General features: G+C 47.3%; 41 protein-coding genes and 1 riboswitch (2 of these 42 only partly in view). Of the genes, 18 read left to right on the top strand and 23 right to left on the bottom strand.

The features are described 5' to 3' along the window. Positions 1–12,459: the beginning of a VCBS domain-containing protein gene (locus tag OCW38_RS06815; RefSeq protein ID WP_315974570.1), read on the bottom strand. Its footprint begins 22,350 nt before the window's first position; only the first 12,459 of its 34,809 coding nucleotides appear in the window; the start codon lies at positions 12,457–12,459; its stop codon lies beyond the left edge, outside the window. A 402-nt stretch (positions 12,460–12,861) separates the two neighbouring features. Between OCW38_RS06815 and OCW38_RS06810 the strand changes: the two genes are divergently transcribed. The 4 genes from OCW38_RS06810 to OCW38_RS06795 all read left to right on the top strand — a co-directional run bounded on the left by OCW38_RS06810 (position 12,862) and on the right by OCW38_RS06795 (position 17,469). Continuing rightward, positions 12,862–14,169, top strand: coding sequence for a TolC family outer membrane protein (locus tag OCW38_RS06810; protein ID WP_449209092.1), 1,308 nt, complete (start codon positions 12,862–12,864; stop codon positions 14,167–14,169). Further along, on the top strand, positions 14,169–14,786 hold the full coding sequence (locus OCW38_RS06805) for an OmpA family protein (RefSeq protein WP_010438560.1): 618 nt from the start codon (positions 14,169–14,171) through the stop codon (positions 14,784–14,786). Before OCW38_RS06810 ends, OCW38_RS06805 begins: the two co-directional genes overlap by 1 nt. Positions 14,787–14,921: 135 nt before the next feature. Then, a complete protein-coding gene (locus OCW38_RS06800; RefSeq protein WP_010438559.1) occupies positions 14,922–15,272 on the top strand; it encodes a DUF2750 domain-containing protein in 351 nt (116 codons plus the stop codon). Between the two features lie 163 nt (positions 15,273–15,435). Then, the gene (locus OCW38_RS06795) at positions 15,436–17,469 is read left to right on the top strand and encodes a tetratricopeptide repeat-containing diguanylate cyclase (protein ID WP_261895542.1); all 2,034 of its coding nucleotides are present in this window, start codon (positions 15,436–15,438) and stop codon (positions 17,467–17,469) included. On the opposite strand, the gene queC is transcribed toward OCW38_RS06795, so the two are convergent. Next, positions 17,429–18,124, bottom strand: a complete 696-nt coding sequence (gene queC / locus OCW38_RS06790) for a 7-cyano-7-deazaguanine synthase QueC (protein ID WP_065100132.1) — start codon at positions 18,122–18,124, stop codon at positions 17,429–17,431. The two genes, OCW38_RS06795 and queC, sit on opposite strands and share 41 nt — an antisense overlap. Before the next feature lie 74 nt (positions 18,125–18,198). Further along, positions 18,199–18,867 carry a 7-carboxy-7-deazaguanine synthase QueE gene (gene queE, locus OCW38_RS06785; protein ID WP_315974569.1) on the bottom strand — a complete coding sequence of 223 codons (669 nt, stop codon included), beginning with the start codon at positions 18,865–18,867 and terminating at the stop codon, positions 18,199–18,201. A gap of 185 nt (positions 18,868–19,052) precedes the next feature. Here queE and OCW38_RS06780 point away from each other — a divergent pair, with 185 nt between their 5' ends. Next, on the top strand, positions 19,053–19,862 hold the full coding sequence (locus tag OCW38_RS06780) for a Cof-type HAD-IIB family hydrolase (RefSeq protein ID WP_016794582.1): 810 nt from the start codon (positions 19,053–19,055) through the stop codon (positions 19,860–19,862). A 104-nt stretch (positions 19,863–19,966) separates the two neighbouring features. On the opposite strand, the gene OCW38_RS06775 is transcribed toward OCW38_RS06780, so the two are convergent. The 10 genes from OCW38_RS06775 to OCW38_RS06730 all read right to left on the bottom strand — a co-directional run bounded on the left by OCW38_RS06775 (position 19,967) and on the right by OCW38_RS06730 (position 32,351). Next, positions 19,967–21,379: a bifunctional NUDIX hydrolase/phosphatase PAP2 family protein gene (locus OCW38_RS06775; protein ID WP_261895536.1), complete on the bottom strand. Its 1,413-nt coding sequence runs from the start codon at positions 21,377–21,379 to the stop codon at positions 19,967–19,969. Between the two features lie 71 nt (positions 21,380–21,450). Beyond that, positions 21,451–21,930, bottom strand: coding sequence for a GNAT family N-acetyltransferase (locus OCW38_RS06770; protein WP_029189481.1), 480 nt, complete (start codon positions 21,928–21,930; stop codon positions 21,451–21,453). A gap of 185 nt (positions 21,931–22,115) precedes the next feature. Beyond that, positions 22,116–22,517, bottom strand: coding sequence for a glycine zipper domain-containing protein (locus tag OCW38_RS06765; protein ID WP_010438543.1), 402 nt, complete (start codon positions 22,515–22,517; stop codon positions 22,116–22,118). A gap of 218 nt (positions 22,518–22,735) precedes the next feature. Next, positions 22,736–23,182: a hypothetical protein gene (locus OCW38_RS06760; RefSeq protein WP_016797479.1), complete on the bottom strand. Its 447-nt coding sequence runs from the start codon at positions 23,180–23,182 to the stop codon at positions 22,736–22,738. A 148-nt stretch (positions 23,183–23,330) separates the two neighbouring features. Beyond that, positions 23,331–25,235, bottom strand: a complete 1,905-nt coding sequence (locus tag OCW38_RS06755; RefSeq protein WP_261895533.1) for a propionyl-CoA synthetase — start codon at positions 25,233–25,235, stop codon at positions 23,331–23,333. 118 nt (positions 25,236–25,353) lie between these two features. Then, entirely contained in the window at positions 25,354–26,526 is a 1,173-nt protein-coding gene (gene prpF, locus OCW38_RS06750) for a 2-methylaconitate cis-trans isomerase PrpF (protein ID WP_261895531.1), read from the bottom strand. Positions 26,527–26,535: 9 nt separating this feature from the next. Continuing rightward, on the bottom strand, positions 26,536–29,172 hold the full coding sequence (gene acnD / locus OCW38_RS06745) for a Fe/S-dependent 2-methylisocitrate dehydratase AcnD (protein WP_261895529.1): 2,637 nt from the start codon (positions 29,170–29,172) through the stop codon (positions 26,536–26,538). A gap of 100 nt (positions 29,173–29,272) precedes the next feature. Continuing rightward, positions 29,273–30,487, bottom strand: coding sequence for a bifunctional 2-methylcitrate synthase/citrate synthase (gene prpC / locus OCW38_RS06740; RefSeq protein ID WP_016791893.1), 1,215 nt, complete (start codon positions 30,485–30,487; stop codon positions 29,273–29,275). Between the two features lie 147 nt (positions 30,488–30,634). Beyond that, positions 30,635–31,531, bottom strand: coding sequence for a methylisocitrate lyase (prpB, locus tag OCW38_RS06735; RefSeq protein ID WP_009846616.1), 897 nt, complete (start codon positions 31,529–31,531; stop codon positions 30,635–30,637). Between the two features lie 100 nt (positions 31,532–31,631). Next, positions 31,632–32,351 (bottom strand): GntR family transcriptional regulator, encoded by a 720-nt coding sequence (locus OCW38_RS06730; RefSeq protein WP_010438524.1) that lies wholly within the window; start codon positions 32,349–32,351, stop codon positions 31,632–31,634. Positions 32,352–32,931: 580 nt separating this feature from the next. Between OCW38_RS06730 and OCW38_RS06725 the strand changes: the two genes are divergently transcribed. The 3 genes from OCW38_RS06725 (at position 32,932) to OCW38_RS06715 (ending at position 36,184) form a co-directional block, all read left to right on the top strand. Further along, positions 32,932–33,903: a tripartite tricarboxylate transporter substrate binding protein gene (locus OCW38_RS06725; RefSeq protein WP_261895526.1), complete on the top strand. Its 972-nt coding sequence runs from the start codon at positions 32,932–32,934 to the stop codon at positions 33,901–33,903. A 252-nt stretch (positions 33,904–34,155) separates the two neighbouring features. Then, positions 34,156–34,653 (top strand): tripartite tricarboxylate transporter TctB family protein, encoded by a 498-nt coding sequence (locus OCW38_RS06720; protein ID WP_010438521.1) that lies wholly within the window; start codon positions 34,156–34,158, stop codon positions 34,651–34,653. A gap of 10 nt (positions 34,654–34,663) precedes the next feature. After that, positions 34,664–36,184, top strand: a complete 1,521-nt coding sequence (locus OCW38_RS06715; RefSeq protein ID WP_010438519.1) for a tripartite tricarboxylate transporter permease — start codon at positions 34,664–34,666, stop codon at positions 36,182–36,184. A gap of 133 nt (positions 36,185–36,317) precedes the next feature. Here the strand turns inward: OCW38_RS06715 and OCW38_RS06710 are convergent, their stop codons facing one another. Next, a complete protein-coding gene (locus OCW38_RS06710) occupies positions 36,318–37,235 on the bottom strand; it encodes a dienelactone hydrolase family protein (RefSeq protein ID WP_261895524.1) in 918 nt (305 codons plus the stop codon). A 190-nt stretch (positions 37,236–37,425) separates the two neighbouring features. Between OCW38_RS06710 and OCW38_RS06705 the strand changes: the two genes are divergently transcribed. Both OCW38_RS06705 and OCW38_RS06700 read left to right on the top strand, forming a co-directional pair. After that, a complete protein-coding gene (locus tag OCW38_RS06705) occupies positions 37,426–38,208 on the top strand; it encodes a sulfite exporter TauE/SafE family protein (protein WP_016783923.1) in 783 nt (260 codons plus the stop codon). Between the two features lie 268 nt (positions 38,209–38,476). After that, positions 38,477–38,668, top strand: a complete 192-nt coding sequence (locus OCW38_RS06700; protein WP_010438515.1) for a hypothetical protein — start codon at positions 38,477–38,479, stop codon at positions 38,666–38,668. 161 nt (positions 38,669–38,829) lie between these two features. Here OCW38_RS06700 and OCW38_RS06695 read toward each other — a convergent pair whose 3' ends face one another. Then, on the bottom strand, positions 38,830–39,243 hold the full coding sequence (locus tag OCW38_RS06695) for a VF530 family protein (protein ID WP_010438513.1): 414 nt from the start codon (positions 39,241–39,243) through the stop codon (positions 38,830–38,832). A 338-nt stretch (positions 39,244–39,581) separates the two neighbouring features. On the opposite strand from OCW38_RS06695, the gene OCW38_RS06690 reads away from it, so the two are divergent. After that, positions 39,582–39,689, top strand: a complete 108-nt coding sequence (locus OCW38_RS06690; protein WP_016791272.1) for a hypothetical protein — start codon at positions 39,582–39,584, stop codon at positions 39,687–39,689. Positions 39,690–39,827: 138 nt separating this feature from the next. On the opposite strand, the gene gnd is transcribed toward OCW38_RS06690, so the two are convergent. The 5 genes from gnd to OCW38_RS06665 form a co-directional block, all read right to left on the bottom strand. Further along, positions 39,828–41,276 carry a decarboxylating NADP(+)-dependent phosphogluconate dehydrogenase gene (gene gnd, locus OCW38_RS06685; protein ID WP_004733587.1) on the bottom strand — a complete coding sequence of 483 codons (1,449 nt, stop codon included), beginning with the start codon at positions 41,274–41,276 and terminating at the stop codon, positions 39,828–39,830. Positions 41,277–41,305: 29 nt separating this feature from the next. Beyond that, positions 41,306–42,022: a 6-phosphogluconolactonase gene (pgl, locus tag OCW38_RS06680; protein ID WP_016768676.1), complete on the bottom strand. Its 717-nt coding sequence runs from the start codon at positions 42,020–42,022 to the stop codon at positions 41,306–41,308. Continuing rightward, positions 42,019–43,521 (bottom strand): glucose-6-phosphate dehydrogenase, encoded by a 1,503-nt coding sequence (gene zwf / locus OCW38_RS06675; protein WP_010438503.1) that lies wholly within the window; start codon positions 43,519–43,521, stop codon positions 42,019–42,021. The genes pgl and zwf overlap by 4 nt, the downstream gene beginning before the upstream one ends. A 437-nt stretch (positions 43,522–43,958) precedes the next feature. Next, positions 43,959–44,654 carry a response regulator gene (locus tag OCW38_RS06670; RefSeq protein ID WP_010438500.1) on the bottom strand — a complete coding sequence of 232 codons (696 nt, stop codon included), beginning with the start codon at positions 44,652–44,654 and terminating at the stop codon, positions 43,959–43,961. 69 nt (positions 44,655–44,723) lie between these two features. Further along, positions 44,724–46,376 carry a sensor histidine kinase gene (locus OCW38_RS06665; protein ID WP_065099548.1) on the bottom strand — a complete coding sequence of 551 codons (1,653 nt, stop codon included), beginning with the start codon at positions 46,374–46,376 and terminating at the stop codon, positions 44,724–44,726. Between the two features lie 618 nt (positions 46,377–46,994). On the opposite strand from OCW38_RS06665, the gene OCW38_RS06660 reads away from it, so the two are divergent. From OCW38_RS06660 to OCW38_RS06635, 6 genes are all read left to right on the top strand, one after another. Continuing rightward, positions 46,995–47,222 (top strand): hypothetical protein, encoded by a 228-nt coding sequence (locus tag OCW38_RS06660; protein WP_010438494.1) that lies wholly within the window; start codon positions 46,995–46,997, stop codon positions 47,220–47,222. 371 nt (positions 47,223–47,593) lie between these two features. Beyond that, a complete protein-coding gene (locus OCW38_RS06655; protein ID WP_261895519.1) occupies positions 47,594–49,027 on the top strand; it encodes a TolC family protein in 1,434 nt (477 codons plus the stop codon). Between the two features lie 3 nt (positions 49,028–49,030). Next, positions 49,031–50,005, top strand: coding sequence for an HlyD family secretion protein (locus OCW38_RS06650; RefSeq protein ID WP_010438489.1), 975 nt, complete (start codon positions 49,031–49,033; stop codon positions 50,003–50,005). A 7-nt stretch (positions 50,006–50,012) separates the two neighbouring features. Beyond that, positions 50,013–51,245: an ABC transporter permease gene (locus OCW38_RS06645; RefSeq protein ID WP_261895516.1), complete on the top strand. Its 1,233-nt coding sequence runs from the start codon at positions 50,013–50,015 to the stop codon at positions 51,243–51,245. Beyond that, positions 51,242–52,408, top strand: coding sequence for an ABC transporter permease (locus tag OCW38_RS06640; protein WP_261895514.1), 1,167 nt, complete (start codon positions 51,242–51,244; stop codon positions 52,406–52,408). The genes OCW38_RS06645 and OCW38_RS06640 overlap by 4 nt, the downstream gene beginning before the upstream one ends. Positions 52,409–53,241: 833 nt before the next feature. Further along, complete coding sequence (locus OCW38_RS06635) at positions 53,242–54,786, top strand: alanine/glycine:cation symporter family protein (RefSeq protein ID WP_261895512.1); 1,545 nt, start codon at positions 53,242–53,244, stop codon at positions 54,784–54,786. Between the two features lie 186 nt (positions 54,787–54,972). Here the strand turns inward: OCW38_RS06635 and OCW38_RS06630 are convergent, their stop codons facing one another. From OCW38_RS06630 to OCW38_RS06620, 3 genes are all read right to left on the bottom strand, one after another. Continuing rightward, positions 54,973–55,149: a hypothetical protein gene (locus tag OCW38_RS06630; RefSeq protein WP_261895510.1), complete on the bottom strand. Its 177-nt coding sequence runs from the start codon at positions 55,147–55,149 to the stop codon at positions 54,973–54,975. A 275-nt stretch (positions 55,150–55,424) separates the two neighbouring features. Then, a complete protein-coding gene (locus OCW38_RS06625) occupies positions 55,425–56,159 on the bottom strand; it encodes a chromosome segregation ATPase (protein ID WP_010438479.1) in 735 nt (244 codons plus the stop codon). Positions 56,160–56,299: 140 nt separating this feature from the next. Next, positions 56,300–56,458, bottom strand: a complete 159-nt coding sequence (locus OCW38_RS06620; RefSeq protein ID WP_010438476.1) for a hypothetical protein — start codon at positions 56,456–56,458, stop codon at positions 56,300–56,302. A gap of 301 nt (positions 56,459–56,759) precedes the next feature. After that, positions 56,760–56,893, top strand: a riboswitch (glycine riboswitch). 128 nt (positions 56,894–57,021) lie between these two features. On the opposite strand from OCW38_RS06620, the gene OCW38_RS06615 reads away from it, so the two are divergent. Continuing rightward, positions 57,022–57,671, top strand: the beginning of a protein-coding gene (locus OCW38_RS06615; RefSeq protein WP_010438473.1) for an alanine/glycine:cation symporter family protein. Its footprint extends 721 nt past the window's final position; the window shows 650 of its 1,371 coding nt (coding positions 1–650); the start codon lies at positions 57,022–57,024; its stop codon lies off the right edge, out of view.

Here is a 57,671-nt window from a genome sequence, read left to right as displayed (position 1 = left end):
CGCGTCGTCGCCATCTTGGCTTGGGGTCACGACCGCTTTGTCGTCGCTGCCCGTGATGGTCACGGTCACGTCGTGTGTCGTGCCGTCGGCCGTTGCCACCGTGATGACGCGTGTCACTGGGTCGCTATCGCTGTCCAGTGCCTGTACATCCGCGTGGTCGTTGTTCAGATCGTACGTCCAGTTGCCCGCCGCATCGATGCTGAAGCTACCCCAGTTGCCATCCGCTACGTTCGTTTGCGTAACGAACACCGCTTCGCCTGCGTCTGGGTCAACCACGTCCAACTTGCCTGTCGCTAGGTCGGTCACGTCTTCTTGCACCGCGCCCGCGTCGTCGCCATCTTGGCTTGGGGTCACGACCGCTTTGTCGTCGCTGCCCGTGATGGTCACGGTCACGTCGTGTGTCGTGCCGTCGGCCGTTGCCACCGTGATGACGCGTGTCACTGGGTCGCTATCGCTGTCCAGTGCCTGTACATCCGCGTGGTCGTTGTTCAGATCGTACGTCCAGTTGCCCGCCGCATCGATGCTGAAGCTACCCCAGTTGCCATCCGCTACGTTCGTTTGCGTAACGAACACCGCTTCGCCTGCGTCTGGGTCAACCACGTCCAACTTGCCTGTCGCTAGGTCGGTCACGTCTTCTTGCACCGCGCCCGCGTCGTCGCCATCTTGGCTTGGGGTCACGACCGCTTTGTCGTCGCTGCCCGTGATGGTCACGGTCACGTCGTGTGTCGTGCCGTCGGCCGTTGCCACCGTGATGACGCGTGTCACTGGGTCGCTATCGCTGTCCAGTGCCTGTACATCCGCGTGGTCGTTGTTCAGATCGTACGTCCAGTTGCCCGCCGCATCGATGCTGAAGCTACCCCAGTTGCCATCCGCTACGTTCGTTTGCGTAACGAACACCGCTTCGCCTGCGTCTGGGTCAACCACGTCCAACTTGCCTGTCGCTAGGTCGGTCACGTCTTCTTGCACCGCGCCCGCGTCGTCGCCATCTTGGCTTGGGGTCACGACCGCTTTGTCGTCGCTGCCCGTGATGGTCACGGTCACGTCGTGTGTCGTGCCGTCGGCCGTTGCCACCGTGATGACGCGTGTCACTGGGTCGCTATCGCTGTCCAGTGCCTGTACATCCGCGTGGTCGTTGTTCAGATCGTACGTCCAGTTGCCCGCCGCATCGATGCTGAAGCTACCCCAGTTGCCATCCGCTACGTTCGTTTGCGTAACGAACACCGCTTCGCCTGCGTCTGGGTCAACCACGTCCAACTTGCCTGTCGCTAGGTCGGTCACGTCTTCTTGCACCGCGCCCGCGTCGTCGCCATCTTGGCTTGGGGTCACGACCGCTTTGTCGTCGCTGCCCGTGATGGTCACGGTCACGTCGTGTGTCGTGCCGTCGGCCGTTGCCACCGTGATGACGCGTGTCACTGGGTCGCTATCGCTGTCCAGTGCCTGTACATCCGCGTGGTCGTTGTTCAGATCGTACGTCCAGTTGCCCGCCGCATCGATGCTGAAGCTACCCCAGTTGCCATCCGCTACGTTCGTTTGCGTAACGAACACCGCTTCGCCTGCGTCTGGGTCAACCACGTCCAACTTGCCTGTCGCTAGGTCGGTCACGTCTTCTTGCACCGCGCCCGCGTCGTCGCCATCTTGGCTTGGGGTCACGACCGCTTTGTCGTCGCTGCCCGTGATGGTCACGGTCACGTCGTGTGTCGTGCCGTCGGCCGTTGCCACCGTGATGACGCGTGTCACTGGGTCGCTATCGCTGTCCAGTGCCTGTACATCCGCGTGGTCGTTGTTCAGATCGTACGTCCAGTTGCCCGCCGCATCGATGCTGAAGCTACCCCAGTTGCCATCCGCTACGTTCGTTTGCGTAACGAACACCGCTTCGCCTGCGTCTGGGTCAACCACGTCCAACTTGCCTGTCGCTAGGTCGGTCACGTCTTCTTGCACCGCGCCCGCGTCGTCGCCATCTTGGCTTGGGGTCACGACCGCTTTGTCGTCGCTGCCCGTGATGGTCACGGTCACGTCGTGTGTCGTGCCGTCGGCCGTTGCCACCGTGATGACGCGTGTCACTGGGTCGCTATCGCTGTCCAGTGCCTGTACATCCGCGTGGTCGTTGTTCAGATCGTACGTCCAGTTGCCCGCCGCATCGATGCTGAAGCTACCCCAGTTGCCATCCGCTACGTTCGTTTGCGTAACGAACACCGCTTCGCCTGCGTCTGGGTCAACCACGTCCAACTTGCCTGTCGCTAGGTCGGTCACGTCTTCTTGCACCGCGCCCGCGTCGTCGCCATCTTGGCTTGGGGTCACGACCGCTTTGTCGTCGCTGCCCGTGATGGTCACGGTCACGTCGTGTGTCGTGCCGTCGGCCGTTGCCACCGTGATGACGCGTGTCACTGGGTCGCTATCGCTGTCCAGTGCCTGTACATCCGCGTGGTCGTTGTTCAGATCGTACGTCCAGTTGCCCGCCGCATCGATGCTGAAGCTACCCCAGTTGCCATCCGCTACGTTCGTTTGCGTAACGAACACCGCTTCGCCTGCGTCTGGGTCAACCACGTCCAACTTGCCTGTCGCTAGGTCGGTCACGTCTTCTTGCACCGCGCCCGCGTCGTCGCCATCTTGGCTTGGGGTCACGACCGCTTTGTCGTCGCTGCCCGTGATGGTCACGGTCACGTCGTGTGTCGTGCCGTCGGCCGTTGCCACCGTGATGACGCGTGTCACTGGGTCGCTATCGCTGTCCAGTGCCTGTACATCCGCGTGGTCGTTGTTCAGATCGTACGTCCAGTTGCCCGCCGCATCGATGCTGAAGCTACCCCAGTTGCCATCCGCTACGTTCGTTTGCGTAACGAACACCGCTTCGCCTGCGTCTGGGTCAACCACGTCCAACTTGCCTGTCGCTAGGTCGGTCACGTCTTCTTGCACCGCGCCCGCGTCGTCGCCATCTTGGCTTGGGGTCACGACCGCTTTGTCGTCGCTGCCCGTGATGGTCACGGTCACGTCGTGTGTCGTGCCGTCGGCCGTTGCCACCGTGATGACGCGTGTCACTGGGTCGCTATCGCTGTCCAGTGCCTGTACATCCGCGTGGTCGTTGTTCAGATCGTACGTCCAGTTGCCCGCCGCATCGATGCTGAAGCTACCCCAGTTGCCATCCGCTACGTTCGTTTGCGTAACGAACACCGCTTCGCCTGCGTCTGGGTCAACCACGTCCAACTTGCCTGTCGCTAGGTCGGTCACGTCTTCTTGCACCGCGCCCGCGTCGTCGCCATCTTGGCTTGGGGTCACGACCGCTTTGTCGTCGCTGCCCGTGATGGTCACGGTCACGTCGTGTGTCGTGCCGTCGGCCGTTGCCACCGTGATGACGCGTGTCACTGGGTCGCTATCGCTGTCCAGTGCCTGTACATCCGCGTGGTCGTTGTTCAGATCGTACGTCCAGTTGCCCGCCGCATCGATGCTGAAGCTACCCCAGTTGCCATCCGCTACGTTCGTTTGCGTAACGAACACCGCTTCGCCTGCGTCTGGGTCAACCACGTCCAACTTGCCTGTCGCTAGGTCGGTCACGTCTTCTTGCACCGCGCCCGCGTCGTCGCCATCTTGGCTTGGGGTCACGACCGCTTTGTCGTCGCTGCCCGTGATGGTCACGGTCACGTCGTGTGTCGTGCCGTCGGCCGTTGCCACCGTGATGACGCGTGTCACTGGGTCGCTATCGCTGTCCAGTGCCTGTACATCCGCGTGGTCGTTGTTCAGATCGTACGTCCAGTTGCCCGCCGCATCGATGCTGAAGCTACCCCAGTTGCCATCCGCTACGTTCGTTTGCGTAACGAACACCGCTTCGCCTGCGTCTGGGTCAACCACGTCCAACTTGCCTGTCGCTAGGTCGGTCACGTCTTCTTGCACCGCGCCCGCGTCGTCGCCATCTTGGCTTGGGGTCACGACCGCTTTGTCGTCGCTGCCCGTGATGGTCACGGTCACGTCGTGTGTCGTGCCGTCGGCCGTTGCCACCGTGATGACGCGTGTCACTGGGTCGCTATCGCTGTCCAGTGCCTGTACATCCGCGTGGTCGTTGTTCAGATCGTACGTCCAGTTGCCCGCCGCATCGATGCTGAAGCTACCCCAGTTGCCATCCGCTACGTTCGTTTGCGTAACGAACACCGCTTCGCCTGCGTCTGGGTCAACCACGTCCAACTTGCCTGTCGCTAGGTCGGTCACGTCTTCTTGCACCGCGCCCGCGTCGTCGCCATCTTGGCTTGGGGTCACGACCGCTTTGTCGTCGCTGCCCGTGATGGTCACGGTCACGTCGTGTGTCGTGCCGTCGGCCGTTGCCACCGTGATGACGCGTGTCACTGGGTCGCTATCGCTGTCCAGTGCCTGTACATCCGCGTGGTCGTTGTTCAGATCGTACGTCCAGTTGCCCGCCGCATCGATGCTGAAGCTACCCCAGTTGCCATCCGCTACGTTCGTTTGCGTAACGAACACCGCTTCGCCTGCGTCTGGGTCAACCACGTCCAACTTGCCTGTCGCTAGGTCGGTCACGTCTTCTTGCACCGCGCCCGCGTCGTCGCCATCTTGGCTTGGGGTCACGACCGCTTTGTCGTCGCTGCCCGTGATGGTCACGGTCACGTCGTGTGTCGTGCCGTCGGCCGTTGCCACCGTGATGACGCGTGTCACTGGGTCGCTATCGCTGTCCAGTGCCTGTACATCCGCGTGGTCGTTGTTCAGATCGTACGTCCAGTTGCCCGCCGCATCGATGCTGAAGCTACCCCAGTTGCCATCCGCTACGTTCGTTTGCGTAACGAACACCGCTTCGCCTGCGTCTGGGTCAACCACGTCCAACTTGCCTGTCGCTAGGTCGGTCACGTCTTCTTGCACCGCGCCCGCGTCGTCGCCATCTTGGCTTGGGGTCACGACCGCTTTGTCGTCGCTGCCCGTGATGGTCACGGTCACGTCGTGTGTCGTGCCGTCGGCCGTTGCCACCGTGATGACGCGTGTCACTGGGTCGCTATCGCTGTCCAGTGCCTGTACATCCGCGTGGTCGTTGTTCAGATCGTACGTCCAGTTGCCCGCCGCATCGATGCTGAAGCTACCCCAGTTGCCATCCGCTACGTTCGTTTGCGTAACGAACACCGCTTCGCCTGCGTCTGGGTCAACCACGTCCAACTTGCCTGTCGCTAGGTCGGTCACGTCTTCTTGCACCGCGCCCGCGTCGTCGCCATCTTGGCTTGGGGTCACGACCGCTTTGTCGTCGCTGCCCGTGATGGTCACGGTCACGTCGTGTGTCGTGCCGTCGGCCGTTGCCACCGTGATGACGCGTGTCACTGGGTCGCTATCGCTGTCCAGTGCCTGTACATCCGCGTGGTCGTTGTTCAGATCGTACGTCCAGTTGCCCGCCGCATCGATGCTGAAGCTACCCCAGTTGCCATCCGCTACGTTCGTTTGCGTAACGAACACCGCTTCGCCTGCGTCTGGGTCAACCACGTCCAACTTGCCTGTCGCTAGGTCGGTCACGTCTTCTTGCACCGCGCCCGCGTCGTCGCCATCTTGGCTTGGGGTCACGACCGCTTTGTCGTCGCTGCCCGTGATGGTCACGGTCACGTCGTGTGTCGTGCCGTCGGCCGTTGCCACCGTGATGACGCGTGTCACTGGGTCGCTATCGCTGTCCAGTGCCTGTACATCCGCGTGGTCGTTGTTCAGATCGTACGTCCAGTTGCCCGCCGCATCGATGCTGAAGCTACCCCAGTTGCCATCCGCTACGTTCGTTTGCGTAACGAACACCGCTTCGCCTGCGTCTGGGTCAACCACGTCCAACTTGCCTGTCGCTAGGTCGGTCACGTCTTCTTGCACCGCGCCCGCGTCGTCGCCATCTTGGCTTGGGGTCACGACCGCTTTGTCGTCGCTGCCCGTGATGGTCACGGTCACGTCGTGTGTCGTGCCGTCGGCCGTTGCCACCGTGATGACGCGTGTCACTGGGTCGCTATCGCTGTCCAGTGCCTGTACATCCGCGTGGTCGTTGTTCAGATCGTACGTCCAGTTGCCCGCCGCATCGATGCTGAAGCTACCCCAGTTGCCATCCGCTACGTTCGTTTGCGTAACGAACACCGCTTCGCCTGCGTCTGGGTCAACCACGTCCAACTTGCCTGTCGCTAGGTCGGTCACGTCTTCTTGCACCGCGCCCGCGTCGTCGCCATCTTGGCTTGGGGTCACGACCGCTTTGTCGTCGCTGCCCGTGATGGTCACGGTCACGTCGTGTGTCGTGCCGTCGGCCGTTGCCACCGTGATGACGCGTGTCACTGGGTCGCTATCGCTGTCCAGTGCCTGTACATCCGCGTGGTCGTTGTTCAGATCGTACGTCCAGTTGCCCGCCGCATCGATGCTGAAGCTACCCCAGTTGCCATCCGCTACGTTCGTTTGCGTAACGAACACCGCTTCGCCTGCGTCTGGGTCAACCACGTCCAACTTGCCTGTCGCTAGGTCGGTCACGTCTTCTTGCACCGCGCCCGCGTCGTCGCCATCTTGGCTTGGGGTCACGACCGCTTTGTCGTCGCTGCCCGTGATGGTCACGGTCACGTCGTGTGTCGTGCCGTCGGCCGTTGCCACCGTGATGACGCGTGTCACTGGGTCGCTATCGCTGTCCAGTGCCTGTACATCCGCGTGGTCGTTGTTCAGATCGTACGTCCAGTTGCCCGCCGCATCGATGCTGAAGCTACCCCAGTTGCCATCCGCTACGTTCGTTTGCGTAACGAACACCGCTTCGCCTGCGTCTGGGTCAACCACGTCCAACTTGCCTGTCGCTAGGTCGGTCACGTCTTCTTGCACCGCGCCCGCGTCGTCGCCATCTTGGCTTGGGGTCACGACCGCTTTGTCGTCGCTGCCCGTGATGGTCACGGTCACGTCGTGTGTCGTGCCGTCGGCCGTTGCCACCGTGATGACGCGTGTCACTGGGTCGCTATCGCTGTCCAGTGCCTGTACATCCGCGTGGTCGTTGTTCAGATCGTACGTCCAGTTGCCCGCCGCATCGATGCTGAAGCTACCCCAGTTGCCATCCGCTACGTTCGTTTGCGTAACGAACACCGCTTCGCCTGCGTCTGGGTCAACCACGTCCAACTTGCCTGTCGCTAGGTCGGTCACGTCTTCTTGCACCGCGCCCGCGTCGTCGCCATCTTGGCTTGGGGTCACGACCGCTTTGTCGTCGCTGCCCGTGATGGTCACGGTCACGTCGTGTGTCGTGCCGTCGGCCGTTGCCACCGTGATGACGCGTGTCACTGGGTCGCTATCGCTGTCCAGTGCCTGTACATCCGCGTGGTCGTTGTTCAGATCGTACGTCCAGTTGCCCGCCGCATCGATGCTGAAGCTACCCCAGTTGCCATCCGCTACGTTCGTTTGCGTAACGAACACCGCTTCGCCTGCGTCTGGGTCAACCACGTCCAACTTGCCTGTCGCTAGGTCGGTCACGTCTTCTTGCACCGCGCCCGCGTCGTCGCCATCTTGGCTTGGGGTCACGACCGCTTTGTCGTCGCTGCCCGTGATGGTCACGGTCACGTCGTGTGTCGTGCCGTCGGCCGTTGCCACCGTGATGACGCGTGTCACTGGGTCGCTATCGCTGTCCAGTGCCTGTACATCCGCGTGGTCGTTGTTCAGATCGTACGTCCAGTTGCCCGCCGCATCGATGCTGAAGCTACCCCAGTTGCCATCCGCTACGTTCGTTTGCGTAACGAACACCGCTTCGCCTGCGTCTGGGTCAACCACGTCCAACTTGCCTGTCGCTAGGTCGGTCACGTCTTCTTGCACCGCGCCCGCGTCGTCGCCATCTTGGCTTGGGGTCACGACCGCTTTGTCGTCGCTGCCCGTGATGGTCACGGTCACGTCGTGTGTCGTGCCGTCGGCCGTTGCCACCGTGATGACGCGTGTCACTGGGTCGCTATCGCTGTCCAGTGCCTGTACATCCGCGTGGTCGTTGTTCAGATCGTACGTCCAGTTGCCCGCCGCATCGATGCTGAAGCTACCCCAGTTGCCATCCGCTACGTTCGTTTGCGTAACGAACACCGCTTCGCCTGCGTCTGGGTCAACCACGTCCAACTTGCCTGTCGCTAGGTCGGTCACGTCTTCTTGCACCGCGCCCGCGTCGTCGCCATCTTGGCTTGGGGTCACGACCGCTTTGTCGTCGCTGCCCGTGATGGTCACGGTCACGTCGTGTGTCGTGCCGTCGGCCGTTGCCACCGTGATGACGCGTGTCACTGGGTCGCTATCGCTGTCCAGTGCCTGTACATCCGCGTGGTCGTTGTTCAGATCGTACGTCCAGTTGCCCGCCGCATCGATGCTGAAGCTACCCCAGTTGCCATCCGCTACGTTCGTTTGCGTAACGAACACCGCTTCGCCTGCGTCTGGGTCAACCACGTCCAACTTGCCTGTCGCTAGGTCGGTCACGTCTTCTTGCACCGCGCCCGCGTCGTCGCCATCTTGGCTTGGGGTCACGACCGCTTTGTCGTCGCTGCCCGTGATGGTCACGGTCACGTCGTGTGTCGTGCCGTCGGCCGTTGCCACCGTGATGACGCGTGTCACTGGGTCGCTATCGCTGTCCAGTGCCTGTACATCCGCGTGGTCGTTGTTCAGATCGTACGTCCAGTTGCCCGCCGCATCGATGCTGAAGCTACCCCAGTTGCCATCCGCTACGTTCGTTTGCGTAACGAACACCGCTTCGCCTGCGTCTGGGTCAACCACGTCCAACTTGCCTGTCGCTAGGTCGGTCACGTCTTCTTGCACCGCGCCCGCGTCGTCGCCATCTTGGCTTGGGGTCACGACCGCTTTGTCGTCGCTGCCCGTGATGGTCACGGTCACGTCGTGTGTCGTGCCGTCGGCCGTTGCCACCGTGATGACGCGTGTCACTGGGTCGCTATCGCTGTCCAGTGCCTGTACATCCGCGTGGTCGTTGTTCAGATCGTACGTCCAGTTGCCCGCCGCATCGATGCTGAAGCTACCCCAGTTGCCATCCGCTACGTTCGTTTGCGTAACGAACACCGCTTCGCCTGCGTCTGGGTCAACCACGTCCAACTTGCCTGTCGCTAGGTCGGTCACGTCTTCTTGCACCGCGCCCGCGTCGTCGCCATCTTGGCTTGGGGTCACGACCGCTTTGTCGTCGCTGCCCGTGATGGTCACGGTCACGTCGTGTGTCGTGCCGTCGGCCGTTGCCACCGTGATGACGCGTGTCACTGGGTCGCTATCGCTGTCCAGTGCCTGTACATCCGCGTGGTCGTTGTTCAGATCGTACGTCCAGTTGCCCGCCGCATCGATGCTGAAGCTACCCCAGTTGCCATCCGCTACGTTCGTTTGCGTAACGAACACCGCTTCGCCTGCGTCTGGGTCAACCACGTCCAACTTGCCTGTCGCTAGGTCGGTCACGTCTTCTTGCACCGCGCCCGCGTCGTCGCCATCTTGGCTTGGGGTCACGACCGCTTTGTCGTCGCTGCCCGTGATGGTCACGGTCACGTCGTGTGTCGTGCCGTCGGCCGTTGCCACCGTGATGACGCGTGTCACTGGGTCGCTATCGCTGTCCAGTGCCTGTACATCCGCGTGGTCGTTGTTCAGATCGTACGTCCAGTTGCCCGCCGCATCGATGCTGAAGCTACCCCAGTTGCCATCCGCTACGTTCGTTTGCGTAACGAACACCGCTTCGCCTGCGTCTGGGTCAACCACGTCCAACTTGCCTGTCGCTAGGTCGGTCACGTCTTCTTGCACCGCGCCCGCGTCGTCGCCATCTTGGCTTGGGGTCACGACCGCTTTGTCGTCGCTGCCCGTGATGGTCACGGTCACGTCGTGTGTCGTGCCGTCGGCCGTTGCCACCGTGATGACGCGTGTCACTGGGTCGCTATCGCTGTCCAGTGCCTGTACATCCGCGTGGTCGTTGTTCAGATCGTACGTCCAGTTGCCCGCCGCATCGATGCTGAAGCTACCCCAGTTGCCATCCGCTACGTTCGTTTGCGTAACGAACACCGCTTCGCCTGCGTCTGGGTCAACCACGTCCAACTTGCCTGTCGCTAGGTCGGTCACGTCTTCTTGCACCGCGCCCGCGTCGTCGCCATCTTGGCTTGGGGTCACGACCGCTTTGTCGTCGCTGCCCGTGATGGTCACGGTCACGTCGTGTGTCGTGCCGTCGGCCGTTGCCACCGTGATGACGCGTGTCACTGGGTCGCTATCGCTGTCCAGTGCCTGTACATCCGCGTGGTCGTTGTTCAGATCGTACGTCCAGTTGCCCGCCGCATCGATGCTGAAGCTACCCCAGTTGCCATCCGCTACGTTCGTTTGCGTAACGAACACCGCTTCGCCTGCGTCTGGGTCAACCACGTCCAACTTGCCTGTCGCTAGGTCGGTCACGTCTTCTTGCACCGCGCCCGCGTCGTCGCCATCTTGGCTTGGGGTCACGACCGCTTTGTCGTCGCTGCCCGTGATGGTCACGGTCACGTCGTGTGTCGTGCCGTCGGCCGTTGCCACCGTGATGACGCGTGTCACTGGGTCGCTATCGCTGTCCAGTGCCTGTACATCCGCGTGGTCGTTGTTCAGATCGTACGTCCAGTTGCCCGCCGCATCGATGCTGAAGCTACCCCAGTTGCCATCCGCTACGTTCGTTTGCGTAACGAACACCGCTTCGCCTGCGTCTGGGTCAACCACGTCCAACTTGCCTGTCGCTAGGTCGGTCACGTCTTCTTGCACCGCGCCCGCGTCGTCGCCATCTTGGCTTGGGGTCACGACCGCTTTGTCGTCGCTGCCCGTGATGGTCACGGTCACGTCGTGTGTCGTGCCGTCGGCCGTTGCCACCGTGATGACGCGTGTCACTGGGTCGCTATCGCTGTCCAGTGCCTGTACATCCGCGTGGTCGTTGTTCAGATCGTACGTCCAGTTGCCCGCCGCATCGATGCTGAAGCTACCCCAGTTGCCATCCGCTACGTTCGTTTGCGTAACGAACACCGCTTCGCCTGCGTCTGGGTCAACCACGTCCAACTTGCCTGTCGCTAGGTCGGTCACGTCTTCTTGCACCGCGCCCGCGTCGTCGCCATCTTGGCTTGGGGTCACGACCGCTTTGTCGTCGCTGCCCGTGATGGTCACGGTCACGTCGTGTGTCGTGCCGTCGGCCGTTGCCACCGTGATGACGCGTGTCACTGGGTCGCTATCGCTGTCCAGTGCCTGTACATCCGCGTGGTCGTTGTTCAGATCGTACGTCCAGTTGCCCGCCGCATCGATGCTGAAGCTACCCCAGTTGCCATCCGCTACGTTCGTTTGCGTAACGAACACCGCTTCGCCTGCGTCTGGGTCAACCACGTCCAACTTGCCTGTCGCTAGGTCGGTCACGTCTTCTTGCACCGCGCCCGCGTCGTCGCCATCTTGGCTTGGGGTCACGACCGCTTTGTCGTCGCTGCCCGTGATGGTCACGGTCACGTCGTGTGTCGTGCCGTCGGCCGTTGCCACCGTGATGACGCGTGTCACTGGGTCGCTATCGCTGTCCAGTGCCTGTACATCCGCGTGGTCGTTGTTCAGATCGTACGTCCAGTTGCCCGCCGCATCGATGCTGAAGCTACCCCAGTTGCCATCCGCTACGTTCGTTTGCGTAACGAACACCGCTTCGCCTGCGTCTGGGTCAACCACGTCCAACTTGCCTGTCGCTAGGTCGGTCACGTCTTCTTGCACCGCGCCCGCGTCGTCGCCATCTTGGCTTGGGGTCACGACCGCTTTGTCGTCGCTTGCCACTACACCAATATTAACGGTTATAGTGTCTGTGCCACCTTGGCCGTCGGAGACAACAACCGTAAAGCTATCATCACCGTTGTAGTTTTCATTAGGTGTGTAGGTCCAGTCACCGTTTTCATCGACAACAACAGTTCCGTTTGAGGGATCAGTGGCTTTGGTGAAAGACAGAGAGTCACCGTCTTCGTCTGAAGCTGAAAGGGTTCCGTTTACTGGGGTATCTTCATCGGTTGTAAATGAGAGAGTGTCGCCAACAGGGTCATTGTTGTTATCAACAAAGGTAGGAGGATTGTTAGGTTGGTCAACCGAACGGAAAGCATCAAGAAGACTCAAGCTTTGAGTACGAGACATTCCCAGCGCTTCAAAGCCCGTCGTTACAAATTCAGTACCTGGAATGGTTTCTTCACCGTCGCGCTCAATAGTCCCGCTACTTACTAGGCTTGAACCACTTTCACCAGCTGCCGTTGCAAATTCTTCGCCTAGCTCCGTCGGATCCTGACCTTCTTCTAAAGCCGTAAAGATATTTGCAATGTCTTGGTCTAGTTCAACTTCACCGCCATCTTCAGGCGAAAAACGCTTGACTGAAATTGGAGATTCAGAGTTTTCGCTCTGGGATTCAAGAATGACATCCCCTGCTTGTAATGGCTGGCCGTCTTCTAGGACTTTAATTGTACCATCTACCGAAACAACAATGCGTTGACCAAGTGCCAATGCACCGCTCGCATTCAATACTGTCATGTCCATATAAACCCCTAAAACTCATTTTTCAATCAAAACGTCAAAATAGTGACATTGTATTTATAATATTAGGTAAAATATAACACCTAACACCATATAATTCATAGTTATGAATGCACATTTTAACAAGGTCGTATACACCATGATGACAATGGTCACACTCATCAATACTTAAAGCGCTCTTAAATTTGATATAAGTTATTGTGCTAACGAAAAATAATTGACATATTAATAGGTGTTCTAAGTGCATTAAAACATCACAATACGCACAGTGATCGGTTAACAAATTTACAACCATTTGCGAGCGCCAGTTGTAGCGATCGTAATTTTTTTGGCGGTTCATCTGAATTTTGTATATCATCGTGCAAAATTAAGACTCAGGTGTGACTCATTTTGGAGAGATGCAAATTGAATAGGATTCAAACGACGACCTTAGGGCTAGCTATAGCAATGACCTTTCCAGCTGCGGCACAAACTCTTGAGCAAGCCGTCGCTTTTACGTTGGAAAGCAATCCTGAAATTAAAAGTGCTTATAATGAGTACGTAAGTAAACGTTACGTTAACGATGCTTCTGGCGGTGCTTATCGTCCAAGTATAGATCTAGATGGTGGGATTGGTTATGAGCATACCGATCTAGTGACCAATACAAATTCAACAGATCTGACGCGTAAAGAAGCGACGATTACTTTGACTCAGTTAATTTGGGATGGAGCAAATACTTCCAACGATATTGATCGTACCGCGGCTGATGCAGAATCTGTTCGTTACCAATTACTCTCCAACGCCCAAGATATCGCTCTCGAGGTCACCAAAGTATACCTTGATGCAGTGAAAGCTTATGAAGTCCTCACCCTGTCTGAAAACAACCTGGCAACACACAAGGATATCTATAGAGATATTCGAAAACGTGTCGAATCTGGCATTGGCTCTACAGCAGATATGTCCCAAGTAGAAGCTCGTATTGCGAAAGCTCATGGTAACTTGCTCGCAGCACAAAATAATTTGTTTGATACGCATACTCAATTTAAACGTATTGTTGGACAGTCACCTTTGGGGTTAGTGTTTCCGCGAGCAGACACTGGAGCAATTCCTTACACCGTAGATGGCGCTCTTGCGAAAGCTTTCAACCAACATCCTGTTATTAAAATTGCACAAGCCGATGTGGACTCCGCTAAATTCCAATATAAACAGTCTAAAAGTTCAAATTATCCGACTGTTTCTTTCGAAGCCGCGCAAACCTGGCGTGATGACGCAGGTGGCAACGAAGGGAGTAGTGACGAATTTTCCGCAATGGTCCGCTTGAGATATAACTTGTATAACGGCGGCGCTGATCAAGACCGCGCTGAAAGTGCTGCTTACCAATTAAATAAGGCCAAAGATCTGCGTGAAAGTACATATCGTAATGTAGAAGAGAGCCTACGCTTGTCATGGAGCGCACTTGATTTAACCGTACAACAGAAAGAGTTCTTATCAGATCACGTAGACTCAGCATCAGATACGGTTATCTCTTACGAGAAGCAATACCGCATCGGTAAACGAACACTTCTCGATTTACTTAACACTGAAAATGAGCTCTTTGAAGCTCGTAAAGGCTATTTAGATGCCAAGTACGATGAACAATATGCTAAATACCGGGTCATGAACGCAACCGGTAATTTACTGACAGGTTTACGTGTCGATATCCCCCAAGAATGGAATGAAAAGGTAGAATATTAATGAAGCTGCTAAAAGCTGTATTTCCACTCTGTCTATTGGTTGCTTCTGCCAACATTTTAGCTGAAACAAACGATGAAGAGTTCGAGTATCGAGCGCTCCCAGAGAGCGTACAAAGTTACGATCTAGAAGACGACGACAATGATGGTGTTATCAACGCCCGTGATTTATGTGTTGATACACAGATTGGCGCTGAAATCGATAATGACGGCTGCGGCTCTTATTTCGAGTCAACGGAACAGAAAGAACTTCACATCTTATTTGCCAACAATTCAACAGAAATCAATCCTGTTTTTCTTGGCCAAATTCGTCAAATGGCCGCGTTTTTAAAGCGGTATGAAAGCACAACCATTCGTCTACAAGGCTACGCGAGTAAAGTCGGAAACGCGGCTCACAACTTAGACTTATCGAAAGAACGAGCATCAAATGTAAGGCGAGCCCTAATAAGTAATGGTATACAACCATCTAGAGTGACAATCGTTGGCTACGGGGATACCGTTTCTAATGAAGAGGGAACCAAAATCAACCATGCGCTCAATAGAAAAGTTGTCGCTTCTGTCGCCGGATTCAAAGGCAACATCAAAGAAGAATGGCATATTTTTACAAAAATTGGAAAGTAACCACTCTTAGTTATGCCTCATCTGAAACGTTATCTTTAGGTAGCGTTTCAGTACGCTTATAATTCCTTAAATAGCATATACCTAAGCCGTCTATAATGTTAATCTTGTCACGTTATCAACATAGAGAATTAATCCATGAGCAAACTAACCGCTGATACTCAAGCAAATCTAGAACTTTTCGTTTCTGAAACACAAGAAACTAAACTTGTATGGGGCCTTCGTAACGAAGAAGGTTGGCTAGCATGTGACTCAAGTGAATTCGAAAGCAGCGAAGTGATGCCATTTTGGTCTTCAAAAGAAGATGCTCAGACTCACAACGTTGAAGAGTGGGCTGATTTTGAAGTATTAGAAATCCCACTAGATATCTTTGTAGAAGACTGGCTACTGACTCTTGCTGAAGACGGCGTTCTTGTTGGTACGAACTGGAATGCAACATTAGAAGGCAAAGAGCTTGAACCTTCTGATCTAGCGAAATTGTACATTTAATTTCCAATAGCGGTCGTGCGAATAAGTACGACCGCTATTACCCTGATAACCATCAACAAATCAGAGATACAACTCGCATAAATCACTGTAAGTATCATTCAAAAATTGAAGCAACCTCAAACTAATAATAGAATGTCGTTCTTTATCTGATTGATAGTTCCTCGTGATTCACTCCGTCTTTATTACTTTTCTGCTTTTAACCAGCTTCTATTCTTATGGCCAAGTACCTACATTAGATCGCCATAACAGCTTCCCCGTCAGTGACTCAAACATAAATCTTGATTCTACTCCCAACGCTGACTGGAATGCTCTCTATTTATCCACTTTAACTCGTTCCCCTTCCCGCGCACTGAACATGCTGCAAACACGTTATACGAGCTTAAATCACTATGGAGATAAGCTATACCTTTCTTCATTATTGTACGAATACATGAGTCATCGCTCACAACCATTTTATGGTATTGCTTCAAACAACAGTGAATATCAAGCAATAGAAAAAGCGTTCATTTCAGCGTTAGTAAAAGACAGACAAGGTCACTACGAAGACGCTCAACAGGGCTTTTTGACGCTACTCACTAAGATGCAATCACGCAATGATATAACGGGGCGTGCACTGTTGAAGTACCAACTGTGTCGCTCTCTCAATGAACAAGCCAAATATCACCAAGCTAACTATTACTGTTCTGCACTTCAGAGCGATTTTCAAAACCTCGTTGACCCAGTATTACCCAAATTCGTGACATATCGAGTCATCGCCAACAACCACCATTTTCGTAGTGACTATCAAGCAGCGTTAAATACTTACCTGTCTTTGATCAAAGTATTCCCACAAGGGCATGATATATCGGGCATTTATAACGATGTTGGCAATCTGCTCAAAGAACTAAAACAATATGAAAAATCAGAACAATACCTCAAAGAAGCACTCATACTAAGAGCCGATACTTATGCTCTAATGAAAGCTCAAGTGCACCATAGCTTAGCCGAACTGTATTTAAGTCAAAGCCAAAGTAACCTAGCAATTAAGCACTTTCAAAAAGCGAGGACAATGCTAAGCGCATCTCCCCATAACTATGGCATCGCTTTGACAAACTTAGGCTTGGGAAAAGCCTACACACAAACACATGATTATGAGTTAGCAAAAACCTATTTGGTTGAGTCTCTTTCTGCCTCTAATGAACTTAACAATAACGTTATTCGTATCAACGCTTATTTGGCATTAAGTGACATGTTCGAAGAACAACAGCTGACAACTGAAGCGCTAAACTACGCACAGCAAGCGTTGGAGTTAGCTGAGCAGGTCACAAGACTTAAATACGTCGCCCAAGCTCTTCTTCAGCTTTCTGATATTCACCAGTCACTCAATGGTTACCAACAGGCTTTTTATTACTATCAGAGACACTCAGCAATACAATTAAAGGCCAGAGACATTGATAACAGGTTAGCTTTTGAGGCTCTTGACCTTACTCATGCCAAATATGAGCAAGAACTGAAGAATTCTTTCCTAACACACCAGACAAAACTCGATCGCCTTCGAATTGAAAAGATGGAGCACCAAAGGTGGATGTACAACATCATCATGTTTGTATTACTCTGCGCTGCCAGCTTTACGGTATTGGCAAACAAGACCATCCGAGCGAGAGCCGCGATTGACGCAATGACCAAAGCTTACAACAGGACCGAAATAATACGCAGGATCAAGCGAGTTAGACATTGCCAAAAAAACAAAAAACAACACGTACTCGTTTTACTGGATTTAGATAAATTTAAAGAGATTAATGATGAGCATGGCCACCCAACGGGTGACATAGCACTTGTTCATGTCAGTAACCAAATAAGAAAGCATTTAGTAAAAGGTGAGTTATTTGGACGTTTGGGCGGCGAAGAATTTCTTATTATGCTGACCGATACCAAGCCGTCTGAGGTCCGTGAACGCGTTGAAGAACTGCATTATGCTATATCAAACAGTATTTTCCTGTCAGAAAGCAAAAAGCCACTTAATGTAACCGCGAGTTTTGCTTATCTAGCAACCTCAAACGCACTAAGTGACTTTGATGCTCTCTACTCTGTTCTTGACCAAGCATTGTATCAAGCAAAGAGTAATGGTCGAAACTGTATCATTGACGCTTATAACGAACCAATTGACATACCTGAAGCTATTTATACTCAGTCTGTTTACGAACCAACTCAGTCATAATACTTTGACGGTCAACTAAGTAATCGTTAAGGCCGGCCTTTCGTAGTTCACATGCTGGGCAATCACCACAGCCATCACCTATAATACCGTTGTAGCAGGTTAGTGTTTTGTTTCTAACAAGTTCGAGAGCTAAGTACTGATCTGCCAACGCCCATGTTTCAGCTTTGTTCAGCCACATCAGTGGTGTTTTGATATCAAGCTTCTTATCCATGCCTTGCACAAGCGCAGAATTCATCGCTTTTACAAAATCATTACGGCAATCAGGATAGCCAGAGAAATCTGTTTCACACACACCAGTAATCACAGTTTCAGCTCCGATCTGGTATGCATAAATACCCGCCAATGTTAAGAACAGAATATTACGACCAGGAACAAAAGAGTTCGGCAATCCATTCTCTTGTAGCTCATGTGATACAGGGATATCGTCACGAGTCAGAGAGCTAATAGCCAACTCATTTAGCAGCGTCACATCCATCACTTTATGCGCTTTCACACCAAGCTCTTTCGATAATGACTGAGCGACTTCGATCTCTAACTTATGGCGCTGACCATAATCAAAAGTAATCGCATGAACTTCATCATACTCTGTTAGTGCCTGAACAAGACATGTAGTTGAGTCTTGACCACCACTGAATACTACAACTGCTTTTTTCATTTCCATACCTATCTAAAACTGGCGAACTATCATAAATGGGAAAACTGTCCGCAAACACGCAAACTGCTGACCAACTAAGCGATACTCAAATACTTATGAGTTTGGATTGATAAGCGCCAATTGCGCTCAATGCAGGTATCAATACAAAGTTGTGTTGCGCGTTCTTTTTGACTAATCGGTTGCAGAGCGACGACCGTTTCACTCGAAACATCCGCTCGCTCCAATAAACCGTCAAGCTGTTCGATGTCTTTGCCGGTACCCACTGGATGCTTAATTTCATTAGCACGTTGTAAGGCGCTATCTAAAATATCCAGTTTCGCTTTCATCGCCACTTTTGGTGACACCGTAACCCAAGTGTCAAGTGTCACTTTAACTTCTGATGTTCCACTAGTCTCAATCTGACAACAACAACCATGCTGCTCAAATGCTTCAGTAAGCGGGACAAGATCATAAATACACGGCTCACCACCAGTAATCACAATGTGCTTCGCAGTGTAACCTTGCTTGATGTATTCATTCACAATTCCTTGAGCATCAATTGCTGACCAAGTTGGTGAATCCTCTGTCTTCACCATGATATCGCCAAGGCTGGTTTCATCTTCAGGTAATGCTTCCCAAGTCTGTTTCGTGTCACACCAAGAACAACCTACTGGGCAAACTTGTAGACGAACAAAAACAGCCGGAACGCCAGTAAACACGCCCTCACCCTGGATGGTTTCAAACATTTCATTAATCTTGTACAACTTTTCCTCAGCTCAATCATTTGGTCAAATAAATCAACCGCAGACCTTAAAGCACTTACCCCCTTTGGTCAAACAAATGAGTACTGATAAATGAGTTGATCAAAGCCCTAGCCTGAAGTTTCAAGTTCCCTTATCCTTTCGTCCATTAGATTTGGTTAACTTTTAATTTTTTGGTAAGGAAAAACATGTACAAACTGATAGCTCTTGATATGGATGGCACACTACTCAACAGAGAAAAAACGATTTCTCCAGAAAATAAAGAGGCGATAGCCAAAGCTCGTGCTGCAGGAGTAAAAGTGGTTCTCGCTTCTGGTCGACCTTTAGAAGGTATGCAAAGCAAATTAGACGAGCTTTCAATTAACGGCGAAGATGACTTTGTACTCTTTTACAACGGCTCTATGGTACAGAACGTTTCGACTAAAGAGATCATCCACAGCGAAATCAGTAACGGTAAAGCAGCGAAAGAAATCGCAACTCTTGCTAAGCAACTTGGTGGCTATGTTCATGCATTCAGCAAGGTTCATGGTTTAATCACCCCTGAAAACAATGAGTACACCGCTATTGAAGCGCGTATTAATGGTTTAGCAATTACCGAGTTCGACTTTTCTCAACTAGAAGACGACCACGAAATCATCAAAACCATGATTGTTGCAGAGCCAAACAAACTCACCGAAATCATCAGCAAGTTACCACAAGAGCTTAAAACTCAGTTTACTATCGTACAAAGTGCACCATTCTTCTTAGAGTTCCTAAACCCAAAATCAAACAAGGGTGTCGGTATTGAAGCGATAGCGAAACACTTAGGCATTAAATCGGAAGAAGTAATCTGCATGGGTGATGCTGAAAACGATCACCATATGCTTGAATACGCAGGCCTTGGCATTGCAATGGACAACGCAATGGAAGAAACCAAGAAACTGGCGGATCACATCACAGCGAGCAACGACGACCATGGTGTAGCTGTCGCGATTGAGAAGTTTATCTTCAACTCGTAAGCACTAGATAGAGCCCTCTACTTTATCTAACTCACCTAAAATACATTGATAAAAAGAAGGCTGTGCATTGCACAGCCTTCTTTTTACATGAATCGTTCTACTTATTATTTTCTAGCCCAAGGCAGACGAAATGCCACCACACCAAACAAAATCAAGATTGGGAAACGTAACGTTTCAATAATAAATGAAGCAATACCACTGAAAGAGACAAAGCTTCCTGCCCAGCTAATCAGCAGATTTCCCGCTAACAACATAGCCATCACTCCAAGAACGATCTTGAATGAGAACTGACCGACCAAAGGTTTCGAGTCTGTTAACGTCACTAGGCATGCAATCGTCATCAAAATCGCCACCCAGAATGAGAATGTTGGCAATGGCCATATCACCGTGAGAACAACCGACAGTAAGCACAATGCCCACCAAACACCTTTAGAACTTAATAAGGCACTGATATCTACATCCGGTTTCGCGTCTAATCTCACGATATGCCACGTCGCTAATGCACCTAATACTCCACCCATTAATACATCACTAAAAAACGCACTGCCTGAATAAGACTTAAATAGCATGATCCACAGCAGGCCAGCGAGCACTATCAGAATAGCTTTTTGCTCCAAGAGGCGATTTAGTTTCCAAAAGACTAACAAGGTTAAACTTACCCATAACGCAGCTAAGAGACTTGGGAAACTATACCCACTGCTCATCACTAACTTTAAAGTTGGAAGGTAGGCATGAGGACGAGGAAAGCCAAAACCTTGGTGGGCGATCAATGTCAGTAACGTTACAGATATCAAAGTGAAGCCAAACTTCAACGCGAAGTTACGGCCAAAGTACCAAGCAATTAGTGGCAATATCACAATGAAAACCCATGGCTTCGCTAACAAATCGGTCAATAGCACCGTACTAGAAAACGCGCTCGGTATGATGTCGAATATATTTTGAAGTGAAACGATCCAACCTAATTCTAGTTGATGGACTTTAGGTGCCGCGCCCACCAGCTCAGTCACATACGTCACCGGTTGGTCCATCGCGGATAAAAACAGCTCGTTAATCTCAGACCACTGTTCTGGATAGCGGTACTGATGATCTTGCAATTCAGCAGGAGGAAGTAACATCGCTCGGCTGACTTCCACGCCGTAATGAGGCGCAAACCAAATCGGCAGCTCAAAGCCACCCAACTCATTTCGAGCTTTGTAACTGATCACTTCAGAGTCAGAGACACAATCATACACAACGGCACTGTCGGTATATCCCAACACATCACCGACCGTCACGGACAAACCCGCCTCTTCCCACGTTTCACGTTGCGCCGCGACCGATGGCGGCTCACCAGAAACCACAGTGCCTCCCGGTAGAGACAATTGCCCCGTGATCAATTCATCAACCAACACAATTTGGTTATCGGCACGTACTACACACAAAGCGCCCGCGATATGATCGGGCAAAGTGTTGCTCGCCCAAGCGGAGGTAGTACTCAAAAGAGATAATATGAAAACTAATAAATATCGAATAGCCAACGAGTTTACCTAAAAATAAGAGAAAAGTTAAAGACTGCTCTAGTGTAATCAAACACGCACAAAATCGCTGTCTACGTTTTGTGCAAAGCCTTTCTCATCCATTGAATGTGAGGTGTGAACCCCATTTTTTGATAGAAGTCCTTGGCAGGTGAATTAAAGTCCCAAACCTCTACAAAGACTTGTTCAACCCCATAATCATCAAAAGTCGCTTCAATTTTGCTAAACAACTTTTCAGCAATCGATTCTTTTCTATAATCAGGCAAGACAAACAGTTCATCGACACTGCCCATCGGCACTGGTTTACTTACCGTTGAGATAAGCTCACAAAAATGCCCAGAGATAAAGCCAACAATCAGCTCACCTTTTAATGCCACGTAGACTAAGCATTCAGGATCATCCAAGTAACGTGCAATGCTTTTTTCCTGCTCAATCTCTTCTGCCGTTTTAAAGTGCTCTGGGCTAGCGAGGTGATGGTGATGGTGGAGATCGAACATTAACTCGTTAAGATGTTCCAAATCCGTGTGCTTTGCGGCCCTTAAGGTGACATTCATGACTATTGTGCTTCTCAAACCAAATTAATATTTAAACTGAGTCTAGTTTACTTGCCGCGAGTATCTATACAAGTTATTGAATTAATTCATGGTTTGAAGTGCGTATTTTAGATACAAAAACGGCCACATTACGTGGCCATTCTGTTTAAATAATTTAGAATTAAACGAATATCTAGGCTTTAGCTTTATGCGCCGTTATCTTCTTTCTCTTCTTTGAGTTCAGCAAGCTGTTGTTCTAGTTCGATAAGTTTAATTTCAGCCTCAACTTCAGCAACTCGCTTTTCAGCATCGGTGCGATTATCTTGTGCTAAGCCATCAGCAGTCACTTGAGTTCTTTGAGCATTTCTTGCGTCATCCGTATCTTTCATCGAACCAGCTACGCCACCTGTCACACCTCCTAGTGCTGCACCTTTAACCGCTAAGCTTGCATCTCCTGTCAACGCTCCAGCCGTTGCTCCTAGTAAGGCACCACCAATAGCACCACGATTACGCGCTGCATTTTCATTTTCGTTATCAGTGGCAGGAGATGCACAGCCAGAAAGAGTCACAATCAGTGTCGCTAAAAGAAAAGGTTTAGTGAATGTCATAGGTGTCTCGCTTTGGTTTCGTTTGGAATGAAGTCATCTTAAACAGAACACCTAACAACATAAATAAAGACCAGTTTAGATAATATATAACGGTTGATTATGTATTAGTCGCTCAACACTTCAGGATTGGGAAACGTTTGATTTATTAGTCACTCCGCAAAAACAAAAAGACGATCAGTAGGGCCGTCTCAATAACTCTTGTGACTGGGTGGTAAGCGTTAGCTCCTCGACCAAAATTTCTGAATATTTTCTGCGCTTGGAGGCGGTCTTACACCACAATCTCGATAGTGATTTTTATCACCAATCCCCAGTATTTTACCATTTCGTTCATCAATCATCGCAGCCACTTTAACACCGTCTCCAATATGCCGAGTCAACACGACAATTTCACTCGATCTTTCAGATCTTACAGCGCCTAGGATTTGATATTCGTAGCGACCTTTCCTTGAATTAACGATCATCTTCGAGTTAATAGGGTCGGCTTCATACCCCACGCCCATATCAAAAACCGCTTGATAGAGATCGACGCCAGTCTTGGACACACATTTAAATATCTTGGGATGACTCAATGGCTCTAACAACACTCTACTTGCTTCATCCTTTGAAATACTGTCACTAGCAGCACCACTGACCAGTAAAGCAATCAATAAAAAGTAAACTCGCATAAAAAAGACCTCAATATGTGGGGTTCATAATGAGGTCATAGTAGACGCAATGGATAAGCGGATGAAGAAAGTAGAGTTTAGGTAAACCATCACGCTGGGTTATGCATAAATCAACAAGCCGAAGATCAAATTGCCCAAACAGCTAAGCCTATTTACCGAGCTTTTCAGCAATTTCAGTTAAGCTGGTAGGGTCGTCAATCGTCGAAGGTACCACGTACTGTTCACCTTCTGCGATCTGTCGAATAGTTCTACGCAAGATCTTACCTGAACGAGTTTTCGGTAATCTCTCTACCACTAAAGCTTGTTTGAAACAGGCAACAGCGCCGATTTCGTTACGAACCTTACCAACCAGTTCGGCTTGTAGCTCAATGCCATCTACTTTTATTCCGTCCTTTAACACAACTAAGCCAAGCGGTAGCTGCCCTTTCAAGTCATCATGAATACCGACAACGGCACATTCTGCAATCGCGGGGTGACCACCAACGATCTCTTCCATTTCCCCAGTAGACAAGCGATGCCCTGCAACGTTGATCACATCATCAATGCGCCCCATGATAAACAAATATCCCTCATCATCGAGGTAGCCGCCATCACCGGAGACATAGTAACCCGGGAATTGGCTCAGATAGCCGGATTCAAATCGATCATGATTACGCCATACCGTGGGTAGACACCCGGGTGGCAACGGGCGTTTGAGCGCCACAAAACCTTGTTGATTGGGCAGAGCAAGCTCACCTAATTCATTAAGAATTTCTACTTGGTAACCGGGTACTGGCTTGGTTGAAGAACCCGCTTTTACAGGCAAAGATTCAAGCCCTGTCGAATTTGCAGAAATAGCCCAACCCGTTTCGGTTTGCCACCAGTGATCGATAACCGGTTTATTGGTATGAGACTCGACCCAATCCAATGTTGGCGGGTCCAAACGCTCTCCTGCCATAAAAATCGACTTGAGCGATGATAAGTCATATTTGGTAAGTAACTCGCCTTCGGGATCTTCTTTCTTGATTGCTCTAAATGCTGTAGGTGCAGAAAACAACACGTCCACTTTGTACTCTTCACACACACGCCAAAACGCTCCTGGATCGGGTGTTCTCACCGGCTTACCTTCAAACAGAATAGAGGTGCAACCGTGAATCAGTGGCGCATACACAATATAGGAATGCCCAACCACCCAACCCACGTCAGATGCCGCCCAAAAAACACCATCTTGCGGCATATCGTAGATAGTGCTCATCGAGTACTTCATCGCGACCGCGTGACCACCATTATCACGGACTACGCCTTTCGGCTTACCGGTGGTTCCCGATGTATAGAGGATATATAAAGGATCGGTTGCCAAAACGGGAACGCAGCTATGTGGCAGAGAATCCGCAACGGCCTGCTGCCAGAGTACATCTCTATCTTGGTTCAGTTCAGCCAGGCATTGCTCTCTTTGGAATACCACGACTTTTTCAGGCTTCCAGCGGCTGCCCATGATGGCTCGATCAACCATCGGTTTATACGGTAGAACTTTGTTAATTTCGATACCACATGAGGCGGTAATCAAGACCTTGGGTTCAGCATCTTCAATTCGAACTGCAAGCTCGTGCGGAGCAAATCCGCCAAACACCACGGAGTGAACCGCGCCTAGTCGTGCACAGGCTAGCATTGCCATTGCTGCTTCAGGAATCATTGGCATATAAATCACCACACGATCGCCTTTGGTAACACCTTGCGTTGCTAACATCCCCGCGACTTTAGCCACTTGGTTACGCAGTTGGTCGTAGGTGTACGAAGATTGATGTCCTGTAACAGGAGAGTCGTAAATCAGTGCGGTATTATCACCTCGCCCATTTTCACAATGGTAATCAAGCGCCAACCAGCAGGTGTTCATCACCCCATCAGGAAACCAACGTTCAATACCGTTATCGTCAGTTTGTAATATCGTTTTTGGTGGTTCAAACCAATCGATCGCTTGTGCTTGTGTTTCCCAGAACGAATTGGGGTCTTCCCTAGCCCATTGATACTCGGTGATATAGTCTGTTTTTCTGTTCATTCGATTCGTAGCAGACATAGTGCCTCCTCCATGATTTATCCATTAGTCCAAGCGCCTAGCTTTTGGCTGTAGCACTTGATTGCACTCTTTTCTCAGCGTTGTGTTCGTGAACATTTAACCGTTCACGACAATCGCTTTACTTAGGAAAAGGCACTCGAATGGCACCTTCCATGATCACTCGAGCACTACGACTCATAATTGCCCGTTCTATTTTCCAACCGCTTTCCGTCTGAATAGCTTTAGCACCCACTTTTAAGGTTCCTGATGGATGACCAAAGGTCACAAAATCTCGGGAACCCTCACCGACTGCCAAGTTCACTAACGTACCTGGCACACTCGCCGCTGAAGCAATGGCGACCGCTGCCGTACCCATCATGGCGTGATGCAGTTGTCCCATAGACAAAGCACGCACCAGAAGGGCAGTATCTTCGACAGCAACCGATTTACCACTGGAGGCTTGGTACGCTTGAGGCTTAGCAACAAACGCGACTTTAGGTGTATGTTGACGTGATTCAGCTTGTTCTAAAGAATCAATAAGACCCATCGCTACTGCACCATGTGCTCGTATGGATTCAAACAGAGCCAAGGCTTTGGTATCACTATTGATATCTGATTGAAGTTCAGTGCCTTGGTAACCAACCGATTCAGCATCAACAAAAATGGTGGGTATCCCAGCATTAATGTATGTCGCTTTGATGCAACCCAGATCTGGAACATCTAAAAAATCGACAACATTCCCTGTTGGGAACATAGAGCCATTCGCATCGGCTGGTTCTAGGAAATCGACTTGGATCTCAGCAGCGGGGAAAGTGACACCATCAAGCTCAAAATCACCCAGTTCTTGGACTTCACCACCAGCGATAGGCACATGAACAATAATGGTTTTCTCTATGTTCACTTGCCATACTCGCACCTCGACCACGCCGTTTTCTGGAATACGATTCGAGTCGACTAGGCCACTATGGATAGCAAATGGGCCCACTGCAGCAGACAGATTGCCGCAGTTACCGCTCCAATCAACGAACGGCTTGTCTATTGCTACTTGGCCGAATAGGTAATCAACATCGTGATCGGCTTTACTGCTTTTCGAAACAATAACGGTTTTACTGGTACTGGATGTTGCACCACCCATGCCATCGGTTTGTTTGCCATAAGGATCTGGACTACCAATCACGCGCAGAAGTAATGCGTCTCGAGCTTCTCCGGCAACTTGCGCAGCTTCAGGTAAGTCACTTAAGTTGAAAAAGACACCTTTGCTTGTTCCACCCCGCATATAGGTAGCAGGTACTTTTATCTGTTTGTTTGTCATATAAAGCTCCTACTGTGCAAGAAAGTCTTTGGCGAAACGTTGCAACACTCCACCAGCGCTGTAAACATTCACTTCGTCTGCGGTGTCTAGTCGGCAGGTCACAGGAACATCAAGCTTTTCACCGTTTTTACGAGTGATGACTAGAGCCAAATCAGAACCTGCTTCAATGTCGCCGTACACGTCGTAAAGCTCGGTGCCGTTCAGTTCTAAGGTATTGCGATTCGTTCCTACTTTGAACTGCAGAGGCAATACACCCATGCCAACCAAGTTGGTTCTGTGAATTCTTTCAAATCCTTCAGCCACAATCACTTCAACACCCGCTAAACGCACACCTTTGGCTGCCCAGTCCCGTGAAGAGCCTTGCCCATAGTCTGCGCCAGCAACGACAATCAAAGGTTGCTTGCGATTCATGTAGGTTTCTATCGCTTCCCACATTCGAGTAACCAGCCCTTCGGGTTCTACTCGTGCCAATGAACCTTGCACGACTTCTCCAGCGTCTTTCACCATTTCATTAAACAGCTTAGGGTTGGCGAACGTCGCTCGTTGCGCGGTTAAGTGATCACCTCGATGAGTCGCATAAGAGTTAAAGTCTTCTTCTGGCACTTCCATTTTCGCCAAGTACTCACCTGCCGCACTCGAAGCGAGAATCGCATTTGAAGGTGATAGATGATCCGTGGTGATGTTGTCGCCAAGAATCGCTAACGGTCTCATACCTGAAAGGCTTCGTTCTCCCGCAAGCGCTCCTTCCCAATAAGGTGGTCTGCGAATATAGGTACTTTGAGGTCGCCAGTCATAAAGCGGTTCAGTCGTTACCTGCTCTTCGTCTGGCTGGAACATTTTCACGTAGATTTGTTGGAATTGCTGAGGCTTAACATGCTCACCGACAACCGCATCAATTTCTGCGTCACTTGGCCACAAATCACTTAGATAGATTGGTTTACCATTGTTGTCTGTACCTAGGCTGTCTTTTTCGATATCAAAGCGAATCGTACCCGCTAAAGCGTAAGCAACCACCAATGGCGGTGAGGCTAAAAACGCTTGTTTAGCATAAGGATGAATTCGACCATCGAAATTTCGATTCCCAGATAACACAGCGGTTGAATACAGGTCGCGGTCGGTGATTTCTTGTTGGATTTTAGGATCTAAGGCCCCGCTCATTCCGTTACAGGTAGTGCACGCATAGCCCACGATACCAAAACCAAGCTGTTCCAACTCAGGAAGCAAACCTGCAGATTCAAGATAGAGCTTGGCAACTTTAGAACCCGGAGCAAAAGAGGTTTTCACCCATGGCTTACGAACTAACCCAAGCTGATTGGCCTTCTTAGCCACCAATGCTGCGGCGACTACGTTTCTTGGATTACTGGTGTTTGTACAAGAAGTAATTGCAGCAATAATCACAGCACCATCGGGCATTTGTTCATCGCTATATTTCGCCGAATGTTGTTCTTTCCACGATGATTGGCTAATGCCTTGTTTGGCAAGTTCACTGGTTGGTAAACGGCGATGGGGATTGGATGGCCCTGCAAGGTTGCGCTCAACTTTAGACAAATCAAACTCAAGCACACGCTCGTATTGAGCGGAATCTAAATCATCGGCCCATAAGCCAGTTTGCTTAGCGTATAGCTCAACTAACTCAACCTGTTCAGGCTCGCGTCCTGTCAGCTTTAGGTATTGTATGGTCTGTTCATCGATATAGAACATACCTGCTGTCGCGCCGTATTCTGGCGTCATATTCGATATAGTTGCGCGGTCACCAATGGTCAGTGCACGAGCCCCTTCACCGAAGAACTCTAGATAACTGGAAACCACTCTCTGATTACGAAGAAACTCTGTAATCGCAAGCACAATATCCGTTGCGGTTATCCCTTCTTGTCGTTGACCCGTCAGTTTAACGCCCACGATATCAGGCAAGCGCATCATCGATGGACGACCGAGCATCACAGTCTCGGCTTCCAAACCACCTACACCTATTGCAATAACACCCAGAGCATCAACATGAGGAGTATGACTGTCGGTGCCGACACAGGTATCAGGAAACGCGATTCCTTCTTTAGATTGAATCACTGGAGACATTTTCTCTAAGTTAATCTGGTGCATAATTCCATTACCCGCAGGAATCACACTCACGTTTTTAAACGCGGTTTTACACCATTCAATAAAATGAAAACGGTCTTCGTTTCTGCGCTCTTCAATCGCGCGGTTTTTATCAAATGCTTCGTTATCAAACCCGGCATGTTCCACAGCCAAAGAGTGATCAACAATCAGTTGAGTTTCGACCACTGGGTTCACCTTGGCAGGGTCTCCGCCTTGGTCGGCAATCGCGTCTCTTAATCCAGCCAAATCTACTAGGGCTGTTTGACCAAGAATGTCATGACACACCACACGCGCAGGATACCAAGGGAAATCAAGGTCACTCTTGCGTTCAATGATCTGTTTTAAGCTGTCTTCAAGGATTTCAGGATCACAGCGTCTTACTAATTGCTCTGCCAATACTCTCGACGTATAAGGCAAGGTTTTATAACTGCCCGGAGATATCGCTTCTACCGCTTCGCAAGCATCGAAATACTCTAAATGAGTTCCGGGTAAAAGTTTCCGGTACTGATTTTTATCAAGGTACTGAGCTTGTTCAAGTTTTACATCAGACATACATCCACCATTATCTGTTAAATTCTATTCGTTGTTTCTTGAGGCCTTGTCGTATGAAGACGGAAGTCACCTCAGACATAAGTCGGCTCGTTATGGAGGGCTAACGTAGATGAATAGGTAGCCAGTCTTGATGCTCTGGCCCGGTGTAGTCTGCACTTGGACGAATGATGCGATTGTTTTCTCTTTGCTCGAACACATGCGCCGTCCAACCGGTAAGGCGACTCATCACAAAGATAGGCGTAAATAATTTGGTAGGGATATCCATGAAGTGATAGGCAGATGCATGGAAGAAGTCAGCATTACAGAACAAGCCTTTCTCGCGCTTCATAACCGCTTCAACACGCTCTGAAACGGCGTAAAGCTGTTTATCACCGACCTCTTGAGCTAGCTCTTTTGACCAACGCTTGATTAGAGCATTTCGTGGGTCGCTTTCACGATAAATGGCATGACCGAAGCCCATGATTTTGTCTTTGTTAGCAAGCATCTGCATGATGTTAGTTTCTGCTTCATCGGCGGTTTTCCAATCTTGGATCATTTCCATTGCCGCTTCATTCGCACCGCCATGTAAAGAACCTCTTAGTGTGCCAATTGCTGCTGTAACGCACGAATGAATATCTGACAGTGTTGATGCACAGACACGGGCAGCAAAAGTAGATGCGTTAAACTCATGCTCTGCGTAAAGCGTTAGCGAACAGTGCATTACCTGCTTATGCAGTTCACTCGGCGCTTTATCTGTTAGCATTTTCAAGAAGTAGCCACCCAGACAGACTTCGCTTTGATCTTCAGTATCAATGCGCACGCCATCGTGGCTAAAGCGATACCAATAACAAATAATCGCAGGGAAAAGCGCAAGCATTCGTTCGGTCGCGAACAGTTGCTCAGAGAAGTCAGACTCTTGCTCTAGATTACCTAACATTGAACAACCCGTTCTCATCACATCCATTGGGTGAGCGTCTGCAGGAATAAGCTCTAGTGCTGCTTTCAAAGGTTGAGGTAAGCCGCGTAGACCAACCAACAATGTTTTGTAATCGTCTAGCTCTTTGGCATTGGGTAAGTGACCTCTTAGTAGCAGGTGCGCCACTTCTTCGAACTGAGCGTGATTAGCAAGATCGGTAATATCATAACCACGGTAGGTTAAGCCGGTTCCTGATTTTCCTACCGTACATAGCGCCGTAGTTCCCGCACTCTGACCACGTAGACCAGCACCACCGATTGCAGGTGCGCTTGCTGGTTTGCTTTCGGGTTTTTCGCTTTGTTGTTGGTTTTCTGTTGAAGCCTTTTCGACAGCTGCTTTATCACTCAAAGATACAGACATGATGAACTCCTTTTCTGTATTAGCCGCCTGCACTCTTTGGTGCTGCCTGTTTATATGTCCGATGATCTTTATCATCGGTACTGGATATGGCGACTAACCATTTCACGTTATTGGATTAAGTTGATTTTGGATTAATTGAAACGGGATTTACCCTTCACTTGAAAACAACTGATCAAGCTTGTTTTCGTAGTCGTGGTAATTCAGGTGTTCGTAAAGCTCTTTACGGGTTTGCATTGAATCCAACAGAGCTTCTTGATTGCCTTCAACTAACAAGTGCTTGTAAACATTCTCCGCCGCTTTGTTCATCGCACGGAACGCACTCAATGGATAAAGCACCATGTCGACACTTGATTGGGCCAACTCGTTACAGTTGTAGAGTGGCGTTTGGCCAAACTCAGTGATGTTCGCAAGAATAGGCACGTGCTTACCCGTTGCTGATTTCAACGCCGCCGAGAACTTCACGTATTGGTCTAGCTGATTCATCGCCTCAGGGAAAATCATGTCAGCGCCCGCTTCAACACACGCAATCGCTCGTTCAATCGCACTATCAATACCTTCAACCGCCAATGCATCCGTACGCGCCATAATCACAAAGCTCTCATCGGTTCTAGCATCGGTTGCCGCTTTGACTCTATCGACCATCTCTTGCTGGCTAACAATCGCTTTATTTGGTCGATGACCACAGCGTTTCTGGGCCACTTGATCTTCCATATGAATTGCAGCTGCGCCTGCCTTCTCCATAGCGCGAATGGTACGTGCAATATTAAATGCGCCACCAAAACCCGTATCGATATCCACCAGCAAAGGCAAATCACACGCATTGGTAATACGTTCAACATCCACCAACACATCGTTCAATGTGGTGATACCTAAATCAGGCAAACCATAAGACGCATTGGCGATGCCTCCACCAGATAGGTAAATAGCTTGATGCCCCAAGTTCTTTGCCATCATCGCGCAATACGGATTCACCGTACCGACGATCTGCAATGGGTCGTTGTCTTGCACAGCTTGTCGGAACTTTGCTCCTGCTGATAACTTCATAATGACGCTCCCTGTTAATTGTTTATTTCTAGCTAACCTTTAAGACTTACGGCTTTTGGTTATCGCCAGCACTGATCCGCTGACAGATTCCAATGGTCGCTTAATCAAGATCTTTGGATTGAATTTGTTGTTCTATCAGCAATCGACTGCCCGAGATGTGTCGTCGCATTAGCATTTCTGCTAGCTCTTCATCTCGATTACGAATCGCTTGTAGGATGTATTTGTGTTCATCGAGCGCCTCTTTTGGTCGAGACTGAGCCCTAGGCGATTGATAGCGGTACATTCGTAATAGGTGATAAAGCTCGTCACACAACAGCGAAATCAGTTTGCTGTTACGACTCGCTTTGATAATGCGGTAATGGAAATCGAAGTCGCCATGTTGATGGAAGTATGATGAACCTTCGACTTCATCGATATGTTTAGAATGTGTCGACAATAAGCCTTCAAGCCCAATCAACTCATCTTGTGTGATGTGCCTCGCTGCTAATCGCGCAGCCATACCTTCCAATGCTTCTCTCACCGCGTACAGCTCTAGCAGTTTCTCTGCAGAAAAGGTAATAACTCGAGCTCCGACATGAGGAATACGTTCGATCAGGCCAAGCCCTTCGACCCGCATTATCGCTTCACGCAAAGGACCTCGACTTACCTCGAAGCGTTTAGCCAGTTCAGGCTCCGAGATCTTACTGCCCGGTGCTAATTCACCGTTCACAATCGCCTCAACGAGGTATTCCGTCAGATTTTCTGACTTAGTGTTTTCTTTATCGCTCACACGAGTTTTCGTGTTTGCACTTAAGGTGAGATCTTTTATCGCAGTATTCATATTCACGCTGCTCACTTCTGATTGCCGACCCTAACTGTCAACAATTTCATAACATGAACATAAAATACACGATCAAATTGTCTACAATCAAGTAGATTGTCGACAATTTAGACTAAGGTAGTATTTTTTATAAACAATAAAACTTGCTAAAAACGAACAATAAATAACTTAAACATTTGTTTCTTATGAATCCAATCAGAAAAGAACCCTTCAACCCCTTGCCTATTCCAAAATGATTTAAAAAACGATGTGTCGACAACTTACAGCCGAACTAGTCAAACGCAGCTCATTTTCCGCATAGGCACCTGCTCGCTCGCATACAAAGACAAAGAAGACGGCTGATGTGCCCTTCTTTTTATGTCTCACAGCGAATAGTGACATTAATCCCTCCCGTAAACTTTATGAACTTTATTCACCCAATGTTCTTTATTCTCAATATCGCCGCATTAAAGACAATTCATTAACACATCGTTAACTTTAACCTTACCTGCTAAGCAATGTCCTAGTCGTGTTTAGCAGCTATATATAAAACATAAGTTTCTCTCCATTGAAGAGATCCCCTACATAAGGAACGTGAACCATGTTCAAGGCACTGAAACCTACTCTTGCGGCTTCTATTATCGCAGCTACCTTTTCTTTCAACACTTTTGCTGCTGACGTAGAGAAAATCCACTTCCTAATCCCTGGCGGCGCTGGTGGCGGTTGGGATATGACAGCTCGTGGTACGGGTAATGTATTGGTCAAATCAGACATCGTAGAAAATGTCTCTTTCCAAAACTTGTCTGGTGGTGGTGGTGGTAAAGCTATTGCTCATCTAATCGAGACCGCTAAGCGTCAGGAAGATACACTGATGGTTAACTCGACTCCTATCGTTGTACGCTCGTTGACCGGGATTTTCCCTCAATCTTTCCGAGATCTAACGCCAGTTGCTGCAACCATTGCCGACTACGGTGCAATCGTGGCGTCTGCGGATTCTAAATACAACTCCTGGGAAGACGTGGTTAAAGAATTTGAAGCCAATCCCCGTAAAGTAAAAATTGCAGGCGGCTCAGCTCGTGGCAGTATGGACCACCTAGTAGTCGCTGCAGCGTTTAAAGGCGAAGGTTTCGACGCTAAGAAAGTACGTTACATCGCCTATGATGCAGGAGGTAAAGCGATGGCTGCTCTACTATCTGGCGAAACACAGCTGCTTTCGACAGGCCTTGGTGAAGTGCTAGAGATGTCTAAATCGGGTCAAGTTAAAGTGCTTGCAGTCACGGCACCAAAACGACTTGATGCTGCACCAAACATCCCGACGCTCACGGAATATGGCAACGAAACCGTATTTGCTAACTGGCGTGGTTTCTTTGCAGCTCCAGGCACGAGCCAAGCAAAGATTGATGAATGGAATGTAGCGCTTGGCAAGATGTACAAGACCGACGAATGGCAGGTGGTCCGTGACCGTAATGGTTGGATTGACAACTACAAAGCTGACAAAGACTTCTACGCCTTCCTAGAAGATCAAGAAAAGCAAATGGGCGACCTCATGCGTGAGCTTGGTTTCTTGAAATAACCAATACTAGAGAGGGCATCTTACCCATACCCTCTTCACTATTCTCTTGTTTCGCCGTACATGAGTTAACTTCAAACTCCTTTGTTTATCCGTATCGAATTACTAAAACTTGTCGAATCGTTGTAGACGCAAGTGGCTTGAACATTAAGCATTGTAATCCGCTTACCTTAGGTTAGTGATCCCAGACATTATTCATTAACTCGCTCATGTACGGTTTTTTACTTTTCTATACCACCCTAAACGGAGTTGGATATGTCGGACCTACCAACCAAATTTTTAAGTAAAGAATACTTGCTATGTCGCGATCGCGTCGGGGCAATGATTTTTTTACTCGTGTGCCTTTGCTACGGCTATCAAACCACACTCATTCCCCTTTTCCCTGGCGACGAGTACGAACCCTTTACGGCTCGCACATTACCAACATTACTAACCATTGCAGGTATTGGTTTATCGTTAGTATTGCTTGTCACCGGACAAGTAGACAAAGACAGCGGAGCTATTTCTGACTTTGATTGGAAACTACTGATTGGCTTTTTAGTATTGATGGCACTGTACGGTGTTGGTCTTACTTACCTTGGCTTTGTTCTGGCAACGAGCTTCTTCTTGCTTGCTGGCTTTTACTTATTGGGTGAACGCCGTAAAGCTGTTTTATTTGGCGCGTCGTTTCCTTTCGTTATCGCGTTCTTTCTTCTATTAACTCAAGGCTTAGATATCTACCTAGAGCCTGGTTTAATCTTCACTCTTTGGTAGGGATAACATTATGTTAGATGGAATTTTACAAGGGCTTTCGACCGCTGTGATGCCAATGAACATCATGATGGTCATCGTGGGTTGCTTCGTCGGTACCTTTATCGGGATGCTTCCGGGATTAGGACCAATTTCAGCCATTGCGTTGATGATCCCTATTACATACGGCTTAGACCCTTCTTCTGGCCTCATCTTAATGGCTGGTGTGTATTACGGCGCGGTTTTTGGTGGATCTACGTCATCAATCTTAATCAATGCTCCAGGTTGTTCTTCAACGGTCGTCACCGCGTTCGATGGCTACCCAATGGCGCAGAAAGGACAAGCGGGTAAAGCACTCGCACTCGCGGCTTACTCTTCTTTCACTGGTGGCACGCTCTCAGCCATTATGCTGTTGATTGCAGCGCCAGCACTCGCAAGCGTGTCATTGAGCTTTCAGTCTTCTGACTACTTCGCACTAATGCTACTAGGTTTATCAGCCGTAGCCGCATTTGCAGGCCCTGGTCAAGTGGTGAAGGCGTGGATGATGACTATCCTAGGCTTAATGCTTTCCACCGTTGGAATCGATAAAGGCGTTGGTGTTGAGCGATTTACTTTTGGCTTAACCGATCTAATGGATGGCTTTAGCTTTTTACTATTGGCAATGGCAACGTTTGCTCTAGGTGAGACTTTAATGGGTATTTTAAAACCAGAAAAAGACACTAGCGGCGAAGAAAGCCAGAAAATGGCCGATATTGGCAGTATGAAAGTGACCAAAGAAGAGTTTAAAGAAGTCGCCCCCGTTTCGATTCGCTCTTCGATCCTAGGTTTCTTTACTGGTGTTTTACCCGGTGCTGGCGCAACCATTGCCGCTTTCTTGAGTTACGGTATGGAGCGAAGCTTGGCACCGAAAGACAAACAGAAAGAATTTGGTAAAGGCAGTATCCGTGGTCTTGTTGCTCCTGAATCAGCAAACAACGCAGCTTCAAGTGGTTCATTCGTTCCGCTACTGACGCTTGGTATTCCCGGCTCTGGTACTACCGCAATCATGCTTGGTGCCCTAATCGCTTACGGTATTCAACCGGGACCTCGATTATTCGTTGAGCACCCAGATGTATTTTGGTCTGTAATTATCTCAATGTACTTTGGCAACATTGTACTGGTTATTTTGAATCTACCGCTTATCCCTTACATATCTAAACTGCTTGCTGTACCAAGAACGGTGCTATTACCAATGATACTGTTCTTCTCTATCACAGGTGTCTATTTGGTGTCGTTCAACACGATGGATGTGTTTGTGATGTTAATCGTCGCGATAGCTGCTATAGCACTGAGGTTAGCAAACTTCCCTCTCGCACCATTACTGCTTGGGTTTATTTTAGGAGGCTTGATGGAAGAGAACTTAAGACGTGCGTTGATGATCAGCGATGGCGAGTTAAGCTTCTTGTGGGAACGTCCAATTACAATGACTTTCACTATTTTAGCGGTGCTCGTGTTAAGCAGCCCTATACTCCTCAAGTTATTTCAAAAATTTAAAGCTAAACCCGTAGAAGCATAATCTCACGTTACTAAAAAGCCCTAACAGACATTTGTCCTGTTAGGGCTTTTTTGATGCACGACCTTCTAACTAACAACTCGTGAGTTATCTATATCATTTGTATGTCGCTTCAATTCATCAAGCTCACATGCTTCTAAACGCTTAGATGCTCCTTAAAGAATGTTAAGCTACGACTCCAAGCCAGTTCGGCCTCTTGTTCGGCATAACGCCCTGTCGAATCGTTATGAAAGCCATGGTTCACACCTTCGTAAACGTAAGCGGTGTAATCAACTTCATTCAGTTTTAGACGTTTCTCATAATCCGGCCATGTACTGTTTACTCTCTTGTCTAACTCAGCAAACTGAAGCATCAGCGGGCCTTTCACTCTTTCGCGAATTTCATCAGCCGCAGGTGTACCATAGAAAGGCACTCCAGCATTGAGCTTTTCAGGTATCGTAGCAGCAAGCATGTTTACCACATAACCACCATAACAGAAGCCAACCGCACCAAGTTTCCCATTGCTGAGTTCATGATCTTTCAAGAACAGCGCAGCTGCTATGAAGTCCTCTTCAAGCTTAGACTTGTCCATTCCTTTCTGCATGCTTCTCCCTTCATCATCGTTTCCTGGGTAACCACCGATAGGGAATAAAGCGTCAGGTGCAAACGCAATGAAACCTTGCGCAGCTAAGCGCCTCGCAACATCTTTGATGTACGGGTTTAGACCTCTGTTCTCATGCACCACAAGAACAACGGGAGCCGTACCTTGAAGATCTTTAGGTACAACCAAATAACCTTGGCACTCTCCATGCCCCTTGGGAGACGAAAACTGAGCGTAGCTCGCCGTTATAGAAGGATCGTTAAATGAAACTTGCTCGGCGAGTGTGTAATTAGGAATCAAAGCACTGGTTAATGTGGACATAGTAAAACCAAGTACAGCAAGGCCACCAAGCCTACGCATAAATTCTCTTCTGTCGATTACCCCATGAGCATATTCGTCATACCAATCAAAAGCTTCCTGAGGGATAGGTCTTTGATCTTGTCCTAAATTCGCGTTTTTAACTCGTTTTTCCATTGTCATTCCCTTGTTCAAAAATAAAAAGTCACAGATTTATGATTATAGACTGTGACAATTAGTTCAATTTACATTCTCATCAAACGAAACGTCTTCTATGAAAGATCATATATTTAATAAACAAAATAAATACTTAGTGATAGTCTAGTCACAATTCCGTTACAAAATAACTAGAAGGAACGAAATTATAATGCAACTCGATTGGTCTTTGCTTTTGGATTGGCTCATCTTATTTACAGCAGGTGTTAGCGGTGGTGTACTTAACTCCATCGCTGGTGGCGGCAGTTTCATCACATTTCCAGCTCTGTTATTCGCTGGTGTCCCTCCGATAGCCGCTAATGCGACCAACACCTTTGCCTCATGTGCGGGCTACATTAGTGGTGCATATGCACTTAGACACGAGATTAAATCAGGTACTAAGCAGCTCAAGATCGTCATCACTTTGTGTGTAGTTGGTGGGGGTATCGGTGCGTTTTTATTGCTACACACACCAGAAGCATTGTTTACTCAATCCGTTCCTTGGTTACTGCTTTTTGCAGCACTTCTTTTTACTTTCGGTGGAACACTTAATCAATGGCTTAAGAAACTCACAGCTAAACACAAACACGCCAACAGCGCTGGAGCATTATTTTCTGCTTTGATGTTACTTATCGTGTGTGTTTATGGTGGTTATTTTAATGCAGGATTAGGCATTGTGACATTGAGTTACTTGGCACTGGCTGGATATACCAATATCAATGTGATGAATGGCATCAAACTGTTGGTGTCGGCATGCGCGTCACTCGCGGCAATCGTGTTCTTTATCGTGAATGGTTCGATTGATTGGCCATCAGGCATAGCTGTCTTATTTGGGACATTGGTCGGTGGTTACTATTCAGCTAAAATCTCTCGTCGTATCCCACAACAGTATGTCCGTACTACTGTGATCATCGCTAGCTTTTTGATCACCGCTTACTTCTTCTATGCTAACTAGGTTTTATATCAACTAGCTTTTATTCAAATTACTTCGTACAGTAATCACGCCTTTCGTTAGCAAAACACAACGTAAATCGTTAAGCATGAAGAAGTGACAAATCCCCTCAATTGGTTATTTTACGCCCTATAAAATAGCCAAGCTAAAATGTGTGAGGCGAGTTTGTCAATTAGTAAATTTGATAACAATTTAGACTGTTTTTTAGCCTTTATTCCAATAGACATGGGATAATTCTCCTGTCGAAAGTGAGACTTCATTAGGAGGCGTTATGAACATTAAACTCGGTCATGTCATGTCATCAAGTCGACTCATTTGCTTTGTCGCTTTTCTTGCTGCCACATTCGCGTGGATCCTAAAGATGCCCGCTCTGTTTTCTGTGTCAGCGCTATTCTTACTGATCAGCGCCATTGTCTATGTCGTTGACCTTTGGAAGAATCAAAGAAAGCACCGCGAAGCTTAAGGCTCAAGAACAATAAGCTTTAGACGGATTTAATAGTTATACGTATTAAAAAGGAGCGCTTAGGCTCCTTTTGTGTTTTTCGCTTGTCTAATTAGGCGCATTAATTATCTACGCCTTATCTAACGGCGGCTAACAATGCCATTTTTTAAAGACGGCTCTTGCTAACGGCGAAAGTTACGACCGTTACCGCCTCGGCGTTCTTTAAATGCAGATGCAGCTTTAGCTTGAGAAGCGTGGATAGACTCAACCGTCAACTCCATTGGTTCACGAGGTTCTAACCCGTGACGGAACGTGCGTGAGCGTGGTGGCATCTGATACTCAATATCTGAAGCTTTAGGCATACGCTTAAAACGGTAAAGGTAGAAGTTTTCAACCTTCTCACGAGCCCATTCTGTCTTCTTCAGGTATTTAACCGCACTTGCTACCGTTGGTTTAGTATTAAAGCAGTTCATGCGCATTGCTGCATCCAAAATTTCCCAACCATAGTGATCGACTAACTCAGTAATCATGGTTTCAAGCTTTAAGCCATGTAGAGGGTTGTTTTGTTGCAGTTCGATTCTTTCTTCTTCAGTCATAACATTACCTTTTTCAAGGCAGCTCACGGCCTTGAATATACTCTAGAACACCGTCATCACTGACCGCTTCTAGCTCAATCATTTGGGCATTATTTCCATTGCCCTTGTTTATGTCTTTATGATGGCATAAAGCATGTGCGTTATCCTATTTATCTTTTCATTTAATTTCAAAATGGTTATTTAACGTCCAGATCATCATTAACAGCACTTTAGTTAAGCAATAGCGCATACGCTATTAACTGGCAGACGTATTCGATGCGTTAATGAGTAAAAGAGCCTATAAACACGCTTGGTCACTGAATGAGGTGATGGCCTATATAGAAGCAAACACTGGTTGAATGTTTGACCCAGAGTGGGTTGAAGCGCCTAAACAAAACCTAGACAGCTTTATGTCCATTCGAGATCAATACAACGACGATGTACAACCACATATCATGACCGCCTAAGCGATAATTAGTTGTGTGTTTGAAGTGACCATCTAAAAATACGCAAACCAACAAAAAAGGATGCCACTGAGGCATCCTTTTGTTTTCTAGTTTGCAGCTGAAAGAACAAATTTGTTCTCTACTGATTCTAACTAACGATTATACGTCGTAAGTTGTAGAAGCAGTGTCGCCGCCTGTACCAGTCCAGTTTGTGTGGAAGAATTCACCACGTGGACGGTCAGTACGCTCGTAAGTGTGAGCACCGAAGTAGTCACGTTGAGCTTGTAGAAGGTTCGCTGGAAGACGAGCTGTTGTGTAGCCGTCTAGGAACGTTAGTGCAGAAGTCATACATGGCATTGGGATGCCTGATTCCATAGACTTAGCTGCAACTTTACGCCAAGCGCCCATGCAGTTGTCTAGGATGCCTTTGAAGTATGCATCTGAACCTAGGAATGCGATCTCTGGGTTCGCTTCATAAGCATCACGAATGTTGCCTAGGAATGCAGAACGGATGATACAACCGCCACGCCACATAAGTGCAACGTTACCGTAGTTTAAATCCCAGCCGTTTTCGTTCGACGCTTCACGCATTAGCATGAAACCTTGAGCGTAAGAGATGATCTTAGAAGCCAGTAGAGCCTGACGGATTGCATCAACCCACTCTTGCTTATCGCCTTCAACTGGAGCAACTGTCTTGCCGAACAGTTTCTCAGCTTCAACACGTTGATCTTTAAGTGCAGATAGGCAACGAGAGAATACAGACTCAGTGATTAGAGTCAGTGGGATACCCATGTCTAGTGCATTGATGCCTGTCCATTTGCCCGTACCTTTTTGGCCAGCAGTGTCTAGGATCTTCTCAACTAGTGCTTCACCGTCTTCATCTTTGTAGCCAAGGATGTCAGCAGTGATTTCTACTAGGTAGCTATCTAGCTCAGTTTTGTTCCAGTCAGCAAATACAGCCTGCATTTCGTCGTGGTTCATACCTAGGCCATCTTTCATGAACTGGTATGCTTCAGTGATAAGCTGCATGTCACCGTATTCAATGCCATTGTGAACCATCTTAACGAAGTGACCAGCACCGTCGTTACCAACCCAATCACAGCAAGGCTCACCTGCGTCAGTTTTCGCAGAGATACCTTGGAAGATAGGCTTAACCGCTTCCCAAGCTTCAGGAGAACCGCCTGGCATGATAGAAGGACCGAAACGAGCGCCTTCTTCACCACCAGAAACACCCGTACCGATGAAGTGGATGCCTTTCTCGCGAAGAGCAGCAACACGACGGTTAGTGTCTGGGAAGTTAGTGTTACCACCATCAATGATGATGTCGCCTTTGTCTAGAAGTGGTACAAGCTTGTCGATGAACGTGTCTACAACGTCACCAGCACGAACCATAAGCATCACTTTACGTGGCGCTTCTAGCTTCTCAACTAGCTCTTCTAGAGAGTATGCACCAACAATGTTAGTACCTTTAGCTGGGCCTTCTAGGAACTCGTCTACTTTCGCAGCAGTACGGTTGTGAGCCACAACTTTGAAGCCGTGGTCGTTCATGTTTAGGATAAGGTTCTGACCCATTACTGCTAGGCCAATTACACCGATATCACCTTTCATTATTTATATCTCCTTGCGGCTATTCGCACTTATGCGATAGCACTTGCTGCATTTGAATCTAGGAACCACTCTGTTTCGCCAGTTTTAGACTGGATTTTCGCTGCCGGGTAAGGCAGTTCTGAAGCAGGAGTTGTATGAATTTCTTTAACGATCTCGACTTTACCTGCGCCAAGCACTAGGTAGCTGATTCGTTTTGCTGCTTCTAAAACTTTCGCTGTTTTAGAAATACGGATCTGACCCGACTCTGGGTGAGAAGCTAATACAGATAGGTTCTCATCTTGGTAGTCAGTTACACCCGGGAATAATGAAGCTGTGTGGCCGTCTGCGCCAACACCTAGCAGAATCCAATCGAATACAGGCGTGCCGTTTTCAGTTGGAATCACGTCTGCCATCTCTTTTGCGAAACGCTCAGCTTCTGCTTTAGGCTCATCTTCACCACGGATGCGGTGGATGTTCTCTGCCGGAACGTTCACGTTTGAGAAAAGCAGCGCATTCGCTTCGCCGAAGTTGCTTTCAGCGTCATCTGGTGCCACGCAACGTTCATCGCCCCACCAAAAATGAAGGTTATTCCATTGAATGCCTTCTGCGTACGGTGCTTCAGCTAAAAGCTTGAAAAGCATTTTTGGCGTGCTACCACCCGACAGTGAAATGTGAACAGGTTTACCCAGCTCGCTGTAAGCTTTCATTTCGTTTGCTAGGTTTTCAACGACCAGTTCAGGCGTTGCAAAGATCTTGTGATTGATCATAGTTCGCAGTAATCCGTGTCTGTTAAGTTCTTGCATGGGAAGCGCCATGCGCGGCCATCACGTTGCAGAAGCTCATCGGCTTCTTGTGGGCCCCAAGTACCACAAGCATAGCCAAACAGTGCTTGAGGGTCTTGCTTGAAGTCTAAGATTGGTTGAACGTACTTCCAACATGCTTCTACTGCATCAGTACGTGCGAACAGAGTCGCATCACCGTTCAGTGCATCAAGAAGAAGACGCTCATAAGCTGTTAGCATCTGAGTTTCAGGCAAGTCAGAGTAAGAGAAGTTCATTTTCACTTCTTTAGCTTTGAAGCCTGCACCTGGCTCTTTCAAACCAAAGCTCATTTGAATACCTTCATCCGGTTGAATACGGATAATCAGCTTATTCTCTGGTGCATCTTGACCAAATACTGGGTGTGGTGTGTTCTTAAAGTGAATCACGATTTCAGTCACACGTGTCGGCAAGCGTTTACCAGTACGTACGTAGAAAGGAACACCATTCCAACGCCAGTTGTTGATGTGTGCTTTAAGACCAATGTACGTCTCAGTACGAGAGTCATCCGCAACACCCGGCTCTTCACGGTAACCAAGCAACTGCTGGCCGCGAACGTCTGACGCTGTGTATTGACCTAGCACTAAATCTTTACGCAGGTCGTCTTCTTCTAGCGGTTTGAGACACTGAAGAACTTTAACCACTTCGTCACGAATAGAATCAGCATTAATTTGAGCTGGTGGCTCCATACCAACCATTGCTAGCACTTGTAGCAGGTGGTTTTGGAACATGTCACGAACTGCGCCAGAACCGTCGTAGTATCCGCCACGCTCTTCAACGCCAAGGAACTCAGCACCTGTGATTTCAACGTATTCAATAAAGTTACGGTTCCACAGTGGTTCAAACATCGCGTTTGAGAAACGAAGCACTAGAAGGTTTTGTACCGTCTCTTTACCAAGGTAATGGTCGATACGGTAGATCTGGTGTTCTTGGAAGTGATGATGGATCTCTTCATCCAATGCTTGAGCTGATGCTAAGTCGTAACCAAATGGTTTCTCGATGATCAGGCGACGCCAGCCGTTCTTTTCATCGTTCAGGCCATGCGCAGCAAGGTTTGCTGGAATCACACCGTACAGGCTTGGTGGGGTTGCCAAGTAGAACAATGTGTTATGGTTTTCGAATTGGTAGTCTTGCTCAAGCTTGTCTAGACGTTGTGCTAAACGAGCGTAGTCGTCTACATCTGAAGTGTTGATCGCTTGGTAATGCAGATGTTCAATAAATGCATTCAGCGTCTCTGGCTCAGTTTTTTCCATTTCCTGAAGAGACTTCTTCAGCTTCTCACGGTAAGACTCATCGCTGTACTCAGTACGGCTCACTCCAAGAATCGCAAAGGATTCTGGTAGTTGATTGCTAGCATACAGGTGGTACAAAGCAGGAATTAACTTACGGTAAGTCAGATCTCCCGACGCACCAAAAATAACGATGCTGCTGTTTTCAGGTATTACCATCATCTTTCCTATAAAAACAAGGTTTTTAGTATTCGCCAAAGGTATCAGCGACATACGAAAATTGATAATAGGTCTTAACTATTACATCAATAGCGAGAGCCTATTACACTTGAGAATGCGTTTGGTAAACGAGGGTGAATGCTATCACCTCTATTCGGGTCAGTATTGTCTATGAGTATTTGATTTACATCAACCACTGTGAAGGCAATCGATTAAATATTGACTCATTTCGAACGAATTCTATTCAACACCCGGGCTCACAAAGCCTGAGATAGCCGTAAATCGGCATTCTCAAACATTGTAGTCAAGAAAGAATGGCATCTGGTCTGTGGAGTGGATAATAGGAAATGGAGAGAAAGGCAAAACCAGCCTATTCAACTGGCTTTATATTTATTTGACAGCATCGCGTTTGTCTTTGTGACTTGTTGTCGCTAAATCTATCTTCTAGCTTTGTTGTAGCAGCGTTCTGGGCGACCAACTGTCCCATAATTTAGGTCAGCGACTAACTCACCCGTCGTAATCAAAAACTCTAAGTAACGTCTGGCTGTGGTTCGGCTTGCACCAATTCGTTCACCGGCCTCGTCAGCAGTGATGTTAACAGCATCAGTTTGTTGGAAAATTGCTCTAATCTTATCCAATGTAACACCATCAATACCCTTGGGTAGGGTTGATACTTTTCCTGAGTCCGCTTTGGCATTAGCTTGCAACATCTTATCCACCAAACCTTGGTTAAGATCCGATACACTTTCAAACTCTTGCTGTTGTGATTGGTACTTTTTCAGCGCGGCTTCTAAGCGAGGAAACATCACTGGCTTAAGCAGATAGTCAACCACTCCGCCGCGCATTGCTTGTTGCAATGTATCGACGTCACGAGCGGCTGTAATTAAGATCACATCACAACCTTGGTTGCTGCCACGCACGTAATTTAGAATATCGAGCCCGCACCCATCAGGTAAATACACATCCAGAAGCACTAGATCGGGCTTTAAAATATCCAATTGCATTAACGCTTCAGATTGTGTGGTCGCTATACCGATCACATCAAAGCCCCCCATCTGTTCTAAATAACGATGGTGCAACTCTGCAATCGCAATATCATCTTCAATGACCATGACTCTCGTGATTGCCTTCATTTATGTTCTTCCTTTAACCATTGTATTCCTGTCACGTTGCTCTTCACTCGATCGCTTCGTACTCAATTATTATTGTTCTTCTTTCGGCAAATACACCGTCATGCGTGACCCAAAATCGGGATTATCAATCATTTCTAGCTGCCCTTGATAGCGGTCAGCAAGCTGCTTAATAAGATACAAACCGACACCTCGGTTCTGCTTGGCTTTGCTTGATACACCTTTTTCGGTTAGTGCATCAGTCGCCAAATGCTTTGGCAAACCACATCCTTTATCTTCTACTTCAACAATGATTTCATTACCAAAATCACTGATCGATACAACGATTACCCGGCGAACTGGTGTTATTTGCCCTTCTTGTTTAATCGCCATCATGGTGGCATCAAAAGCGTTATCAATGAGGTTACCGAGAATAGTGACAACGTCATCGGCGTTTAGTCGACTTGGTAGCGCTTCTAATCTTGAGCCTTCTTCAACTTTCAACTCCAGGCCAATCTCACGCGCTCGCTCAGTTTTACCTAACAACATGCCGGCAATCAGCGGATCCTTCACCGTTTCTCTTAAGAACTCGATGAGGCTTTGATAGTGCGCCGTTTCTTGACCAATCAATTGCTGAACCGATTCCAACTCTCCCATCTGAATCAAGCCACTGATCGTGTTGAGCTTGTTCTGATGTTCGTGTGTTTGAGAACGCAATAGGTCGGCGTACTCTTTGGTTTGAGACAATTGGTCTGTTAAGTCATTAATTTCATCCCTTAAACGGAAACTAGAAACCGCTCCAACCACTTCACCAGCAACAACAATCGGACTTCGGTTTGCAATAATTCGCTTATTATTGAGGTACAGCTCGACATCATGGTCCGTGTCGCCGGTTGATAACAGGTGTTCTAAGTCACTGCCCGCCAACACATCAGAAAGGCGCTGTTGATTGAGTGCTGAGTCCCTATCTATAGACAAAATATCGCAGGCACTTTTGTTTATAGAACGTAAAATACCGTTCTTATCGATACTTAAGATGCCCTCTTTCACTGTACTCATGGTCACATCAAGTTCAACGTACAATCGACCAATTTCTTCAGGTTCAAACCCCAAAATAGAACGTTGAAAACGACGAGATACGTAGCTTGAGATCACAGCATTAACTGCAACCACCAGCAACGCCATTACAATCAAAAAGGCCAAGTAAGGTTCAATTCGATCTTGCAAAGAATCCAATAGATAACCAACTGAAACCACACCTATGACCGCGCCTTGCTGATCCTTAACCGCCGACTTACCACGAACAGAAAAACCAAGCGAACCTTTAGCCGTCGAGACATAAGATTCACCTAGTGCGAGCGCCCTTTGATTGTCGCCACCGCGCATTGGTTTACCGAGCCTGTCGTCATAAGGATGAACCAAGCGAATGCCTTTTTCGTCGCCTACAACAATAAAGGCCGCGCCAATAAGTTGGGTAAGGTTTCGAAATTTAACTTGGGTTTCTTGAGACAGAGAATAAGGAGCGCCATCAGGACCTAAAGACTGTTTATCTTGGAGAATACTGGAGACAAGTGGCGATTCAGACAGAAATTCAGCAACACCGAGTGCTTTCAAACCCATCTCTTGTTCTTGAGATTGTTTGATATACGAAAAACCCGCAGCTGAAAGTATCAACAGTTCAACGAGGCCAGTGACCGTCATGATAATCAGCAACCTTTTTCTGAAGCTGATACTACTCCATTTCATATAAAATCGTCCCTAATGCTAACGATTAATGTTAACACCAAGTTAATCAAATGACCTTTTCACCTATACGAATTTGTGACTGTTACTCAACTAAATAATTGACCCGATTATTAATTGATATTCCTTTACGTTATACCGCTCAAAAAACTGCTCATTTTTAGAACTGATTAGCTTAAAAAGGCAAATAAACGAATAAATATTGAGCTAGATCACTAAGGTTTTAGGTGTTTTTTAGGTTGTTCAAAACAAATACAATTACAATAGTTGCATATGAAGAAATTTATTGTTGCCAAGCTATCCGTCGCCTTTTAAAGACTGCTATCTCAATCGAAATTCGGTTAACAAAAGAGCAACAATTATTTACTCACTGGACGTGCAAATAATAATAAGTTGCTTGCTCGCCTCGACGTATGCTGAACGAACTGGATCATCTATAGATATCTAAACATATAGAGACTTAAGCATACAGCTGACTGGCATGACAACACAGGGAGCTGATAAAAATCAGTTGACCACGATTAAGCACTGGTAAGCAGGGTGTGTCGCCCAATAGCACTGTCCAACAGGCATAGGATAAAAAACATAACGTATAAACATTGTTGAAAAGGAAACCAGACAATGAAACGCGATAATTTTGGAATTTGCCTGACTAAGGCGATGCTGTTTAATAACTTACAATCTACTTTTACTCATGTCAGAGCCTATGAGAAAGACGAGACATCCCCACTCGACTTAAAAGTGTTGTTAGCTTTCCCGCAAATGTCAGGCAGAGATTTACTGCAAACTATGCAAGGTTCAAGACAACTAGTGTGGCGTGCCGACCACCATTGTCCAAGCTTTAAATAGACCGCTTCATTTTGTAACAAATACCTCTATACTGAATGTAAAGAGCACGCTTTGCCGTGCTCTTTTCGTATTATTTGTCTTTGGGACCATACACTTAACCTTATCCACACCAAGTTAACGAATGGTATTAATTTTTGCTGATGTGCTAATGTGAAACTATCTGTGTATATTTGTCTCTCTATAGCGGTAGCTGTCTCTCTATAATGATTCGCTTCTAATTTCTAAGAGCTCGTGATTTAGTCGGCGTTTTCGGTTTATAGAAAGAATCTGTTTATAAAAAGAACGTGTATATAGAGACAATCTGTTCAAGACAAATGATGATCGCCCTGTTAACATTAGAGTTAATACTCTAAATTGGTAAATGAGTTCAGATGACTAAACCGAAATTCCGATGCCTTGCAATTGCCAGTATTCTTATCGGTACTATCAGTTCGCCAAGCTACGCAGCCCCACTCTCTTTTACTGAAGCGTGGCAAATACTCCAAGAGAACAACAACTCTCTTGCGGCTCAACAAGCTAACGTTGAACGTTATCAACACCTTCAGAACTCAACAAGTAGCCTTAATCTGCCTTCGATCACCTTGGGGGCTAACTACACGCACCTTAATAGTGACGTAACCATCAATGGTGAGCAGTTTTCAGATAGCTTGAGTGGACTGCCATTTCCAATACCACCCGAATTTGCTGGCCTACTTGGCGGTGTAACCTCCACCATTACCGAACAAGATATCTTCAGCTCTTCCATTCGTGCGGTGTGGCCTATCTTTACAGGTGGTCGAATTACCGCTGCGCAAAATGCGGCAGAAGGTAAAAGCGAAGAAGCGCAAAGTCAACTATTGATGGAGAAACAAGCTCGCTACGAAGATTTAAGTAAGTATTACTTCTCGGTGATCTTAGCGGAAGACGTCGTGAAAACGCGTCAAGCGGTTGAAGCGGGCCTAACTCAACATCGTGATTTCGCCATCAAACTTGAACAACAAGGACAAATCGCACGAGTAGAACGCTTGCAGGCGGATGCTTCACTAGACAAAGCGGTTGTCGAGCGGACTAAAGCTCAAAACGATCTTAAAATTGCTCAGTTAGCGTTAACTCAAATACTTGGCCAAAGCCAAAGTGTTGAACCTTCAGAGCAACTGTTTATCAATAAGAACCTCCCTCATATGGATGTGTTCATTGATCAAACACTCATGACCTACCCCGGCCTTAAGATCCTTGATGCAAAAGAGAAACAAGCAAGCAGCTTAATCAAAGCAGAAAAAGGTAAATACTACCCAGAAGTTTATCTTTACGGTGATTACAGCCTTTATGAAGACGATTCTCTCGCGAGTGAAATGAAACCTGATTGGTTAGTTGGCATTGGTGTCAATGTACCGCTGATTGATACCTCTGGCCGTTCAGATAAAGTCGCAGCAGCTCACAGTGCTGTTTCTCAGGTTCAATTCCTTAAATCACAAGCTAAGCAAGACTTAACCGTGTTAGTACAAAAAACCTATCTGGAAGCAAACCAAGCAATTGAAGAGGTTCAAGGCCTCAACTCTAGCTTGTCGTTAGCGCAAGAAAACCTATCGCTCCGTAAAAAGGCGTTCACTCAAGGGCTTTCTAACTCATTAGAAGTGGTTGATGCTGAGTTATACCTTGCCAGCATTAAAACACAGCAATCTGCTGCGAGATTCAAATACCTCATCTCTCTTAATAAGCTGTTGGCGCTAACCAGCGAAATGAATGCTTACTCAAGTTACTTAACTTCTTCTGTTTCGTCTGATTTCGATTCAAGAACAGACACCGATAGCCAGTCAAAAGGATAATTCATGAAACCTATTAAGCCCCTTCTTCTATCTTTAGTTGGTATCGGCGTCATTGGCTGGGTCGGATACAGTTTTTACCAAGCTTATCAACCTCAGCCTGTTAAGCTTCAAGGCCAAATCGATGCGCAGCAATACAGTATCTCATCGAAAGTACCTGGCAGAATTGATGAAATATTCGTGCGTAAAGGTGACTCAGTTGAAAAAGGCGAATTGATCTTTTCTCTTCTTAGCCCTGAGATTGACGCGAAGCTAGAGCAAGCAAAAGCCGGTCAGAAAGCCGCTGGTGCATTAGCACAAGAAGCAGAGAATGGCGCGCGTACTCAACAGATCCAAGCAGCCAAAGATCAATGGCTGAAAGCCAAGGCTGCAGCTGATCTGATGGACAAAACGTACCAACGTGTAAACAACCTTTACAACGATGGCGTTGTCGCAGAACAAAAACGTGATGAAGCCAAAACACAATGGCAAGCCGCAAAATACACTGAAAGTGCCGCATTCCAAATGTACCAATTAGCGCAAGAAGGTGTTCGTGACGAGACTAAGGTGGCTGCTGCTCAAAAAGCATTAATGGCGGCGGGTGCAGTAGCAGAAGTTGAAGCGTACGCAAAAGACACACAGATCCACAGTTGGTTTAATGGTGAAGTATCTCAAGTTCTATTGAGCAGCGGTGAGCTAGCACCACAAGGTTTCCCTGTTGTGACTGTTATCGACACCAACGATGCATGGGCAGTACTCAATGTGCGTGAAGATATGCTTAAGCATTTCGAGAAAGGCAGCCAGTTTGAGGCATACCTACCGGCTTTGGATAAGTCACTAACTTTCCAAGTCACACACATCGCCGTAATGGGTGATTTCGCGACTTGGCGTTCAACAGATGCAGCACAAGGTTTCGACTTACGAACTTTTGAAGTAGAAGCGCAGCCTGTCGATACCGGCGAGACACTACGAATGGGTATGAGCCTTGTGGTTGAGCTTTAGGTGACCTATGTCTGCTAACTTCCGATCTACAGGCTCGCAATCAACTGAGCATCACAAAGTGACGAGCCCATTACTAAGGCAATGGGCTATTGTTCGTAAAGATAAATGGTTGTTGTCTTGCCTAACTTGGATTCCTTTACTTCTTGCTGCAAGCATTTGGCTTATATTTGCACAAGGTATCGCTCGTGATTTACCGGTGGCTGTTGTTGATCTTGAACACAGCCAAATTTCACAGCAGTTCACGCGCCTCGTTGATGCTTCACCAACACTGCAAGTCACTCAGAAATACAGCTCAGCGAGTGAAGCGGCAAAAGCGATGATCGAACGTGATATCTACGGCTATGTTGTAATACCTAAACACTTTGACCGAGATATTTACCTAGGTTTAAACCCGCAGGTATCCGTGTTCTACAACAGCCAATTTATCTTGATCGGCAAATTAGTGAACTCGGCTCTGCTACAAGCTCAAGGTACGTTTAACGCTCAACTTGAAGTGGTTAAACAACTGTCACTCGGTGATACCACAGTCCAATCAGCATTAGGCCAAGCAGTAACAGTGCAAAGCCAGATCACGCCACTGTTTAACAAGAACAGCAGTTATGCTCAGTTCTTGGTGTCTGCAGTTATTCCTGCACTGTGGCAGATCATGGTTGTGGTCGGCACGATATTAGTTTTAACGGCGAACGTTAGAGCACGTGGCCTTCAAGCTTGGTTATCCAACGCACCTATGAAGTCGCTAACCTCAACATTAATACCTTATGCTGTCTTATTTTTAATGTTTGGTATCGCGTTTAGCTTTTGGTTCTATGCTCTCTTAGACTGGCCATTTAATGGCAGCTTTGTAGCATTGACCATTGCCCAAATACTGACAGTGATCAGTTGTATCATCATGGGTTGTTTGTTTTTCTTCTTAACACTTGATCCTGCAAGGGCGATGAGTTTCGTAGGTGCCTTTACTGCACCGAGTTTCGCGTTCATGGGCATTACCTTTCCAGTGACAGACATGAACACGGCAGCTCAAATTTGGAGAAGCTTACTGCCAGTCAGCCATTACATAGAAGTACAAACGGCACAGTCTAGTTATGGCGTGAGCGCGGCACAATCTTTAATCAGCCTCTCCTCAATGTTGTGGTACGCAGTCCCTGCTTTCGTGGTGATGTTGTTGATTAAGAAACACTTGGCGCAATCACCACGATATATATCGTCAAAACAAGCAGAGCAACGAGGAGTAAAACAATGAACTTTACTCAACTGCTGAAACAAGAACTGTTAGCGGTACTTCGCAACCCTGTTGTATTGCTCACCGTATTCGGCGGCGTGGTATTTTATTCATTCTTATATCCATTGCCTTACGCAAACCAAGTACCTCAACAGCTTAAAGCGTCCGTTGTGAATCTGGATAAGAGCCAAAGCAGCTACCAATTAGAACGTATGGTAGATGCCACCTCTCAGATCGAATTGGTACGTCGAGATTCCTCTATCGCCGATGCTAAACAAGCCGTACTTAATCAGGAGATTGGCGGATTTCTCGTCATTCCAGAAGACTTCTATAAAGACTTGCTGCTCGGTAAAAGCCCGACGCTTTCTTATGCTGGTGACGCATCTTACTTCTTGGTCTACGGGACAATTGTTGAAGGCCTAGCTAAGGCAGGAGGCACGTTAGCTGCGCAAGTTAAGGTTAGTCACTTGTTAGTCGAAGGTGTGCCTTTAGAATCCGCTGCCAAAGGCTACAGTGCATTTAGCTTAAACCTAAAACCAACCTTCAATAGTCGCATGGGATACATTGATTACGTGGTTCCTGCTGTTTTTGTGTTGATCCTGCAACAAACCTTAGCCATGGCTTCAGGTTTAGTTGGTGCAACCCAAAACGCGCAATCAACGTTTGGCTATTGGAGTAAGATCTCTTCGGCGAAACTGATACTTGCTCGTTGTTGTACATTAATCGGCATCTATTACTTGTTATCGATGTATTACTTCGGTGCAAGCTTTTCGATGTATGGGATAAATTTGCTCGCCTCAATGACACAAATTTTGACCTTACTACTGCCCTTCTTATTGGCCAGTTGTTTAGTCGGGATTCTTATCGGTGAGTTGGTTCCAAGAAGAGAATTAGTCACGGTCGTAGTGTTAATTAGCTCAATGCCACTCATTTTCTCTTCAGGCTTTATTTGGCCAGTTGAGATGATGCCTGAGTGGTTAGTACTACTATCACAGTTATTCCCGAGCACACCTGCAATCCAAGGTTTCTTAGCGCTTAATCAGATGGGTGCATCTTGGCAAGAAATAGCACCTCAATGGACGCTGTTATGGGGACAGGTTCTACTATGGGGATCGTTATTGGCACTTAAGCTTTTTCATAAATCGAGTAAAAGCCTAAGTCGTTCAGAGGCGCCCATCACGTAGATGTGTCAATCAATGCAGTTACAAGTCCAGAAAATCGATGATTTGATTAATGGGAATGTTTAAACAACACGTTTATTGATCATCAGAAAGCAGTGACACAAAAGCTCTTATAAAGAGCTTTTTGTCTTCCTATCGGGATAGTATTTAAATAAGTAGTCCGGCGAGCTATACACAACAAAATCAACATACGCGATAAAATCAATAGCAACATTTTCATAAGTCAGTTTCAGCCTCCCCTTCATTTTCTTTCATCTTTCATCTTTCATCTTTCATCTTTCATCACCCATGATGAAAGCTCGAAAGTCTCAAGCCACTAACTTATCAACTTTTTATCTCTTTTAAACATCCAAATTGCTGTGAGCTTCATATTTGGGTCATAAACATGACCACCAATTATCAAAACCTTACGAGGTCCACTCAGCGGCAGGTTAATCAGAGTTTACGTATATAGCCCACTAAGATGCTCTGCCAATAGCTTTAAAAGTCAGTCCTGTTGACTAGAAAGTGGTCATAGATCAGCAAATAATTACAAAACATGACCAAATGTAAAATTATTGTAAAAAATTCTTTAACGCCATTGCGTTTGTGTATAAGATTATCAATAAGACTTTGGTATAACCAACACCAGAGGTATTGATAACATAAACTCTATTGAAAGGATGTTCATATAAAGTGTGACCAATGTTCATATCTATTTCTTATTTTGACTTAGCTACATCCCTTTTTGTTGCTGTCTAAAGAAATAGATAAGTTATTGAACTAACGACAAATTGAAAATAAAAAATAAATTCAGTATGACAATCGAAATTTATAAAATAAAGACAGGGAAAACCATGAAAAATATACGTGAACTATTCTTGGGGTTAATCTTATTATTTAGTACCAGCGCTTTTGCAGAAGAAGCTGGATCATTTAAGCAGTCAATTAGCAATTTAAGTCAAAGTGTTGATGGCTTTTTCAACGACTACACGGGGTGGTTTGTTGGATTAATATTTAAAAGTGTACCGGTTGGAGAAGCAAACTTCCCAGTCATTGTTGGCTGGCTCTTACTCGCCGCTATTATCTTCACTGTATATTTTGGCTTTGTTCAATTTAAACGCGTTGGTATGGCCATAGACATTATTAAAGGTAAATATACCGACCCTAACACCAAAGAAGACGGGGAAGTATCCCACTTTCAAGCGTTAACAACAGCGCTTTCTGGAACCGTAGGGCTTGGTAATATTGCCGGCGTTGGTGCTGCGCTTGCGATTGGTGGTCCGGGTGCGACATTCTGGATGATCTTGTGTGGCCTGCTAGGTATGGCTTCTAAGTTTTGTGAGTGTACCTTAGGTGTAAAATACCGAACTATCCTACCTTCTGGTGTTGTTTCAGGTGGTCCAATGTACTACCTAAGCCAAGGTCTAAGCGAAAGAGGATTAGGTGGATTAGGTAAAGCCCTTGCTATTGGTTTTGCGTTAATGTGTATTTTGGGTGCACTTGGTGGCGGTAACATGTTCCAAGCTAACCAAGCACATGCCATGTTAACTTACGCATTTGATGTACCGAGCGAATACGGTGTCATTACTGGCCTTGTACTAGCCGCTTTAGTTTTTTCTGTGATTGTTGGTGGTATGCCTTCGATTGCATCGGTAACGGAAAAAGTTGTTCCTTGGATGGCTGCTCTTTACATTGGTATGACGCTCATTGTTATCGGTTCTAATCTTGATCAAGTTGGTAATGCATTTAGCGCTATCTTCTCAGGTGCATTTACTGGTGAAGGTGTTGTAGGCGGATTTATAGGTGCGTTAATCCAAGGTCTGAAACGTGCTACGTTCTCAAACGAAGCGGGTGTAGGTTCAGCGGCAATCGCTCACTCAGCAGTAAAAACGAAAGAGCCAATCACAGAAGGTCTTGTATCATTATTAGAACCATTCGTTGATACGGTAATCATTTGTACAATGACAGCATTGGTTATCACTATCGCCGGCTTGAACACTGGCCCATACGATGGAACAGGTTTAACAGGTGTAACACTGACTGCTGCATCATTTACTGAAACTGCAGAAGTGTTTAAATACACACTAGCACTCGCTGTTATCATGTTTGCATTTTCGACGATGATTTCTTGGTCATACTATGGTCTTAAGGCGTGGACTTACCTATTTGGTGAAGGCAAAACAACAGAACTAATTTTTAAAGTGATGTTTTGTGTGTTTGTTGTTATTGGTGCCACGATTCAATTCGGCGCGGTAATCGACTTCTCTGATGCGGCTATCTTTGCGATGTCTATCTTTAACATCCTTGGCCTATACTTCTTGATGCCAGTTGTGAAGAAAGAACTGCAATCATTTGTTGCTCGCGTTAAATCAGGCGAAATCAAAACTTACGAGAAGTAGTTTGTAGCAAAATGATATTGTTCTAAAACAGTCACTTCTAGGAAGTTACCCTTTTGCTTGAGAAAGCGAGAACAATAATGCTACTAATCTGGAATCCCTGCCAACTTTGTTGGTGGGGATTTTTTATGTTTGACTCAAATGAATAGTTTACTTGTGTGCTGTTAAGTAATAGCCGTCACATATAACCTATTGCTGATGATCGAGATCCTGAGGAACTTTATTCACTCTTGCGCTTTGTGATGTCTCTTCATCAACTCTTTTCGCTAGCGCTTCAATATCTATGATTTTCGCCTCTTTAAGTGGCGAATGGCAATCATCAAAGCAATAAACTATTGGGCAGTTTTCGCATTCGTATTCATGCATTATTTCATCCTTCCTTAGACATCTATTGAGTCACGAAGTAATAGTAAACCGCGGTCTTATCCTTGAGCGCGACTATTATGCTGCTTTCTGGTTACCTAAATATGTATGCAAAGTCACCAAAAAATCAACTAATTGCATATGATAATAAATTTTAGGGGGCAATTCACAGATTGTCGCGTTAAGTAACGCAAAAACGCCCACATCTTTAACATGATGTGGGCGTTTGAATACTAGCAGTCAAACAAGTTAATTGCTGATGAGATTAAGCACTAAGCTTATAAGCCCATCTCTTCGGTTAGTGTTTTGATTTGTTTGAGGTCCATCGTATGAACTTCAATCATTTGTCTGATATCACTCAATCGAGAATTAGCATTATCTTGTTTCTCACAAGCGTCAGATTTCGCATCCCATGACGTGCCGTCTAAGAAAACATCACATGCTTGTTTCAAAGAACCAAGTTTCTGTTCGATGTCATCTCTTTCTTTCTCGAGTTTTTCAAGTTCTTGAGATATCTGTAGTTCTTTGCGAAAAAGTTCACGTGAGCGTTCAAACAAGGTGGACTGCATATCAGCCTGACGATTGAGTTTCTGATTGTCTTGTTGAGTTTTCTCTAACGCTTGTTTCTGTTCGTTTATCTGCTGTTCTAGCGAGTAGTTCGCCTTCTCCAAAACTGCAGACTGTTTCGCTAAATCTTGGAGTTCTTTTTGATGCTCTGCTGATTGTTGCTTTAGCGCAGTTTCTACTTTCGCATCGATTTCCGTGTCAACTTTTGCCACCTTAGTTTCTACTGATGTCATTAATTGCTTTTTACTTTCATTCAGTTCTTGGTAACGTGTTTCGAGTACTTGATAAGTGGACTCCCACTTTGACGCCGTGATTGTAGAACCGATCAAGCCACCTAAAGCCAGACCAATAACAGCGGCAATACCTATGTAAAGCTGACTGCGCTTATCTCGTTCTTCAATAACAACCACTTCATCTTGTTCGCTTTGTCCAGATTGCTGGTTCACTAGCGGGTACTCCCAAAAATATGTTTAACGTTACGCGGTCACTGGTACTAATTACCAATACTGATCCTATCACCTAAGTTGTCGATACATCACTTAGGTTCCATATCCACTCGTTCGCTATCATTTGAACGCAACAGCGTCTAACGAGCTAGCTCCGAAATCATCAAACTGGCGGTATATAAAAGAAAGCTGCTAACAATAACGATAACTACCCCTTTTTGTACTTTTTCGTTTGTCCGGAAACGAAACAGCACGAATGCCAAAGCCAATAAAAAAACAATCGCTATTAGTCGAGTCATAACTCCTCCTTGTTTTTCTATTTTATACCATTTAAATAAGCAAGTTACGTCAGAGTCTCGTTGTTTGATCATTTAGTTGAACAACATTTGTGCAAACAGACATTTTGTAGCTGACATCACATTTTATATGATCTAGGATACGCCTACAGATTACCTAATTATTTAGGTAATTGTTCCGATGAAGACTGCAGGAGAGTGGTTTTTAACTAAGTTTTAACATTTAGTTAGATTAACCCGCCGAAGAAGTAAATCTTTCAGGCGCTTTGTGCTGGAGAAATCCAGAAAAGTGAGGACTGTTGTTGGAGGAACCTCTGGAGAGAATCGTACTACTTTGTTGTAGAAAACGGTCGCCGAAGGAGCAAGCTTAGTGCCCATTACTTATCTATAAGTGATTCGCTAAGTGAAACTCTCAGGCAAAAGGACAGAGGAGTGGAAAGCAACAGCCTTAATTACCAGAAGAATTCTATCTAGAAATCAGTATGTATTAAGTGGTGCTATCGATCCCTGTGATCTGCACTGCCTTCCCTCTTCTCCTTAAATTTTTAATTTATTAAGGGGAATCTATGAACCACCTACAAGCTACACTACAAACCATCAACCAATTCGTTTGGGGACCACCACTGCTTATTCTGCTAGTGGGTACAGGTATCTATTTTACTTTTCGCTTAGGCCTACTCCAGTTTAGACACCTCCCAACCGCGCTAAAAATGGTATTTAGCAAAGACAAATCTGGTACAGGTGACGTATCTAGCTTCGCCGCTTTGTGTACAGCGCTTTCAGCAACTATTGGTACGGGTAATATCGTTGGTGTAGCGACCGCAATCAAGATTGGTGGCCCTGGTGCCCTATTCTGGATGTGGCTTGCTGCTGTATTTGGTATGGCGACCAAATACGCAGAATGTCTACTTGCTGTTAAATACCGTAGAACCGATAGTAATGGCGAAATGGTTGGCGGCCCAATGTACTACTTGCAATACGGTGTCGGCTCAAGAGTCTTAGCGGTGATGTTCGCTGTTTTCGCTTTGGGTGTTGCCTGCTTCGGTATTGGTACCTTCCCACAAGTTAACGCTATCTTAGACGCGACTGAAATTTCCTTTGGTGCTTCGCGTGAAATGTCTGCTGTCGTTCTTACGATATTGGTGGCAGTGGTAACCCTTGGTGGCATTCAATCTATCGCTAAGGTGGCAGGAAAAGTAGTACCTACTATGGCTAT

The organism is Vibrio cyclitrophicus, from assembly GCF_024347435.1.
GTDB classification, from domain to species: domain Bacteria; phylum Pseudomonadota; class Gammaproteobacteria; order Enterobacterales; family Vibrionaceae; genus Vibrio; species Vibrio cyclitrophicus.
Note: the sequence above shows the minus strand (reverse complement) of the source record. Positions and strands in the feature narration are given on the sequence as shown.

Bases quoted from the DNA above. Each gene is read 5' to 3' on its own strand.
- OCW38_RS06640 (WP_261895514.1), top strand. From the start codon at position 51,242: ATGAACTTTACTCAACTGCTGAAACAAGAACTGTTAGCGGTACTTCGC.
- OCW38_RS06730 (WP_010438524.1), bottom strand. From the start codon at position 32,351: ATGAATACTGCGATAAAAGATCTCACCTTAAGTGCAAACACGAAAACT.
- prpF (WP_261895531.1), bottom strand. From the start codon at position 26,526: ATGACAAACAAACAGATAAAAGTACCTGCTACCTATATGCGGGGTGGA.
- OCW38_RS06660 (WP_010438494.1), top strand. From the start codon at position 46,995: ATGAAACGCGATAATTTTGGAATTTGCCTGACTAAGGCGATGCTGTTT.
- prpB (WP_009846616.1), bottom strand. From the start codon at position 31,531: ATGAAGTTATCAGCAGGAGCAAAGTTCCGACAAGCTGTGCAAGACAAC.
- zwf (WP_010438503.1), bottom strand. From the start codon at position 43,521: ATGGTAATACCTGAAAACAGCAGCATCGTTATTTTTGGTGCGTCGGGA.
- OCW38_RS06655 (WP_261895519.1), top strand. From the start codon at position 47,594: ATGACTAAACCGAAATTCCGATGCCTTGCAATTGCCAGTATTCTTATC.
- OCW38_RS06760 (WP_016797479.1), bottom strand. From the start codon at position 23,182: ATGCGAGTTTACTTTTTATTGATTGCTTTACTGGTCAGTGGTGCTGCT.
- OCW38_RS06620 (WP_010438476.1), bottom strand. From the start codon at position 56,458: ATGACTCGACTAATAGCGATTGTTTTTTTATTGGCTTTGGCATTCGTG.
- OCW38_RS06665 (WP_065099548.1), bottom strand. From the start codon at position 46,376: ATGAAATGGAGTAGTATCAGCTTCAGAAAAAGGTTGCTGATTATCATG.
- prpC (WP_016791893.1), bottom strand. From the start codon at position 30,487: ATGTCTGTATCTTTGAGTGATAAAGCAGCTGTCGAAAAGGCTTCAACA.
- OCW38_RS06780 (WP_016794582.1), top strand. From the start codon at position 19,053: ATGTACAAACTGATAGCTCTTGATATGGATGGCACACTACTCAACAGA.
- OCW38_RS06635 (WP_261895512.1), top strand. From the start codon at position 53,242: ATGAAAAATATACGTGAACTATTCTTGGGGTTAATCTTATTATTTAGT.
- OCW38_RS06765 (WP_010438543.1), bottom strand. From the start codon at position 22,517: ATGACATTCACTAAACCTTTTCTTTTAGCGACACTGATTGTGACTCTT.
- OCW38_RS06650 (WP_010438489.1), top strand. From the start codon at position 49,031: ATGAAACCTATTAAGCCCCTTCTTCTATCTTTAGTTGGTATCGGCGTC.
- OCW38_RS06690 (WP_016791272.1), top strand. From the start codon at position 39,582: ATGTTTGACCCAGAGTGGGTTGAAGCGCCTAAACAAAACCTAGACAGC.
- OCW38_RS06705 (WP_016783923.1), top strand. From the start codon at position 37,426: ATGCAACTCGATTGGTCTTTGCTTTTGGATTGGCTCATCTTATTTACA.
- OCW38_RS06710 (WP_261895524.1), bottom strand. From the start codon at position 37,235: ATGGAAAAACGAGTTAAAAACGCGAATTTAGGACAAGATCAAAGACCT.
- OCW38_RS06800 (WP_010438559.1), top strand. From the start codon at position 14,922: ATGAGCAAACTAACCGCTGATACTCAAGCAAATCTAGAACTTTTCGTT.
- OCW38_RS06695 (WP_010438513.1), bottom strand. From the start codon at position 39,243: ATGACTGAAGAAGAAAGAATCGAACTGCAACAAAACAACCCTCTACAT.
- queC (WP_065100132.1), bottom strand. From the start codon at position 18,124: ATGAAAAAAGCAGTTGTAGTATTCAGTGGTGGTCAAGACTCAACTACA.
- gnd (WP_004733587.1), bottom strand. From the start codon at position 41,276: ATGAAAGGTGATATCGGTGTAATTGGCCTAGCAGTAATGGGTCAGAAC.
- OCW38_RS06725 (WP_261895526.1), top strand. From the start codon at position 32,932: ATGTTCAAGGCACTGAAACCTACTCTTGCGGCTTCTATTATCGCAGCT.
- OCW38_RS06720 (WP_010438521.1), top strand. From the start codon at position 34,156: ATGTCGGACCTACCAACCAAATTTTTAAGTAAAGAATACTTGCTATGT.
- OCW38_RS06755 (WP_261895533.1), bottom strand. From the start codon at position 25,235: ATGTCTGCTACGAATCGAATGAACAGAAAAACAGACTATATCACCGAG.
- OCW38_RS06700 (WP_010438515.1), top strand. From the start codon at position 38,477: ATGAACATTAAACTCGGTCATGTCATGTCATCAAGTCGACTCATTTGC.
- OCW38_RS06645 (WP_261895516.1), top strand. From the start codon at position 50,013: ATGTCTGCTAACTTCCGATCTACAGGCTCGCAATCAACTGAGCATCAC.
- OCW38_RS06805 (WP_010438560.1), top strand. From the start codon at position 14,169: ATGAAGCTGCTAAAAGCTGTATTTCCACTCTGTCTATTGGTTGCTTCT.
- pgl (WP_016768676.1), bottom strand. From the start codon at position 42,022: ATGATCAATCACAAGATCTTTGCAACGCCTGAACTGGTCGTTGAAAAC.
- OCW38_RS06715 (WP_010438519.1), top strand. From the start codon at position 34,664: ATGTTAGATGGAATTTTACAAGGGCTTTCGACCGCTGTGATGCCAATG.
- OCW38_RS06770 (WP_029189481.1), bottom strand. From the start codon at position 21,930: ATGAATGTCACCTTAAGGGCCGCAAAGCACACGGATTTGGAACATCTT.
- acnD (WP_261895529.1), bottom strand. From the start codon at position 29,172: ATGTCTGATGTAAAACTTGAACAAGCTCAGTACCTTGATAAAAATCAG.
- OCW38_RS06630 (WP_261895510.1), bottom strand. From the start codon at position 55,149: ATGCATGAATACGAATGCGAAAACTGCCCAATAGTTTATTGCTTTGAT.
- OCW38_RS06670 (WP_010438500.1), bottom strand. From the start codon at position 44,654: ATGAAGGCAATCACGAGAGTCATGGTCATTGAAGATGATATTGCGATT.